At 36.9% G+C, this 43,488-nt stretch carries 40 protein-coding genes; 21 read left to right on the top strand and 19 right to left on the bottom strand.

Going from position 1 to position 43,488, the window contains the following annotated elements:
• Window positions 1–472: 472 nt before the first annotated feature.
• The 3 genes from dapD to djlA form a co-directional block, all read right to left on the bottom strand.
• Window positions 473–1,501, bottom strand: coding sequence for a 2,3,4,5-tetrahydropyridine-2,6-dicarboxylate N-succinyltransferase (gene dapD, locus Q0794_RS15195; RefSeq protein ID WP_298943298.1), 1,029 nt, complete (start codon window positions 1,499–1,501; stop codon window positions 473–475).
• Between the two features lie 191 nt (window positions 1,502–1,692).
• Window positions 1,693–2,229, bottom strand: coding sequence for a DUF2937 family protein (locus Q0794_RS15190; RefSeq protein ID WP_298943297.1), 537 nt, complete (start codon window positions 2,227–2,229; stop codon window positions 1,693–1,695).
• A 2-nt stretch (window positions 2,230–2,231) separates the two neighbouring features.
• A complete protein-coding gene (gene djlA / locus Q0794_RS15185) occupies window positions 2,232–3,047 on the bottom strand; it encodes a co-chaperone DjlA (RefSeq protein ID WP_298943296.1) in 816 nt (271 codons plus the stop codon).
• Between the two features lie 221 nt (window positions 3,048–3,268).
• On the opposite strand from djlA, the gene lptD reads away from it, so the two are divergent.
• Genes lptD through Q0794_RS15160 form a run of 5 tightly spaced genes read left to right on the top strand, consistent with a single transcriptional unit; the run spans window position 3,269 to window position 9,639 of the window.
• On the top strand, window positions 3,269–5,680 hold the full coding sequence (lptD, locus tag Q0794_RS15180; protein WP_298943294.1) for an LPS assembly protein LptD: 2,412 nt from the start codon (window positions 3,269–3,271) through the stop codon (window positions 5,678–5,680).
• A gap of 10 nt (window positions 5,681–5,690) precedes the next feature.
• Complete coding sequence (surA, locus tag Q0794_RS15175; RefSeq protein ID WP_298943292.1) at window positions 5,691–7,007, top strand: peptidylprolyl isomerase SurA; 1,317 nt, start codon at window positions 5,691–5,693, stop codon at window positions 7,005–7,007.
• Window positions 7,007–8,002 carry a 4-hydroxythreonine-4-phosphate dehydrogenase PdxA gene (pdxA, locus tag Q0794_RS15170; RefSeq protein ID WP_298943290.1) on the top strand — a complete coding sequence of 332 codons (996 nt, stop codon included), beginning with the start codon at window positions 7,007–7,009 and terminating at the stop codon, window positions 8,000–8,002. The genes surA and pdxA overlap by 1 nt, the downstream gene beginning before the upstream one ends.
• A gap of 2 nt (window positions 8,003–8,004) precedes the next feature.
• Window positions 8,005–8,820, top strand: a complete 816-nt coding sequence (rsmA, locus tag Q0794_RS15165) for a 16S rRNA (adenine(1518)-N(6)/adenine(1519)-N(6))-dimethyltransferase RsmA (RefSeq protein WP_298943288.1) — start codon at window positions 8,005–8,007, stop codon at window positions 8,818–8,820.
• Between the two features lie 6 nt (window positions 8,821–8,826).
• A complete protein-coding gene (locus Q0794_RS15160; protein WP_298943286.1) occupies window positions 8,827–9,639 on the top strand; it encodes a symmetrical bis(5'-nucleosyl)-tetraphosphatase in 813 nt (270 codons plus the stop codon).
• Between the two features lie 98 nt (window positions 9,640–9,737).
• On the opposite strand, the gene folA is transcribed toward Q0794_RS15160, so the two are convergent.
• Complete coding sequence (gene folA, locus Q0794_RS15155) at window positions 9,738–10,232, bottom strand: type 3 dihydrofolate reductase (protein WP_298943283.1); 495 nt, start codon at window positions 10,230–10,232, stop codon at window positions 9,738–9,740.
• A 219-nt stretch (window positions 10,233–10,451) separates the two neighbouring features.
• Between folA and Q0794_RS15150 the strand changes: the two genes are divergently transcribed.
• A complete protein-coding gene (locus tag Q0794_RS15150; protein ID WP_298943280.1) occupies window positions 10,452–11,441 on the top strand; it encodes a DUF2333 family protein in 990 nt (329 codons plus the stop codon).
• 144 nt (window positions 11,442–11,585) lie between these two features.
• Here Q0794_RS15150 and Q0794_RS15145 read toward each other — a convergent pair whose 3' ends face one another.
• The 4 genes from Q0794_RS15145 to Q0794_RS15130 form a co-directional block, all read right to left on the bottom strand.
• Window positions 11,586–11,921, bottom strand: a complete 336-nt coding sequence (locus tag Q0794_RS15145; protein WP_298943279.1) for a PBPRA1643 family SWIM/SEC-C metal-binding motif protein — start codon at window positions 11,919–11,921, stop codon at window positions 11,586–11,588.
• Between the two features lie 189 nt (window positions 11,922–12,110).
• Window positions 12,111–12,575, bottom strand: coding sequence for a threonine/serine exporter family protein (locus tag Q0794_RS15140; protein ID WP_298943300.1), 465 nt, complete (start codon window positions 12,573–12,575; stop codon window positions 12,111–12,113).
• A gap of 11 nt (window positions 12,576–12,586) precedes the next feature.
• A complete protein-coding gene (locus Q0794_RS15135; protein WP_298943277.1) occupies window positions 12,587–13,363 on the bottom strand; it encodes a threonine/serine exporter family protein in 777 nt (258 codons plus the stop codon).
• A gap of 12 nt (window positions 13,364–13,375) precedes the next feature.
• Window positions 13,376–14,332: a methylenetetrahydrofolate reductase gene (locus Q0794_RS15130; RefSeq protein ID WP_298943276.1), complete on the bottom strand. Its 957-nt coding sequence runs from the start codon at window positions 14,330–14,332 to the stop codon at window positions 13,376–13,378.
• Between the two features lie 234 nt (window positions 14,333–14,566).
• Between Q0794_RS15130 and rsmE the strand changes: the two genes are divergently transcribed.
• From rsmE to Q0794_RS15085, 9 genes are all read left to right on the top strand, one after another.
• Window positions 14,567–15,295: a 16S rRNA (uracil(1498)-N(3))-methyltransferase gene (gene rsmE / locus Q0794_RS15125; protein ID WP_298943275.1), complete on the top strand. Its 729-nt coding sequence runs from the start codon at window positions 14,567–14,569 to the stop codon at window positions 15,293–15,295.
• A gap of 53 nt (window positions 15,296–15,348) precedes the next feature.
• Entirely contained in the window at window positions 15,349–16,305 is a 957-nt protein-coding gene (gshB, locus tag Q0794_RS15120; protein ID WP_025565875.1) for a glutathione synthase, read from the top strand.
• A gap of 180 nt (window positions 16,306–16,485) precedes the next feature.
• Complete coding sequence (locus Q0794_RS15115; protein WP_298943272.1) at window positions 16,486–17,175, top strand: YqgE/AlgH family protein; 690 nt, start codon at window positions 16,486–16,488, stop codon at window positions 17,173–17,175.
• Entirely contained in the window at window positions 17,175–17,636 is a 462-nt protein-coding gene (ruvX, locus tag Q0794_RS15110; RefSeq protein WP_051368642.1) for a Holliday junction resolvase RuvX, read from the top strand. The genes Q0794_RS15115 and ruvX overlap by 1 nt, the downstream gene beginning before the upstream one ends.
• 266 nt (window positions 17,637–17,902) lie before the next feature.
• Window positions 17,903–18,409, top strand: coding sequence for a DUF3087 domain-containing protein (locus tag Q0794_RS15105; RefSeq protein ID WP_298943269.1), 507 nt, complete (start codon window positions 17,903–17,905; stop codon window positions 18,407–18,409).
• Window positions 18,409–19,038 carry a LysE family translocator gene (locus Q0794_RS15100; RefSeq protein ID WP_298943267.1) on the top strand — a complete coding sequence of 210 codons (630 nt, stop codon included), beginning with the start codon at window positions 18,409–18,411 and terminating at the stop codon, window positions 19,036–19,038. The genes Q0794_RS15105 and Q0794_RS15100 overlap by 1 nt, the downstream gene beginning before the upstream one ends.
• Before the next feature lie 133 nt (window positions 19,039–19,171).
• Window positions 19,172–19,726, top strand: a complete 555-nt coding sequence (locus tag Q0794_RS15095; RefSeq protein ID WP_298943265.1) for a hypothetical protein — start codon at window positions 19,172–19,174, stop codon at window positions 19,724–19,726.
• A 355-nt stretch (window positions 19,727–20,081) separates the two neighbouring features.
• Window positions 20,082–20,987 carry an EamA family transporter gene (locus Q0794_RS15090; protein WP_298943264.1) on the top strand — a complete coding sequence of 302 codons (906 nt, stop codon included), beginning with the start codon at window positions 20,082–20,084 and terminating at the stop codon, window positions 20,985–20,987.
• Window positions 20,988–21,297: 310 nt separating this feature from the next.
• On the top strand, window positions 21,298–21,945 hold the full coding sequence (locus Q0794_RS15085; protein WP_298943262.1) for a peroxiredoxin-like family protein: 648 nt from the start codon (window positions 21,298–21,300) through the stop codon (window positions 21,943–21,945).
• Window positions 21,946–22,328: 383 nt separating this feature from the next.
• Here the strand turns inward: Q0794_RS15085 and Q0794_RS15080 are convergent, their stop codons facing one another.
• From Q0794_RS15080 to ung, 4 genes are all read right to left on the bottom strand, one after another.
• A complete protein-coding gene (locus Q0794_RS15080; RefSeq protein WP_298943260.1) occupies window positions 22,329–23,417 on the bottom strand; it encodes a Preprotein translocase subunit SecY in 1,089 nt (362 codons plus the stop codon).
• 373 nt (window positions 23,418–23,790) lie between these two features.
• Window positions 23,791–24,465 carry a 2OG-Fe(II) oxygenase gene (locus Q0794_RS15075; protein WP_298943258.1) on the bottom strand — a complete coding sequence of 225 codons (675 nt, stop codon included), beginning with the start codon at window positions 24,463–24,465 and terminating at the stop codon, window positions 23,791–23,793.
• Window positions 24,466–24,869: 404 nt separating this feature from the next.
• Complete coding sequence (locus tag Q0794_RS15070; RefSeq protein ID WP_298943256.1) at window positions 24,870–25,409, bottom strand: hemerythrin domain-containing protein; 540 nt, start codon at window positions 25,407–25,409, stop codon at window positions 24,870–24,872.
• Between the two features lie 149 nt (window positions 25,410–25,558).
• The gene (ung, locus tag Q0794_RS15065; RefSeq protein WP_298943254.1) at window positions 25,559–26,209 is read right to left on the bottom strand and encodes a uracil-DNA glycosylase; all 651 of its coding nucleotides are present in this window, start codon (window positions 26,207–26,209) and stop codon (window positions 25,559–25,561) included.
• A 370-nt stretch (window positions 26,210–26,579) separates the two neighbouring features.
• Between ung and grcA the strand changes: the two genes are divergently transcribed.
• A complete protein-coding gene (grcA, locus tag Q0794_RS15060; RefSeq protein WP_025565887.1) occupies window positions 26,580–26,960 on the top strand; it encodes an autonomous glycyl radical cofactor GrcA in 381 nt (126 codons plus the stop codon).
• Window positions 26,961–27,107: 147 nt separating this feature from the next.
• Here grcA and Q0794_RS15055 read toward each other — a convergent pair whose 3' ends face one another.
• The 6 genes from Q0794_RS15055 to Q0794_RS15030 form a co-directional block, all read right to left on the bottom strand.
• Window positions 27,108–29,432: an EAL domain-containing protein gene (locus tag Q0794_RS15055; RefSeq protein WP_298943249.1), complete on the bottom strand. Its 2,325-nt coding sequence runs from the start codon at window positions 29,430–29,432 to the stop codon at window positions 27,108–27,110.
• A gap of 680 nt (window positions 29,433–30,112) precedes the next feature.
• Window positions 30,113–31,141 carry a methionine synthase gene (locus Q0794_RS15050; protein WP_298943247.1) on the bottom strand — a complete coding sequence of 343 codons (1,029 nt, stop codon included), beginning with the start codon at window positions 31,139–31,141 and terminating at the stop codon, window positions 30,113–30,115.
• A gap of 96 nt (window positions 31,142–31,237) precedes the next feature.
• Window positions 31,238–32,230, bottom strand: coding sequence for a DUF1852 domain-containing protein (locus Q0794_RS15045; protein ID WP_298943245.1), 993 nt, complete (start codon window positions 32,228–32,230; stop codon window positions 31,238–31,240).
• 633 nt (window positions 32,231–32,863) lie between these two features.
• On the bottom strand, window positions 32,864–34,684 hold the full coding sequence (locus tag Q0794_RS15040; protein ID WP_298943243.1) for a protein adenylyltransferase SelO family protein: 1,821 nt from the start codon (window positions 34,682–34,684) through the stop codon (window positions 32,864–32,866).
• A 526-nt stretch (window positions 34,685–35,210) separates the two neighbouring features.
• Window positions 35,211–35,612 (bottom strand): hypothetical protein, encoded by a 402-nt coding sequence (locus tag Q0794_RS15035; RefSeq protein ID WP_298943241.1) that lies wholly within the window; start codon window positions 35,610–35,612, stop codon window positions 35,211–35,213.
• A 120-nt stretch (window positions 35,613–35,732) separates the two neighbouring features.
• The gene (locus Q0794_RS15030) at window positions 35,733–36,050 is read right to left on the bottom strand and encodes a hypothetical protein (protein ID WP_298943239.1); all 318 of its coding nucleotides are present in this window, start codon (window positions 36,048–36,050) and stop codon (window positions 35,733–35,735) included.
• Between the two features lie 725 nt (window positions 36,051–36,775).
• Here Q0794_RS15030 and Q0794_RS15025 point away from each other — a divergent pair.
• From Q0794_RS15025 to Q0794_RS15005, 5 genes are all read left to right on the top strand, one after another.
• Entirely contained in the window at window positions 36,776–37,261 is a 486-nt protein-coding gene (locus Q0794_RS15025) for a hypothetical protein (protein WP_298943237.1), read from the top strand.
• A 42-nt stretch (window positions 37,262–37,303) separates the two neighbouring features.
• Window positions 37,304–38,320, top strand: a complete 1,017-nt coding sequence (locus Q0794_RS15020) for a hypothetical protein (protein WP_298943235.1) — start codon at window positions 37,304–37,306, stop codon at window positions 38,318–38,320.
• Window positions 38,321–38,947 carry an NADAR family protein gene (locus Q0794_RS15015; RefSeq protein WP_298943233.1) on the top strand — a complete coding sequence of 209 codons (627 nt, stop codon included), beginning with the start codon at window positions 38,321–38,323 and terminating at the stop codon, window positions 38,945–38,947.
• A 624-nt stretch (window positions 38,948–39,571) separates the two neighbouring features.
• Window positions 39,572–40,483 (top strand): bile acid:sodium symporter, encoded by a 912-nt coding sequence (locus Q0794_RS15010; protein ID WP_298943231.1) that lies wholly within the window; start codon window positions 39,572–39,574, stop codon window positions 40,481–40,483.
• Window positions 40,484–40,868: 385 nt separating this feature from the next.
• Window positions 40,869–41,981, top strand: coding sequence for a PQQ-dependent sugar dehydrogenase (locus Q0794_RS15005; RefSeq protein ID WP_298943229.1), 1,113 nt, complete (start codon window positions 40,869–40,871; stop codon window positions 41,979–41,981).
• Between the two features lie 356 nt (window positions 41,982–42,337).
• Here Q0794_RS15005 and Q0794_RS15000 read toward each other — a convergent pair whose 3' ends face one another.
• Window positions 42,338–43,225: a DMT family transporter gene (locus Q0794_RS15000; RefSeq protein WP_298943227.1), complete on the bottom strand. Its 888-nt coding sequence runs from the start codon at window positions 43,223–43,225 to the stop codon at window positions 42,338–42,340.
• Between the last annotated feature and the right edge of the window lie 263 nt (window positions 43,226–43,488).

The following is a 43,488-nucleotide window of genomic DNA, read 5'->3' as shown; positions in this document are numbered from 1 at the left end:
GTATTAAGGTATCTAAAAGTGAATTAGAGATGATGACAGTCTAATAAATGCTATTGCTTATCCAGAACTCAGGTTAAATATAAATCAGAATAACTGAACCCAGATCCAGATAAGCAAAGCAATACGTTTATTTTAGTGAGCCTCTCCATTAATCAATTTTCCAATAACTGTTATTACTTCAATAGCTCGCTTTGAATGGCACAGAGCTCTCTGCTCTGATCATTAAAATATAACCAATTGATTTTAAATTGAATTTATCTACTTCTATTAGCCAGGATTAAGGTTAAATAATTAGAATTTATTGCAGTAAACAAATAGTTAACGAACAACTGACCAGCAAAAATCGGTTCAATCATATAAAAAATGTTTCTAGGGCAGAACAACAGGTACAAAAAAGGCTATCCGAAGATAGCCTTAAAGAATTTCAATTTTTAACTGATGTTTCTTTTAACTTAAACCGATAAAAAGCGGCTTAGTTAGAGTGCAACATACTGTTTAGTTCTACTGCGCTCTTATTAACTAAACATTCAATTTGACCTGTTGTTGAATTACGACGGAACAATAAATCATCTTTATTAGATAGTTCACGCGCTTTAACAAAACCAGCGTCGTTACCTTCATTGTCTAACATCTTAACTTTAGAACCAGCCGTTACGTATAAACCAGATTCGATAGTACAACGATTACCCAGTGGGAAGCCTAAACCTGCATTTGCGCCTAATAAGCTGTTTTCGCCAATCGCAACAATCATTTTACCGCCACCAGATAACGTACCCATGATAGATGCACCACCACCGATGTCACTGCCTTCGCCAACCATAACACCCGCAGAGATACGGCCTTCAACCATACTTACACCAGTAGTACCTGCATTGAAGTTAATAAAACCTTCGTGCATTACAGTTGTGCCTTCACCAACGTGTGCGCCTAAACGTACACGTGATGTATCTGCAATACGAACACCTGCAGGTACAACGTAATCAACCATTTTAGGGAATTTATCAACACAATCTACCGTGATAGTTTTGCCTTTTAAACGCGCTTTCATTTGACGATCTTTTAATTCAGGTAAATCGATCGGGCCTTTATTTGTCCATGCGATGTTATGTAGCAAACCAAAAATACCATCTAAAACAACACCGTGTGGTTTAACTAAACGATGAGAGATAAGTTGTAATTTTAAGTAACCTTCAGCAACACTTTGAGGTGCTTCATCCGTAGCTAGAATAACTAATACTAATGGTTGTTTTGATTTAGCAGCAGCCACTGCAAAGTCAGCATTATCGGTATCATCTTCACCATTAAATGCAGCAGCTAATTGCTCTGCAACGTCTGGTTTAATTTCGATGACTTGATTGCCACCTTCATAACCAGTAATAGCAGCAATAGTCGCTACTAAATCTTCATTTGGGTTTAAAATTGGGTTTGGGAAAAATGCTTCAATGATTTTTTGGTCACGATTTTTAGTAGCTGTACCAAACGCAAGAGAAAATGTAGACATGTATTAAGCTCCGATTTAAAAGTCTATAGGTGTAAAACACCATAAAATGATTGCTAAAATAATTAGTAGACAATAATAGAGAAGCACTTGCACAGATGCAAAATTAAAACGTTATAAGCAGAAATTAATTGATATAGATGGGTTTGATACTCATTTACCGCGGTAATAACCCCAATAGAGAAATGTAGCGGTCAAGAAGTAACCTTGGGTTTATTTTTAATCCGAAGCAATAATGTTAAAGATCCTAGTTTGATAAGATACAAAAAAAGTTCAAGCGATAACATTAATATAATGGCGACACTGACACCCACTAAAATAGCTTGTTGATTAAGTAACACATTGGCTTGATAACCTGCCCATGTTTCTTTAATAATAGGATCCTTGATTTGTTGCGTTAATGCGACTAATCGATGCCAAATAGGTTTATTTAAATTATCTATTTTTTGCTGTAAAAATGCCACTCGTAAAGCCGTTTTCTCGATGACTAATGCTTCTTCTCGATACAGGCTATCTTTACTACTTTTATGTTTTGTCATCAACGCACTCAAATCACCAGAAAAGTATTTATCTGCCAGTGATTGAAATGAAGCTAAATGTTGTTGAGCTTCTACAAAGTGACCTTGTAAACGTAATTCATATTGCTGTAAAAAATTCGGTAATTGCAAACCTAGCAGTAAACTTAACGTAAAAACAAGTTGTAAGCTATAGCGTTTAATTACCGATAACATTTTTATTTAAAACCGCGATTAGTACGTAAAAGCTCGTAAGCTTTTTGAATGTCTTGCGTTTTTTCTTTCGCTAATTCCATCATCTCTTCAGGTAACCCTTTTGAAGCAAGCTTATCGGGATGGTTTTGGCTCATTAATTTACGGTAAGCTCGTTTTATCTCTTTATCCGTTGAACTGCTATCGACACCTAACACTTGATAAGCATCATCTTCAGATTGAGCCGTATTCTGTTGTTGACCGCCCTGACCACCTTGATGGAAATGCTGTTGCCCTTGGATCATTTGAATTAAACGATCTAACTCAAAGCGAGAAAAGCTTAAGTTTTCAGCAATCGTATAGAGAATTAATTTTTCATTCTCATCAATTTCTCCATCAGAAAAAGCAACTTGTACCTGTATCGCTAAAAACATCTGCAGAACATTACGCTCGCCATGTAAAACGCGCACAAATTCTTGTAACGTTTCAACTAACGCAAAATCACCCGCTTTACCTGCTGTAAAAGCAGCCTGAGCTTGTGTTCTTGCATTACCGTGCAAATTCATTTGATCCATGTAAGCATTGGCAACTTGAATATCTGTTTGAGTCACTTTGCCTTTTGATTTAGCAACATGTCCCATGACAGAGAAAGCTGTTTCAAAGAATATTTTTTGTTTATCGGCACTATTTCCACGACCACCTAATATGCCATCTTGCATATTGAAATTACGACCAACTGCTACATCAAAACGATGGCCTAACCAAACACCTAAGATTAGGCCGAAAAAGTGCCCAAACATAAATCCAAAAAAACCACCTAATAATTTGCCCCATATGCGCATAACTAATAATTACCTTTAAATTAAGAAAATAGTAAAACTGCTGAACATTTTGACTAACTATGCGCAGATTTGCCAATTATTTGTACTAAATAACAAAAATACTCTCGTAATGAGCAATCAAAGATTGGAGCCAGCAAAGGTTTACTTTATTATACGTGGTTATATTGTTGTTTTCTGCTTAGCGTTTTCTGATGTTTCTAAGCACTTGTAGTGAGTTATTCATGCTAAAATTAATACCATTATTATTTGTTCTATCCCCTATTGCTAGTGCAGTTACGCAGCAAACGGATACGAGTGATCTAAACGAAGCGTTAAATTCAGCTAATGAAGCAGAGTCAGAAGCCCCTTCAAAAAGTTTAGAAGAAAAATCTGTACCGCGTGATGTAAACTTTTATTTTAAACAATGTTACCAGCAAGTTCCCCCTATCACTGAAAGTAATAGTGACTTAGATAGAAACCAAATTCCAATTAGTATTAACGCCGATTCTCTCAGAGGATTAGATGGCGAGATTCTTTATGAAGGCGATGTTAACGCAGTCCAAGGTGAAAAATATTTAGATTCAGATAAGCTTATCTATAACCGAAAGACAGAGCAGGCCAATGCGATAGGTAACGCCCGTTATGTTGATGGTCAAGTGACATTAACAGCAGATGAAATAAATACAAACTTCAGAACAGATGAATCATCTTTAATTCAAACTGAATATCAATTTCATGGCCAAGGTGGTCGAGGTCGTGCCGATAGAATTTATGATAATGGTCAAGGCCAATATGAACTAAATTCATCAAGCTATACTGCCTGTCCACCAAATGATGTGACTTGGAGTTTAGATGCATCAACACTGTATATTGATAAAGAAGCAGATATGGGCACCGCTTATAATGCGGTACTAAGAATAAAAGACGTGCCGGTTTTTTACTTTCCTTACATTAGTTATCCTTTATCTGACAAACGTAAAACGGGAATATTATTCCCTACCTACGAGTTTTCATCGGTTAATGGTTTCACTTATAACCAACCTCTCTATATTAATATAGCCGCCAATCAAGACGCGACGATCACACCAACTTATATGCAAAACCGTGGTCTATTAGTGGCAGCAGAATACCGTTATTTATTCGATGTCGGCTCAGGAACGTTACAAGTAGAATACTTGAATGATGACAAAATCCGTAAAGATGATGACGGCGATGATATCGGCGAGCGTTACTTAGTTCATTTCGATCATGATGTGACTTTTGCCGAAGATTGGAACTTCAATGTAGATTACAACAAAGTTAGTGATGAATATTATTTCAATGATATCAGCACAGATTACGGTAGCCGAAGCGATAACCAATTACTGCAAAATGCAAATTTAAACTATACCAAAAAAAATTGGAGTGCTGAATTAGAAGTACGTAACTTTCAAGTCCTCAATAGTGATGACACTGATGAAGACGACGACACACCACATATTGTATTGCCTAAGTTAGCGTTCAGTGCCTCACAGCCTTTAAATTGGAAGAGTCTGCAATTTGATTGGTATTCTGAAGTCACTCGTTTTGAACATAACGATGACGATGTTTACACTGGAACGCGTATTCATGTTGAACCAAAGTTATCTCTACCACTCTATTATGATTCATTGTTTGTTAATACTGAGCTGAAATACATGCTGAGTTATTATGAACAAGATTTAGATAACGCCACTAAATATGATTGGTATGATGATTTAGAAGAATCAACGGTACGCTACTTACCCTCTTTTAAAATTAATTCAGGGATTAATTTAGAACGAGACTTTTCTTGGTTCGATGATGATTACCGTCAAACATTAGTACCACAAATACAATATTTATACGTGCCATATCAAGATCAATCAGGCATTGGTTTATACGATACAACCACCCTGCAGCAAGATTACTATGGTCTATTTCGTGATAACCGCTACTCTGGCTATGACAGAATAGCCGAAGCTGATCAAATAACGTTGGGCGTATCAACAAGCTTTTTAAATAATCAAGGTAGAGAAAGGTTACGTTTTGCCATTGGTCAAAACTATTACTTTTCAGAATCTCGTACCGTATTACCTACGGATGATGATGACGATGACGACGACAAAGAAGTAAATAGATCGTCTATCGTCAGTGAGATTGATGTCAACTTTGATAACGATTACTTCTTCCATGGTGGAATTGAATGGGATAGTGATGATAACTTTATCCAGCGTGCTAATACGACCTTTGAAAAACGTTGGGCTTATAATACTTACGCACAATTAAGCTACCGTTATTACAAAGAAGATGAAGATGCTGATTGGGATGAAATCGTTAATCAGGTTGGCACAAAAGTAAATTGGTCGATTGATACACAATGGTCAACGTTCGCAAGCTATTATTATAATGTTGAATATAAAAGCAGTTATGAGAGTATTATCGGTCTTAAATACCAATCGTGTTGTTGGGCTGTTGGTTTAACCTATGACAGACATATGCTCTCTTATTACGGAGATGAAGATAGTTTTGAAGACGATATGGAAACTGAGAACAGTGTGAGTTTAACGCTCGAATTAACAGGCTTAGGTGGTGTTGGTGACTCTGGTTATGAAGATGGCTTATTCGACTACGGTCGTCCATTTTATTTAAAGTAATAGGTAAAAAATGAAATTAACAAAACAATTTTTAAGTGTACTTATCTTAGCAACGACTTTACCTCACGTTGTTAATGCAGCTGAAGTTCAGCTAGATAAAATTGAAGCAGTTGTCAATAATGAGCTTGTTTTAACAAGTGACATGAAAAATATGAAGCGTGATTTAATCGCTCGTTATAAAGAAAACGGCGAGACACTACCAAATCAAGGCAATATTGATAAACAAATTCTCGATAAGTTAATTAGCGACAGATTACAGTTACAAATAGCTGAACGTATTGGTTTACGCATCAATGATGCTCAAGTAGATCAAACTATTGAAGAAATGGCGAAAAAAAAAGGCCAAAGCTTAGCTCAAATGCGTGCTGATTTAACGGCTTCTGGTATTAACTACAAATCGTTTGTTAATAATATTCGCGATGAATTAACCATCAATGAAGTACGTCAAATTCAAGTGCGTAGACGTATCAATATTTCAGACCAAGAGGTTGAGCAAGTCGTTGACCGCATTAATCAAGCAGGCGAACAAAGTACCGAGCTTAAGTTTGCACATATCCTATTAAAACTATCTGATGATGCTTCAGCAGAGAAAAAATTGGCCGTTGATCAAAAAGCACAAAAGTTAGCACAAGAACTTGAAAATGGTGCTGATATCAAACAACTAGCATTAGCCAATTCAGAAGGCCCTAAAGCATTAGAAGGCGGTGATTGGGGATGGCGTAAAATGGAAGATATCCCAAGTTTGTTTGTAGAAAATCTAAAAGAAACCAATAAACCAGGCGATATCATTGGACCATTTAATTCTAGACTGGGGGTTCATATCATCCAAATTCTAGATAAAAAAGGCGGTGAAAACGTGATGACGGAAGAAGTAAATGCTCGTCATATATTAGTTAAACCGACTATCATCATGAGTGATGAAAAAGCCAAACAATTATTAGAAAAATTACGTCAAGAAATAGTCGATGGCACTAAAACCTTTGAGGAATTAGCAAAACAATATTCTCAAGATACAGGTTCAGCAGTAAAAGGTGGCGAACTAGGTTGGGCAGATCCAAACATGTACGTTCCTGAATTCAGAGATCTTGCACAATCACAACCTATTGGTGAAATTAGCCAACCGTTCCATACCATGCATGGCTGGCATATTCTGCAAGTGCTTGATAAGCGTGAATCTGATACAACAGAAAGTGCAACAAAACAAAAAGCCTACACCATGATCTTTAGACAACGTTTCCCTGCTGAGGCTTATGCTTGGTTGAATGAAATTCGTCAAGAAGCATATATTAAGATTAATAACCCTGATTACATTATTGAGGAAGAGTAATGTTACCTCGTATTGTAGTCACTGCAGGTGAACCAAGCGGCATAGGCCCTGATTTAATACTAGAACTGGCCGATAAAACGTGGCCAGTTGAGTTAGTTATTTGTGCCGACTTAACGCTTTTAAAATCAAGAGCTAAGTTATTAAATAAAACAGTTACGTTTATTGAATACGATAAAAATAATACTAACCAAACACAATCAACAGGCCAATTAACCGTTGCTCATATTGCAACGGCCATATCGGTAGAAACAGGTAAATTGAACGCAGCAAATGGGGCTTATGTATTAGAAACACTACGCTTTGCTAGTCAAGGTTGTTTAAGTGGCGAATTTGCAGCCGTTGTCACGGCGCCTGTTCATAAAGGTATCATTAATGATGCAGGCGTTACTTTTAGCGGCCATACCGAGTTTTTTGCTGAACAAGCAGATGTAGATTTAGTCGTCATGATGTTGGCAACAACTGGATTACGTGTTGCATTAGTCACAACACATTTGCCACTGTCAGCCGTACCTGCTGCTATCACCGCACCATTAATATCTAACATCGTCACTATTTTGAATGCAGAATTAATTGAAAAATATGGCATTCAAAAACCAACCATCTATGTTTGTGGTTTAAATCCGCATGCAGGTGAAGGTGGTCATATGGGCAGAGAAGAGATAGAAGTGATTGAGCCTGCATTAGATACATTGCGAGCTAAAGGGATTAACTTAGTTGGCCCTTTACCAGCAGATACTCTTTTCCAAGATAAATATTTACAACAGGCAGATGCCGTTTTAGCGATGTACCACGACCAAGGTTTACCTGTTTTAAAATACAAAGGTTTTGGTCAGTCCGTTAATATCACGTTAGGTTTACCGTTTATTCGTACTTCGGTTGACCACGGCACTGCATTAGATTTAGCTGGCACAGGCAAAGCCGATTCAGGCAGTTTATTGTGTGCAGTCAATGAGGCTATAACAATGGTCCAAAGTAACATCAACAAGGTTAACTAAAAATGAATGATAAAACCCACCTAGGCCATACAGCTCGTAAACGCTTTGGACAAAACTTTTTGCACGATGATTATATCATCGACTCAATTGTTGCTGCTATTGCACCACAAGCTGAAGATAATATAGTAGAAATTGGTCCGGGTTTAGGCGCTCTAACAGAACCTGTAGCAGCCAAAGTAAACTGTTTAAATGTTGTCGAACTTGACCGTGATTTAGCAGAACGTTTAGAGAAACATCCCACGCTACGTGACAAATTAAAAATCACGCAAGCCGATGCAATGCGCTTCGATTTTGGGCAATTAGTTCAAGGTGATAAACAATTACGTGTATTTGGTAATTTACCTTACAACATCTCTACACCGCTTATGTTCCACTTATTTGAATTTGCAGACAAAATTTCTGACATGCACTTCATGCTTCAAAAAGAAGTAGTAAACCGTCTATGTGCTGGACCTGATTGTAAAGCTTACGGTCGTTTGAGTGTAATGGCACAATATTATTGTAATGTTATTCCTGTATTAGAAGTGCCGCCAACCGCATTTATACCCGCTCCTAAAGTTGAATCTGCAGTCGTTCGATTAGAGCCTTACGATACACCACCTTTTGTAGCTAAAAGCCTTAAAGTATTGAATCAAGTTTGCTCAATGGCGTTTAATCAACGTCGTAAAACGGTTCGTAACGGCTGGAGAGAATTGTTAACAGTAGAAGAGTTAACCAACCTTGATATCAACATTGGTCATCGTGCTGAAAACATTTCTGTTGAAGAATATGTGCGTGTGGCAAACTATGTATACGATCGTTTACAAAAAGAAGCGTAAAGAAATATGGCAACGTATATAGTAGGTGATATTCAAGGATGTTATGACGAACTGATACAACTACTATCTTTAGCCAATTTTGATGAAAATAAAGATGAATTATGGGTCGCTGGCGATTTAGTCGCTCGAGGCCCAAAGTCCCTTCAAACACTGCGATATCTTAAAAAGATACAAGCTAAAATAATTTTAGGTAATCATGACCTACACTTATTAGCGACTTCGATAGGTATCCATAAACCCAAAGTAAAAGACAAAACCTCTCCCATTTTAGACGCAGAAGATAGCCACACATTACTAACCTGGTTACGCCAACAACCTTTATTACTAGAACACCCCCAACATAAATTTATTATGGTGCACGCGGGGTTATTACCTTCATGGTCTATTCAACAAGCAAAACAGTTTGCAAAGGAAGTTGAACGAGAGTTACATGGTGACGACTATAAAACCTTGCTTAAGAATATGTACGGTAACCACCCTACACAATGGCAAGACACATTATCAGGTATAGAAAGAACACGTTATATTATTAATGTATTCACCCGTATGCGTTACTGTACATTAGCTGGCGAACTAGAATTTGAGAATAAACTCGCACCAGCACAAACGGATAGCAGTAAGTTAAAGCCTTGGTTTGACATCACCCCAAGAGATCACAAACAACCTATCTTATTTGGGCATTGGGCAGCATTACTTGGTAAAACAGGTCAAAATGACTTATACGCCTTGGATACAGGCTGCGTATGGGGTAATAGTCTGACGATGTTGCGTTGGCAAGATAAGAAAGTATTTTCATTATCTTGCCCTGCTTACGGCTAAAATTACTAGAACAACCGACTTAACCTCAATTCTGGTTAATGAAAGTGGAATTATATTTAAAATCAGAAGATTATATTTATATATTCAAGCCAATCGCTTTAAGCATCCACTCTATCTAATGTAACAAATTCTAGATTATGTACGTTCTTTTCATCGGCGGCATAGTGCTCACTTTCTACTTTTTTCCAGTCACCTTGTGCTAAATAATCCGGAAAACAGGTGTCACCTTTTGTGTCTAAATCGATAAACGTAAGATACAAACGGTTAGCCACTTTTAGAAAGTATTCATAAATGGTTGCACCGCCAATGATCATGACTTCTTCAACACCTTCAGCGGCACGAATAGCCTCTTCAACAGAAGTAACACAAGTCACGCCAGCAATCGCTAAATTTTCATCTCGAGATACCACAATATTTAAACGCCCTGGTAAAGCTCTGCCAATTGAATCATAGGTTTTACGTCCCATGATCACTGGTTTACCTAGGGTTGTTTTTTTAAAGTGTTGTAAATCAGCAGGTAAATGCCACGGCATTTGGTTATCTAATCCAATTACTCGATTATTGGCCATTGCGACTATCATTGAAATTTTCATTGTTATTCCAGATTGCTTGTTATGTATAAGTGATATATAAATTTATCGGAAAGCGTGTTTAGAAAGCTTATTTTAAAATCTAATTCAAAAATTTACTGATGAAGAAGTTTAACAATTAAGTTTTAGAATTCATCTATTTAATTACTCTCTTGTACAATAATTTTTGCCATTATTATGCTACAGTCTCATTACATTTACAGCTGTAATAGGGAATATAATATGGCCGTTACAATTAAAAAAAGCATTATACCAATAGTCCTCGTCGTTATTTTTATTTTATGGCTATTATCCATTTGGTGGGGATGGATGCCATCAGCCTATAACGTAAAATCACGCACTCAAGAAGCCGCAAAAATCTCTAATGTTGAAATGATTCCAGGCTATGCAACCACTACTGCCCTGATCGACGTGACAACATGGCTAGTTGATAAGCCAGGTGGCTTTTTATCAAACGACGTTACGCCTCCAGGCTTAATTATGGATAACATGCCAGCGTTTGAATATGGTGTGTTAGAGCAAGTTCGAGATTTAGCATTAGTCATGCGTTTAGACTTTAGCCGTTCACAGTCTCAATCAACCGGTGATAAAGACTTAGAAACAGCACAAAATAAAATGAATATTTCTCACACAAATTGGATGCTTCCAAGTGCAGAAAAAGAATATAAATTAGCGATTGAATCTTTTAAGCGATACCGCAGCCGTTTAGTGGCAGAAGATGAAACTGAAGCACAGTTTTATACTCGTGCAGATAACTTAAGTGATTGGTTACGTGAAATCGAGAAACGTTTAGGTTCTATTTCACAAAATTTAAGTGCGAGTGTTGGTAACGATGTTTTCGATACAAACTTAGCGGGCGATCCTACGGCAAAACAATCAACAAGAAGTGCTTCTGAAATTCAAATTAAAACAAGTTGGTTTAAAATTGATGATGTTTTCTATGAAAGCCGAGGCTCCACTTGGGCAATTTTACATTTTTTAAAAGCGGTAGAAATTGATTTTGCAGATGTATTAGAAAAGAAAAATGCACAGGTTAGTTTAAAACAGATCATTCGTGACTTAGAAGCGACGCAAGAAGCAGTATGGAGTCCAATGGTATTAAATGGCAGTGGCTTTGGTTTCTTAGCAAATCACTCGCTAGTAATGGCAAATTACGTATCTCGTGCCAATGCTGCACTCATCGACTTAAGACGTTTACTAGAGCAAGGTTAATATCTAGCTAACAATAAAATACCAATAACAAAAAAGCCTCGATAAAGAATCTTTATCGAGGCTTTTTATTATCGTTCGTATTAATGAATGTTTCGTATTAATCAATGAACAAAAAACGGTATTCATTAATTCACTAAAGAATGATTAACCACAACATTTTTTATATTTTTTACCGCTACCGCAAACACAAGGTTCATTACGAGCTGGCTTTTTATCGAAACGAGTCGTGACGGGTTTATTAATCAATACATCTAATTCTGTGATATTTTCTGCTTTTTCAGCATCAATAGTCATAGCGACAACTAAGTCATGCTCTTTGGCTAAAGCTTGTATCTCTTCTGCACGCGCTTCGCTATTAACAAGCACCTGTAAAGGTAACTCTTCAGTACCCATTTTTACAGCACGCTTTGTATTAAAACCATAACTTGAATGTTTTGGTTTTTTCTCTTTTTTACCTTTAAAGAAAAATTTATCTGACATAATGAACCTTTATTATCCTACTCGCTTATTCTGCACACTTTATTGGCACTTAATATTTTCGCACAGTGTACAGTATTCCTTATTCCAATCTAGCCTAATATGCGACCATCTTTGTTGTAACGGCGCTATTTTGAATAGCGGTCATAACTGTAGTCTTAATAGTAGTCTTGACAGCAGCCTTAATAGTCGCTAAACAATCGGGCGTCCGCGGTAAATTAAAATAGACGGAATAGCCAATCCAAAACTTAACGCAGTTAGAATGAATAATGTACGCAAACCATTTTCCATCACTATTTGCATCAACTCTAAACTGTAACCACTGGTATTAATTTCTACCAATCCAATCATTGCAGTAAACGCATAACTACCTGGAATCATAGGAATAACCGAAGCAACGGTAAAAACAGGACGAGGAATAAGGTGTTTACGAGACCAATAAAGGCCTAAAAACCCCATATTTGCTGATGCAATAAAAGTCGCCCATTCAATCGGGATACCGAAATGCAATAATAAAAAGCGGAAACTATGGGTTAACGCGCCACCAGCAGCACAAAATATCAGCATTTTACGCGGCACATTAAACACCATTGCAAAACCAACAGCAGGCACCCACGCAAACCAAGCATCAGTAATTAATAACAATAAAAAATTCATGACATCATTCATTAGCTTGTCCACCCTGATACACCAATTAAGGTCATAGACGCAACAATACCAATAGACACACTAATGGCTAATAACGTTGAAAATACCCAACGGGCGATGCCCATATTAATATGCCCTTTTAACATATCCGATACGGCATTAATCAAAGGGAAGCCAGGCACCAAAAGTAAGACACTGGCAGCCATTGCTATTTGTGGATTTTCACCCGCTTCAACTATCACCCCAAAGCTAGTAATAGTTGTTGCAACAAACGCCGCAGCGGCGAAGTTAACAAAGGGGTTATGTTGTCGATGCGCTAATTCTTGCCTTAAAATCATCGCTAAACTTGCAGCAACAAAGGTCACCCAATAAGCCGCCCTGTCACCACCAAAGAAATGGCTAAAGCTAGCACAGGAAAAACCAATCATTAACACCACTAACCAACGGTTATGTTTAAAAGGCTTTAAACGCTGTAAACGTTTTTTAACTTCTTTTGCATCAAGTAACTGTTTTTCTACCATCACGCAAATACGTTGCACATCACACACCATTTGCATATTAATGCCTCGGTCATAACAACGTCTTGTTGTGGTGACACAATGACCCGCTACTAAACTAGTAATAACAATCGCATCGGGACTAATCGATAACTCAATATTTTCTGCACCCAATGCTAAACCAATGCGTTGCGTTGTTTGTTCAATTAAACGACTCTCTGCGCCATGCTGATGTAAGATTTGTCCAGCAAAGACAGCGACCCGTGTAAGTTCCGTTTGTTGTTCCTTTGACAAGCTCATTATGTAGTCGACTTATAGTTGTGATTCCGCCAGTTTTAAATCCAACGTGGCTTTAAGAAGTTTAAATAATAATATAGCTGCATCGATCTCTTCTTTGCGATTGGTTAAGCTTTCGATGTTTAAACCTAATGGAATATTAAGCGGTAACACGGCCTGTAGAATCTGTTCAAAGTTATTACGGCTAATTTGTAATGATTCTTTTAATGGATTATCAGATTCTAAAATACGCAATGAAGTCGCTTCTGGCACTGAAATACCTAGCCATTCAATGAACTCTAATGTTTTAGCACTACCACAAGGAGAAAATGTTAAAATAACACGTTTAGGTTGAATACCTTGTTGTCTACATTCACTCGCATAACGCGTTAGTAAATCAATCGTTGCTTGCGCATTATAAACGGCTTGAGTAATGAAAAACTCACAGCCTTGATCTTGTTTATTACGTAATCGTAAATGCTCATCGCCCTTTGCAACGTGACGTTCAGCAATCGTTACACCACCTAAATAAAAATCTTGGGGATGCGCTTCAACCGCTTTATAAGCATCAGCTAATGATAATTTAATCTCACCATCCGATGACGGAGAACCAACTAACACGATATCGCGTACTGAAAATTGGTGCCAAGCATCAGATAACCAAGCCGAGAAATCAGCGGCATCACGTTGTGAAACACTTTTATAAGTAATCACTGGTTTATCGACTTTATCGTGCAGTATTTTTGAATATAAGCGCGAGTCATGCGTATATTTAAATGGGAATGGACGAGGTTTATCAATACGAGACGTTTCATCTTGAATGTCATAAACAATAAAACCATCGTAATCAATTTCAGATAGACGCCCTAATAATTTATCTGCAATGCCGGATACGAGTTCAATATCTGTATCTTGTTTAGGAGGTGTGGTACCAATGAAATAAACGCCACGCTTGGGGTCGGTGGTAATACTTTTTAACTTAGAGTTGGTCATAACAAAATCCTAAACTATCACTACAAAATAAAATCGAAAATTATCCCATATCTTGTGCATAATTGATATTAGGGAAAGCGTAATTAAATGGTACCTTTACTAATATTATCTTTAAATACTTAATAAGTATCGCTAAGTGGCGCGATTACAACTGATAACTCACTGTTAAGCGGTAGTGATATTCAATGTTTTCACGTTATACTAGCGCTTATTTACAATCAAAAAGTAACCTTTATGCGTAACCCTCGTTTTTATGAACCACAAACATTAACTGAAAATAGCACTATCACGCTATCGGATGATGCAACCCAACATATACGTGTATTACGTTTGAATGTAGGTGATCATGTGACGTTATTTAATGGTCAAGGTGGGCAATATTTAGCAGAATTAAGTGAGGTACAAAAACGCACTTGCCAAGCAACAATAATGTCATTCCAAACAACAGATAATGAAAGCCCATTACATCTACACTTAGGGCAAGTTATTTCTCGCGGTGATAGAATGGAGTTTGTCATTCAAAAAGCAGTCGAGTTAGGCGTCAATGAAATTACACCACTGATCAGCGAACGCTGTGGTGTCAAACTCAATGCTGAACGTATGGCCAAAAAACAACAACAATGGCAAAAAATTGCCATTGCAGCCTGCGAACAGTCAGGTAGGAATATTGTACCGACCATTCATGCAACACAAGCTTTAACACAATGGTGTGAATTTGACATTGTTTGTTGTAAATTAACATTACATCCACGCGCAAAGTATTCAATCAACACATTACCAAATGAGATTAATCATGTGCGTTTATTGATTGGTCCGGAAGGTGGTTTAAGTGACGATGAAATTAGTTTAACTGAAAGTTTAGATTTCACCGAAACCTTATTAGGACCAAGAGTATTACGCACGGAAACAGCAGCATTAACCGCGATTACGGCATTACAATGTCGCTTTGGTGATTTAGCGTAACCATATATAGCTTTAACGATAGCTTTTAATAATTTATTGAAATAGGAAAGAATATGACCATTAAAATTGGCATCGTGATGGATCCCATCGCAGACATCAACATTAAAAAAGACTCAAGCTTTGCAATGTTATTAGAAGCTCAATCTCGTGGTTGGGAACTGTATTATTTAGAGATGAAAGATCTGTACCTTGAAGATGGCCGTTGTTTTGCCACTAGCAAAAAACTAACGGTACAACGTGAAGAAGGTAACTTTTATCAATTAGAAGAAGCCGTTGACCACCCTCTTTCTGACCTAGATGCAGTATTGATGCGTAAAGATCCTCCTTTTGATACGGAATACATCTACGCGACTTACTTATTAGAACGCGCAGAAGTAGAAGGTTGCTTAATCGTCAACAAACCACAAAGTCTACGTGATGCAAATGAAAAACTCTACACCGCTTGGTTTAGTGAATTCACACCAACGACATTAGTGACGCGCAGTGCAGCTAAAATCCGTGAGTTCCATAAAAAACACACAGACGTTATCTTAAAACCACTTGATGGTATGGGGGGAGCTTCAATCTTCCGCATTAAAGAAAACGACAGCAATGTTGGTGTGATCATTGAAACATTAACTGAACATGAACAACGCTACTGTATGGCGCAAGCCTTTATCCCAGCCATTAAAGCCGGTGATAAACGAATCTTAATTGTTGACGGTGAACCAATGCCTTACTGTTTAGCACGTATTCCTGCAAAAGGTGAAACACGTGGTAACTTAGCCGCTGGTGGTACCGGTGTTGCCCAACCACTTTCTGAATCAGATTGGCATATTGCTAATACCATTGGTCCTAAACTAAAAGAAAAAGGACTGATTTTTGTTGGCTTAGATGTTATTGGCGATAAAGTCACTGAAATCAATGTGACTAGCCCAACGTGTATCCAAGAAATTGATAAAGCTTACGGCACTAATATCAGTGGTAAGCTAATGGATGCGATTGAGAAACGTGTTAAAGGTGCTAAATAAGCCTTTAAGACTCTTTAGCATTCATTAAAGGCTACATTATAATTAACGCACTACAGTCGAATGCTAGAGACAGATAACTTTGGATACATAATAGCACTGGATATAAATCATTGAGTTTATTACCAAGCCTGAACTAAGCGATACAAGCAGGTAATAAACTCAATACTAATGGAGAAGCACATGACAATAGATAAAACTAAAACACCCTTTGCTGATTCTGACATTAGTACTGAACACTCAGAGGTTCAATCCAATACTGAACATACATCCTCTGAACATACTCCACCTGAATCTCCTTCAGAAGCGAAAATGGTCAATTCATTAAAAAACCATTTTTTAATTGCAATGCCTTCATTAACCGACCCGTACTTTAAAAATTCAGTGGTCTATTTATGTGAGCATGATGAACAAGGTGCAATGGGTTTTATTATTAATTATCCTGTTAAACTGACCATTCAAGAACTATTAAAAAGTGCCGAAAGTATCAGCCATGAACCAATGCCCCCAATCACAGAACCTGTATTTTTAGGCGGACCATTGGATATGGACAGAGGTTTTGTATTACATAGCCCGATAGAAGATGACTCTCAAAGTACCCTTTTGAATGAACAGTTAATGATGTCTAATTCCAATTTAATCCTTTCTTCATTAGGTACAGAAACACAACCAGAGAAATACATGGTTGCGTTAGGTTACTCAAGTTGGGATTCAGGCCAGTTAGAAGAAGAAATCAGCAACAACCAATGGTTAACGGTACAATGTGAGATGGACATCATGTTTAATACACCCGTCAGCAAACGTTGGAACTCATCTTTACAACAACTCGGTGTAGACCCATCACAATTAAGTAGCGAAGTAGGCCACGCATAATGACAGTAGAAACAACTAATACAGCATCATCAACGCCAATTAAGGCCCCGAATACCTTACTAGGTTTTGATTTTGGCACCAAAAGTATCGGTGTAGCGACAGGACAAATGATCACTGCAACAGCACAACCCATTGCAGCGATTAAAGCTAATGATGGCATTCCAAACTGGGATACCGTTGAAGCGGTTATTAAAGAATGGAAACCCGATTTAATTGTTGTCGGCTTACCACTTAATATGGATGGCACAGAACAACCGATTACCCAACGCGCTAAAAAGTTTGGCAATCGTTTAACCGGGCGTTTTGGTGTTAAAACAGTTTTTCAAGATGAACGTTTAACGACCGCAAGCGCTAAAGAATTTATCTTTGAACGTGGCGGCTATAAAGCATTAGAAAAAGGTAAAGTAGACAGTGTTTCTGCCGCGCTAATATTAGAAGGTTGGATGGAAAACTATTATTAGTGATTAACCACAACGCCGACAATAATAAAAATCCAACCATAATTTTCTGTCTTTCAAACACCTGCATTTCAACTACTCATTTTCTAGTACTTATTTTCTAGTACTTTTTCATCTGCTCTTTAAACTAAAGAGCAGTGCAATTTATTGATAAACCAATCCAATTTAATTCATTAAGCAAATAATTTAATTCAGGAATCTATTTAAGTTATCAGTTTATTGAGTTATAAATGTTTACTCTTCGTTTTATAAAGGACTACATTACGCCCATGCAACTTATTGAAATCGATCCAGAGCGTTATCGTAAACGTTTAAATAAAGTTATCTTTGCTTGCATTGGAGTATTAAGCATCGGCAGTTTAGCCATAAGTCAGCTACTTATCTTATTAATCCCTTCTCCGACAGGAAGCCATTTCCACTGGAACTTGTTAGGTGTCGCAATAACCGCCATCTCGGTTTTCATTATTTTATCCAAACTTAGAAAACATCCTTTTTTCTACGAAGTCAGTTACGTATGGGACTTAAAACAAGCGTTAAATAAAATCAACCGTCGTATGAAAAAAATAGAATCAGCAGCGCAACGAGGCGATTACGTTGCCATGCACATTTTACATTTCAGTTACTGCGGTTCTCGACAACTATGGCAATTAGATAACAACACATTAACCATTAATCACCTGACACATCTTGAAAATAAACTACACGAACTAGCAGAAACACATAATGTAACGCTAGATGCCACTCTTTATAACCCATCACAATTAGCGAGCTACTAATGCCTATTTTACATATCGAAGCGTTTTTAATTGCAATCACTATTTTAACTATTACCCCAGGTTTAGACACGGCATTAGTGATTCGAAATACCACCCGAGGTGGCGAAAAAGATGGTTTTGTCACTAACATCGGTATTTGTAGTGGCCTGTTTTTTCACGCGGCATTATCTGCTGTTGGTATCTCATTATTATTATCACAATCACCGCAACTGTTCCAAGGCGTGAAAATGATTGGTGCTCTGTATATATTATATTTAGGGGTACAAGGTCTTAGACACAGCTTTTCAGCAACAGCAAAAGATCCAGAAACGATTAATGTGAATGGTAGCTTTAAAGCCGCTAAAAGCTTTAGAGAAGGCCTACTTTCAAATGCCTTAAATCCTAAAACGGCTATCTTCTACTTAGCTTTTTTACCGCAGTTCATTAACCCTGAATATTCTGCCTTCATGCAATCATTATTGATGGCTGCTATCCATTTTGTAATCGCACTATGCTGGCAAGCATTTATTAGCCGTATGATTGTAACTGCGCAAAAACGTTTTGATGGTGGTAAAACACAATTGATGATGGAACGACTAACTGGCGTGGTATTGATTGGTTTGGCCGTTAAGTTGTTAATGGAAGATTAAAAACCATAAGCATTGCTTGTGTAATGCTTATATTTAATCATTATCTTAGTTAACTTTTCGAGCCTAATCATTCTCTTAGTCATAGTCACAGCAAGAGTCATAGCCAAAAATAAAAAAGTGGCTTTGAGGTAATATGCAAATAACGTTAGTGAGACATGGTAAACCTACTGGTGCTGTAAACCCTAAATTGACAGCCTCCGGTTTTGCAAAATGGGTGAAGCATTATAAGTTGTCTAAAGTCGATATCAGTAGTTTGCCTCCCAAGCCACTAATTGATTCATTGAAATCACATTATATTATTTCAAGTAACTTACCTCGAGCCATTGACTCTGCTTATTTATGTGTCAACAAAGCGCCCAATTTAATCCTAACGCAAATAACAGAAATGGATATTCCCAGGTATAAATGTCCACTGATATTAAAAGCTTATACATGGCTTATCATGAGCCGAATTTTGTGGATGCTAGGTTTTAACCGAAAAGTTGAATCGTTTAAGGCAGCTAAAGTACGAGCTAAAACGTCAGCCAACACATTATATGCATTAGCAATACAACATGAGAACCTTGTTGTTTTTGGACATGGCATGATAAATAGATATATCGCGAAAGAACTAAAGAAACAAGGCTGGAAGAGCACGTCACAAGGCAAAGGATACTGGAGTACTATTACTCTTAGGCGCGACTCCTAGCCATTATTCTTAGCGGTTACTATCCACTTTTATTCTTAACAATCTCCGTTAATGATGATTGAGGTTAAATAAGATACTGACACAGTAACTAAATAAACAGGATGAAATGGTGCTAGCTTATTTGACCACTTCCTATCAAAAAATGACCTATAAAAATCACTTTAAGTGTTCACCCTTTCAATACGTAACGTATTGTAGCCCAAGCAAAAAATCAATGTTTGCTTTCCCAATGTGGCCTTAACCACAAAATGAAACAATGTTTTATTTATTACTGATATAATTACAAAAAATAGTTTAATGTCGCTCTTCTTGTCCACTTCAAATACTTCTTATCGCACACAAGTAAGGATATATTTTGCAGCAAAAATTTGCCTTTAAAGCAGAACTTATTTTAGTCCTAGTAACCATTTTAGCAGGCGCGGGTTGGATATTTTCGAAAGAAGCGTTAATGGGAATGACACCTTTATTTTTTATCTCTATGCGCTTTTTTATAGGTGGACTTGTTTTATTATTGATCGGTCATCGATACTTTCGTGGTGTAAAATGGCAAGAAATTAAACCCATTATATTAATCGGTGCAGTGATGGCGATAGCAATGCTGTGCTGGGTTATGGGACTGTATCAAAGCTCCAACGTCGGTGTTGGTGCTTTTATTACCTGTATGGGCGTTGTGTTTGTGCCTATCATTGGTCGTTTGATGTTTGGTGATCGACCTGCCATGAGTATTTGGGTTGCCTTACCTTTTGCGATCATCGGCTTAGGTTTTTTAGCCCTGAGTAATGGCTTAAACTTTGAAATTTCACATCTTTATTTTTTAGGCACCGCTATTGCTGTTGCCTTTCAACTTAACCTTCTATCACGATTTCTACTACGAGTTCATTCGCTAGTATTAACGAGTGTGCAACTAACCACTGCAGGTATCTTATTATTAATTGTTTCCTTATTAACGGAAACATTACCAAGCAGCATTAACGTCGATATTTTAGGTTGGCTTTTAGCGAGTGCATTAATTGCCACTAGCTTGCGTTACTTATTACAAATGTATGCAATGAGTTTAACCCCAGTGAGTCATGCAGCTGTGATAATGAATTTAGAACCCGTATGGGCAGCTATTTTTGCAGTATTCTGGTTTGGTGAAATAATGACATTAGGGCAAGTCTTCGGGTGTTGTTTAATCTTTATCGCAATGCTAATCAGTCGTTGGTCGCAAATAAGAAAAATATTTAAACATAAATACAAAATTAGACTTAAACAAGAATAAAGGCCCACCAATTAAATACCTAATAAATTTGAAGGCGGATAAATGATTTAGCTTTCAAATTTACCCTGCTAATATTGTTGCGTCTAACGTAAAATAATAACTTCTATTCATCCTATTACTACTCCGTATTGTTGACTATATTATTGGCCATATTGTTGGATGTATTGTTGGATGTATTGTTAACGACATTGTTTTCTTACTCACTTCCTGATAGTTTATTGAACACTTGTTCTTTTAATTTTTCTCTACGTATTATTTATCTATTAAAAGAATAACGTCTTATTTCCATGACTCAATTAGGAACCATAAAATGACTACTTTAAGAGAACAAACTGACGCTAAAATTGCCGCTGGCCGACAAGGTAATCCTGACTTTATGAAGGGCATTGATGACGTCATTGAACAAGCAAAATCGTTTAAAGAAGGCAGCAACGCACTTAAGTTAGGCCAACAAGCTCCCCGCTTTAAGCTACCTAACCAACAAGGCAATATGACATCATTAGATGACTTATTAGCAAAAGGTCCAGTAATAGTTACTTTCTATCGTGGTAGCTGGTGCCCTTACTGTAACCTTCAATTAAAAGCCTTACAGTCACGTTTAGAACAGATTCATGGCTTAGGCGCACAGTTAGTGGCTATTAGCCCTGAAGTACCAGATGATTCATTGACTAAGAATGAAATAGACGAAATGAGCTTTGAAGTATTGTCTGATCAAAATGCTGATGTGGCCGCTGAATTCGGTGTTGCTTGGAAAGTGCCTGACTTTGTATTAGAACACATGAAAGTAGATCGACACCTTGATATTGAAAAAATCAATAACGGCAACGCAAATATTATGCCGATTCCAGCCACTTTTATCTTAAATAAAGAAGGTGAAGCTGTGTGGCGTTTTGTAGACGTTGATTACCGTGTTCGTTCAGAGCCTTCAGATATTATCGATGCCTTACAAAGGCTATAAGCATTGAACCTATTAAGCAAACCAAAATAGAGTGGAAAGTGATATTAATAAATAGCGTTAGCTGTTTTTGTAAATGCCACTTTTACTCATAACCTGTTTTAAAAATCAGTCCTTCTCATTAATAAAATAAGCTGCTCTAGCGAAAGAGCACAAGAGCAACAACCTTTATTATTATAATACACATGAGCCTTCCCTAATAAATACAGACAGGCTCATACATTACTATTCAGCAGCAACTATTCTATTCAGCTATTCTACTCAATTATCGTATTCAATTATCACCGTTCACTAAAATCAATACAGATTAAATGGATAAGTATAACGGTGATATTAATCTAATTAACTAACTGATTAATGGATAAGTAACTAAACGATTCTATTTATTAAGCAGCTTGTTCGACGTCCAATGCCGTTGCTTTAATTTCAGCACTCTTTTTTTTGGTCATGTTTGGCAACATTTGACCTTCCCACACAAAGTGACGATTCGCTTTTTGCCTAATGAACCCCTGTACCAATAGAGTAGTAAATAGGTGATCCGTGTCTTCAGTATTTAAAGCTAACTTGTCTGATAATGCTTTCTTTGAGCAACGTACTGTGCCATTGCTGAGTAATGAAATAGCTTGTTGTAATAAATCTTCACTTCGAGATATCGCCGCTACTTGCTGTTCATTTTGCTTATTATAAAGCGCAAGATTAGTTTGCTCATTTAACGATGCTTTCTCTTGCTCTGCCTGTTGTCGTTTTAAAGTACGAGAGAAACGCAACTCTTCACCAATTAATCCAACGAAGAAAGCGGCAAATAAATCTAATAAAACTGACAGAAAAATTACTAATGATAGCTGTGCTGTTTTATTCTCTATATTCAGTGCTGTCGCAACGCTACCGATTAAGCCTAATACAGAACCTTGGCTTGCAACGGGTTGTTTATCACGTTCAATAGCCAGCGCTAACTGTTGTTCACGTAATTGAGTATTCTCTTTTTGAATACGCGCAACACCCGTAACGATACGATTCAACTCAATATACTTTTCTGCAGCAACATTATTAAGTGCAATCTGTTTATCAATGGCTGCTATTTGAAAGTCAAATGCAGCTTTTTTATTATTTTGCACATCAAGGTGACTTTGGGCGGTATTGGTTGCACTATTAATACCACCAATACTGCCACCAATAGAAATAATGGCTAACACACTGTAAAAAATAAACGCTGAAAATGCGGCGCTAATATTGCGTCTTGCTAATCGCTCCCCAAATTCATACCAAGCAAAAAATTTTCCTAGCTCGAATATCACTGCCAATGAGCCAAATAAAAATTGCATCCAAAATCCATTATCAATTGATAAAAAGAGTAATAATGAAAAGATGATTGATGCCAAGATAGATGCACCGGTAAAACTATAAACGACGGTCATCGCAAAGGGACCTTTTGCATGGCGAATACGTTTTTTAGATTGAGTCGATATATTAGTCATGAATTACCTACTTATGATTATTGATCATTGCTCAAATCGTGAGAGCCTTGGTAATAGCTAACAAAGCAGATCAATAAGGACAGAAATTGGCGCGAATTGTAGAGAGGCTTTTATCGAAAAGCCAGTAATGGCAGGCATTAGATGAATAAATAAGTAAATTATCAATGTTTTGTTTATTTTTCATACCGATTTAAAACAACAGAGTTTCTAACACTATTATTAACTGTGTCATTAGCACCACTTATTTAGACAAACTGGCGTAATAGAATAACTTGGATTCAGAGCATAATGACACAAGCAGAAATAAAACAGCACCTTAAGTCACTTAAGGTGCTGCATATCGAAGAGAAGTAACGGCGCGACATAATAAAAGTTAGCGTGGTGGATCAACGCGATCAGTGACCGACGTATTAACACGAAACCACCCCGCTATCGAATAACGATCTCGGTTAGCCGCTAATACCTCATGCGGAAACTCTTCACTTAAAAAAGCAACAATTGTCCCCATTAACGGCACCACTTTAATCCCTTCTTTATCATGGTCACTTTTATATAACACCAACTCTCCCCCATCGCTAGGTAACCAATGACTATTAAAATAAACAACCACAGATAACACGCGATTAGATTCACCTTTAAACGCATCATAATGGCGTTTGTAATAGTCACCACGGCTATAATGAGCAAAGTGACTTTCAAATGAAAATAAGCCTAAAAATAAACGTCGATTTAAATAACTCTGTAATCCAGATATCCAAGTTAACCAATCTTGTCCTGCTTGGCTTTCTCCGGTTATCCAACTAATAGCATCAGTTCGAACGAATTCATTTTGTAAGTATTCCTTACCTCTACCAATCCCTGCATTTTTAAACTTATCTGCTTCCATCATTTGTTGATGGGTAAATAAGGTTTCAGTCAGTGCTTCAGGTAACGCGGTTGGCATAATACTGTACCCACGTTTATCAATGTCTTCTGCAATAAGTGCAAACAATGAATCATCATTTGAGTTATTACCAGTAAACTCACAAACATTTTTTAACGCTAGCAAAGTGCAGCCCTTTTTTAATGGTCTAGTTAAGAATAATCTATTAATTGATAACGCTTAACCAATGAAAACCTACTTAATAAAAATGATAGGTAAATTGGTTTTGTTATTCATCATATTGGTAGAAGTCATGCTCACTCTAAAAAGATAAAAATATCAATTTAGACGAATAAATACTGGAATCTTTGATGGAAAATAATTAACGCTAAACAATTATTTTATTGCGTTAACTACTCTTGATATCTCGAAAGGTGTGAGATCGCATAGTGACAGCTTTTTAAAATAAGAAAAGCTTTATTATGCTGTTATTGTTAAATAAAAAGGCACTGTCTAGTTAGCTAAAAACAGCTAAGTATATTGACTAAAAACGAGGCTATTGTAAGACAACAGCATCATTTTTGAGCGTATTAACTCACTTGAATGTGTAAAGCGAGTGCTTTAAATTGATCGCTAATATCCTCACCAAATAATGGATCTACATATTCTTTATGCTGCCATTGCAGAGCCAAGTGCGCCCAATCATCTTCTGTTAAACTACGTTGAATAGCAGGTAATATTTGTGTTTCTTCATAGTTTAAATGCTGTTTTTGTTTACTCACAAAGGCCTCCATTTTTTCTATAAAGGCTTCTTTGGGTATAATGGCATCCAACAAAATCATATTAATCATGTCATCTAATTCTGCTGTTAGTACTTTTAACTGTTTATGATCATCCTCTAAACGATTGGCAACTTGATCCGTCACTACTCGGTATTTTAGATAATAAGCATAAATAAGATTTTCCATCGGATGATGGTATTTATCGGAGTAATTTTTAAGATAATCAGTAATAGATTTAAGCAGTTGGTAATCGACTTCTTTATCTAGTGTTAATGACACAATATTACTGTCTATTATCTGCAACAACTGCATGATATTTTTATGGTCTTTATGAATACGATTAAGCATGTTAATTCCCATCTATTGATAAAAGAAGAAGTATGATGACTCATAGACAATATCTGAAATGTCCTTAGCAACTCCTGCGCAAAATCAATAAATAGGTGTTAAGCATTAAGAAATAAAAATTCAATATAAATAGTTTGAAAAATAAATTGTTACCAATTAATCGCTTTATTTCCTTGTTCAATAAGTAATTGATTGGTTTTTGAAAAGTGTTTACAACCAAAAAAACCACGGTACGCAGACAATGGAGAAGGATGTACAGCGGTCAAAATATGATGCTTAGATGGGTCAATCATCTTTGACTTCTTAATGGCATAACTGCCCCATAATAAAAAAACAACGCCATCGGTTTCCTGATTAATATGTTCAATAACGTTATCAGTAAACTGTTCCCAACCTTTTTTAGCATGGCTACCTGCCGCTGATTTCTCAACGGTCAGCACCGTATTTAACAGTAATACACCTTGTTTCGCCCAATGCGTTAAATCACCGTTGTCTGGTGTTGTTTTCCAATCTAAATCATCTGCGAGTTCTTTATAAATATTACGCAATGAAGGCGGTAATTTTGTACCTTCTTGCACAGAAAAACTCAGTCCATGTGCTTGCCCTTCCCCGTGATAAGGATCTTGCCCTAAAATCACCACTTTAATGTCCTTTAACTCGGTTAACAAAAAAGCATTAAAACGCTTTTCAGAGGCAGGAAAGATGGTTTTACTCGCCTTTTCTTCTTGGTCTATAAACAACTGTAATTGTTTAAAATAACTTTGCTGCTGCTGCTTTTCTATAAAATCTAACCAAGACATAACTATCTACCATTCAATAATTTTAAAAACAAAATATAACATATAAGCAATTGTTAAATATAAACTTTATTTTTTACATTTGGATAACAAAAACAATATTAATGAAAAACAAGCAGTTACAAAATTGCTTTGATATTGCTCAATACAAATACGAATAAACCACTATTAAAGTAAGTGATTAGTGTTGTATATCACATATAAGCGGCCCTATAATCATAAGTAGATTAATTAACCAGCAGCATTAGATATTATTTATTGCTCGCTATGCTTAAACGGTTTTACACCATTTTATTACCAAACTGTATGACTAAACTGTCTTACAAAATAATGGTACTAAACCGTATTAATAAATAATAATTAAGGAAATATTATGGCTTTAGGTATTCAAATTACTGAATCAAATAACACTGCGTTATTAAACTCGTTTTGGTTATTAGATGAAGAAAATGCACAGGCGCGTTGTTTATGTGTAAAAGACAATGCATACGCTGAAGATCAAGTTATTTCTTTAGCTGAACTCGGTGAAATTAAATATAAAGAAGTAGCGATTGAAGCGCCAAAAGCACAAGAAGGTGGTCAACACTTAAATGTGAACGTGTTACGTCGTGAAACATTAGAAGATGCTGTAAAACATCCTGAAAAGTACCCACAATTAACAATACGTGTATCAGGCTATGCAGTACGTTTTAACTCACTAACACCAGAACAACAACAAGATGTATTAACACGTACATTTACAGAAAGCTTATAAACGTTAAAAAGCTATTGAGGGTAATCACTTAATTTATTAAGTACCTTTAAACACCTTTAAAACAAAAAGCCTAATAGCTTCCACTATTAGGCTTTTTTATCTGTACATAAAAATCATCTTATGTAGACCAACAATAAAAGAACTTTATTAACATCTAACATCACCGTCTTTAAATGAATAACCATTCTTTAACGACGCTAAAATCAACTCATCCATTTCTTGTGGTGAAATCGGTTTACTGAAATAAAACCCTTGGAAAATAGAGAGACCAAGCTGCTTCAACAAATCGAGCTGTTCCCTCTCTTCAACACCTTCAGAGACAACTTTTAAATTAAAGTTATCTGCAAGGTTAATAATCGACTTCACCATCATCAATGCTTGTTTATTCGTATTAATATCTTGCATGAAAGAACGGTCTATTTTGATTTCATCAATGGGTAAATCCCTTAAATAACTTAAAGAAGAAAAACCAGTACCGAAATCATCGAGAGAAACAGAAATACCAATACTTTTAAGCTGACATAGCTTCTTCGTTGCATCCCTAATATCTTTAATAAAGATAGACTCAGTCACCTCTACAATTAACTTAGTCGCGTCAATATCATAAGACTTAACAACGTCGATTATCTCTTCTGCAAAATGCTTTTGCCAAATTTGTTTAGCACTTAAATTAACTGAAATACTCAAACCTGCGGTCGCTGGTGACGCTTGCCATTTTTTCAGTTGCTCACATGACTGTTCAAGTACTTGCATCCCAATAGGGATAATTAAATTACTCTCCTCGGCCATTTCAATAAAAGAATAAGGGCTTAATAAACCTAACGTAGGATGCTCCCAACGTACTAAAGCTTCTGCACCAATAATTTGATATTCATTACAATATTTAGGTTGTAAATAAATACAAAATTCATGTTCATCGATAGAGTTGCGCATTGCTTTCTGTAATTCACCACTATAATTCAAATCATTTTGAGTGTCAGGGTCGAGAATAATCGCTTCATTACCACCATTGGCTTTTGCTCTGTATAGCGCCATATCAGCTAGTTGTAAAATTTTATTTTCAAGGAGATCATTAGACTTAAAAATAACCCCGCCCATGCTTGCGGTTACTGCGTATTCGATCTCAATATCTTGTAAGTCACTTTTTAAAGAAACAGACTCAGATAACAATGTAATTAATTGATTTGCATAATTTTTAGTATAAGTGGTTGTATCGTTTAAATCCTTATCAATAAGCGGTAAAATAACCACAAATTCATCTCCACCAAAACGAGATACCATTTCATTGCTCTGTCTATTATTAAGCAACTTTTGAGCAATAAGCGATAACAACTTATCCCCCATGTGATGACCATAACTATCATTAAGTAGCTTGAACCTGTCGAGGTCTAAAAAGAGTAAGGCACTGTAGGTGTTTTCTTGTTGGCTTTGCTTAAGCGTATTTCGCAAATCCATATCGAATTGAACTCTATTAGAAAGGCCTGTTAATTGATCATGATAAGCTAACTGATGTATTCTTTGTTGGTTACGCTTTTCCTGTGTAATATCAAGTACCAACCCGACGACTAAAGTAGGGTTATTATCTTTATCTCGTTCTGCCACTCGGCCTCTATCCCATACCCAAATAATTTCACCATCAGGACGTTGAAAACGATATTTGATATTAAAAGGGACATCGCCTTTTAATACGCCAGCAATCGCTTCATACACTCTGGCTTTATCTTCTTTAACAATACAGTTCTCATATTCTTGGAAAGATTGTTCACTGCTAGGAATACCAGACATATTTTCCCATTGTTTATTATGATTAACATGACCAGTTTGAGGATTCCATTCCCATAACCCTTCTTCCGATACATCTAATACATGCTGTAAACGTGCTTTATTTTTTTCCGACTCTTCTTTTAATTCGATGATTTCAGTGATGTCTTTAGCAAGCACAAATAGTCTTAATTGATTTTGTGCATTATAAAATGGAATTTTAATCGAATGAAAATGATGTCGTTTATTTTCATTCATATCCATAGAGATATCAAAGGCTTCTTCGGTTTCAAATTTGTCTAATATTGCCTTCGAATTTTGTTGAATTGCTTCAAATTGTTCTAAGTTTCCAGTGAAATCATAATCTGTTTTCCCAATCAACTCAGACTCTGTTGTATTGTAAAGTTTGGCTACGCTCCTATTACCATAAACAAAACGTCCATCTTCATCTTTTATAACAACAAAATCAGTAATATTTTCGAGGATATTATGTGTTACTTCTTCGCTTAAGCTGTAATGTTTATAAGCCAAATATGACACCAATAATAAACTAGTCATAATAACAATGAATATAATCAATAGACTAAATAGCAGACCAATTTGAATAGGCAAATAAACATGGGTCAAAAAAATAACAATAGAAGCGACACAAGCGATAGCAAACACACCTATATTCCTTTTTGTAGATGTCATCTCTACAATATTGGACATACCTAATACTCCATAAACAAAAGACAATGTTTTCACATAATTATTATACTATAGGTGCAAATGCACTATAACCTAAACTTTTTAAATAAATAGTATTAACATAATGGAAATCTTTTTTCTAAGGTCAGATTTGCAAGGGCTTTTAAATAAAAGCATGACTAATCATTCATATAACCTCGGTTCACATAAACAATTGTAATGATTACTGAAATTCAAATATTAATGACTTAATTGATAGGCCAAATAAGTTAATAGGTTAATAGATTAATAGATTAATAGATAAAATATAACCTCACTAATAAACAGTGATAGGTGAGAACGTCAATACAACGGGTATTGAGAAAGGCTAATGAAGCAGTGTTTGTTTTTAGGCCATCGGAAATAACTCTGTGTCACAGCACTTTTTAGTAATAGCTTTTTACTAATGGCCTCTTTACTAATGGGCTTTTTTATCGCCGCTTGTGGTGGGTAGCCGACATTCTTTTTAAAGGAATTGGGCCAGTTTATTTTACACCTGTTAAAGATAGAGTTTCTTTGTACGTATAACGCATCATACTTTTACAGATTACAAAACTACGTTTCGATTCTTTAATCGCTACTTGCTGACAGGCCGAAAACACTGCCAACAAATATAAAATAGACTCGACGAGCAGAAAATAGAAGTGAGAGGAGTTAAAAAATTAAGCAGAAAGCTCTTTTCGAACAATCGCGGCACCAGCGCTGAGAGCTTGTAACTTCCCTCTGGTCACTTCACGCGACAAAGGCGCCATGCCACAGTTAGTACAAGGATAAAGTTTGTCCGCATCAACATATTTAAGGGCTTCTCGTAAGGTATTCGCCACCTCTTCTGGCGTTTCAATCGTGTCAGTTGCTACATCAATAGCACCGACCATGACTTTCTTACCGCGAATAAGCTCAAGTAACTCCATCGGTACATGAGAGTTGTGGCATTCTAGCGAGATAATATCAATATTAGAGGCCTGCAGTTTAGGAAAGGCTTGCTCATATTGACGCCATTCGTTACCTAACGTTTTTTTCCAATCCGTATTGGCTTTAATGCCATAGCCATAACAAATATGCACGGCAGTTTCACACTTAAGTCCTTCAATGGCCCTTTCTAAACAAGCAATGCCCCACTCATTTACATCATCAAAAAACACATTAAAGGCTGGCTCATCAAATTGAATAATATCAACGCCAGCCGCCTCTAACTCTTTCGCTTCTTGATTAAGAATAATCGCAAATTCCCAAGCGAGTTTTTCACGGCTTTTATAATGATCATCATACAGCGTATCGATCATGGTCATTGGACCTGGCAACGCCCACTTGATTGGCTGATCAGTTTGTTGACGTAAGAACTTCGCATCTTCAACAAACACTGGTTTTTGTCGACTGACAGGCCCTACCACAGTCGGAACACTGGCATCATAACGGTCACGAATTTTAACAATTTTACGGTTCTCAAAATCAACACCATTAAGATGCTCGATAAAAGTCGTCACAAAGTGTTGTCGTGTTTGTTCACCATCGCTGACGATATCGATACCAGCTTGTTGTTGCTCGTGTAATGACACACATAATGCATCTTTTTTACCATCCAGTAAGACTTGATCTTGTAACTTCCACGGAGACCATAATGTGCCAGATTCTGCAAGCCAAGACGGTTTAGGCAAACTGCCTGCGGTAGACGTTGGTAATAATGTTTTCATAATCAATATTCATCCTATAGTCGGTATTTAGCACTTTTTATTGCTTCGATTTATTACTTAGCTTTTGGTATTTATGTTTATTACTTTATTGCTTCGTTAAGCTAAACAAGCTTGCTGGTTATAGCTGGCAGCCCACTGCTCAAACACAGCTTGATGAGGTTTAATGAAATGCTTTTCAGCAAACTTCCCCTGCGCAATGCCTAACTGGTTACGTTCCTCGCGGTCATACACAATATGCGTTAATGAATAATCTAAGTTCTTCAAATTAGGTTGATAAGTGTGCCCTGCCACCGCATTGGCATTATAAATTTCAGGTCGATAAATTTTCTGAAACGTCTCCATGGTGCTGATAGTGCTTATCAACTCAAGGTTTGTGTAATCATTCAATAAATCACCAACAAAATAAAAAGCCAACGGTGCAGTACTATTGGGAGGCATAAAGTAACGCACCTGTAAGCCCATCTTTTTGAAATATTGCTCCGTTAAAGAAGATGCATTAGGTAGGAATTCAACACCTAATACGGGATGTTGATTTTCAATGCGTTGATAGGTTTTAGTCTCTGCCACGCTCAAACAGATAACAGGCAGCTTATTAAAATGCGCTTTATAAGCAGGTGAATTCACAAAGGATTGAAATAATTGCCCATGCAATTCGCCAAAACCATCAGGAATACTAAATGACGGTTGTCCTTTATTATGCTCAGACAACAAAATACTAAAGTCATAATCTCGCACGTACGATGAAAAGTTATTCCCAACAATGCCTTCAACACGTTGATTGGTTTGATGATCCACGATATTCGTTTTTAACACCTCAACGGATGGAAAAGTTTGACCGCTATTTTCAATGTCTATTTCAACAGAAATAATCTCAAGCTCCACTGCATAACGGTCACCCTGTGGGTTATCCCAATGCGCTAACGCATTAAATCGATTATCGATCATCTTTAATGCATTACGCAGATTCTGTTGACGGTTTTCACCTCGCGCTAAATTGGCAAAGTTGGTCGTTGCACGTGTATTGTCAGTTGGCTGATAATGTTCATTTAAACACGTGCTTTTAATCGTAAATGTAAAATCTGTTTTCATCGTCTTTCGCTCCCATTCTTTATTATTAAATCTGCACACTCCCTGTTCTTTCAGGATTTTTCGTCAGCACATTTCTCATCAACTAATTCATAAACTTATTCGTAATATTGCTTAGCGTTATAAAGCAGTAAGTATTTTATACGTCAAAACAATCATGAATAAAAATGATTGATTTTCAAATAAACATGAAATTAATTAATGCAAGGTTTTTGAGTGTCAATAAAGCAGGCGTTAAACAGAGAGGAGAAAGGAGATGTATGAAAGTTTGATTGTTTAATTTAAGATTTAATTTGATTGGTTTAGTTTGATTGGTCTAGTTTGTACTCATTGGATTAATTGAGGCTAACGAATAAATACACTCCCGAAACGATACGTTTAAAATGAATTGATTAGATAATAAAGTCATTCGCGGCCAGTTTTTACCGCTTGTATTGTAGGTAGGAAGTATTGTGGGTAAGAAGTATACTTATGGTAAGAAAAAGATAGTCTGCAATAAGACGAAATACTGATAACAAACATAAAGCAGATTGAGCGAGCGCAGACGAGTTGACATAAAATCAAGCTCGTCCACGGCGCAAAACGTTCTAAATCAATAACAAGATTTACAACGCAGGTTTTGTATTAACTCAAAGATCACGACGAGCAACTAAGGTGTGAAACGCCGCCGACCTTGAAGAACTCAAGCGGTTTCAATTGGTAGTATTTATCTTCCACTTCCTGCGACTGTTCTGCATAGGGTTGTGTCATCACTTCCTGTAATTCTCGAATTAACGCGTAATCCCCGGTAGCTGCTTGCTGATAAGCAGGTTTAACAAACCACTCTCGTAAAATGTATTTAGGATTAACCAACTTCATTTGCTCAGCAACTGCATCAAGAGTACGGCCATTTGCATCACAGTCGCTGTTTAGCAGCACTTTCCATGTTGCAAACCACTCTATCCAACGCGTGTCAGTCTGGTGATTACCTGACTGGTCACTATTGTAGAAGCTTTTTTTCAGTGGACGAATATCGTTAGGCATCGACGATAGCTCGCGAAAGAAAATAGTATAATCGACAGTCGTTTGCATCATTAGAGTGAGTAGATCGTTAAACAATACCTTGTGCGCCGTTGGGTTTAATGTGCTAAGCCCCAACTTGGCAGCCCACATGCTTTGCATTTCCGAATCCATAACCGCCAAAAATTCACCTTGAACCTCGTCAAGTGCTAGTAAATACGCTTTATGATCAGCTAGTAACGGACGTAACGCCGAACAAAATGATTCAAAGTTGCTTTGCGCTGCTTTAGGTTGGTTCAGGAAAGAATAGTGATTACCGCCCCCTGTCCAAGGTTGATAATACGGATTAAACGCATCGCAAAAACCAAATGGACCATAATCAAGCGTGAAACCACCAGCGGCACAATTATCACTGTTAAAATTACCTTGGCAAAAACCAACGCGGATCCAGTTTGCTATTAATGACGTCAAACGACCACGAAACTCGCGCGCTAATAAGACGACTTTTTCAGGCGTGCTGAGCTGGCTATCAACAACATCAGCATATTCACGCTCAATCAAATGCAGTACTATTTTCTCAAGTTCTTGCATCGCATGAAGTTGTTCTTCAAGCGGAACGTCAAAACTATTACCAAGGGCGCCATCTTCACGAGTACGGCGAGCAAAAAGCTCAATTTGACCAACACGAATAAATGACGGCGCAACACGTGTCGAAATAGCCACCGCTTCAGCGCTCATCATGTCAGGATTCTCTGAACGAGAACCTTCCGTGTACCAATAGCGTTTTACTGTTTCAGTTTTTGAAACGTATAAACTTAACGAGCGTGATGTAGAGACGCCAAGAGCATGCATATGATCTTGCGCCAAAAACTCACGAATACTCGACCGTAAAACAGCGCGACCATCCGCCCCACGACAATAAGGTGTTGGGCCGCCGCCTTTTAGCTGCATTTCCCAACGTTGACCGTTAATCACCGCCTCAAGCACAGAAATAGCACGGCCATCCCCATATCCGTTACCGGTTTGGAACGGACATTGATGAGTGAATTCTGTCCCATAGATAGACAGTGCATATCCTGTCGCCCAACCGACCTTACGCATTGGCGCAGGTAACTGAGAAGTGTCACCAGAAAATAGTCGAACAAAATCAGCAGACTCTGCCATAGCGTCAGCTAAACCAAGCTCAGCAAAAAAAGGTTTACTGTGCGCAACATACTCAGGGTCAGGAATAGGCGTCGGTTTAACGGGAACATAATGTCCCGAGAAGACTTGTCGAGCGCGATGGTCGACACCGTCTTCTGTGGCATCAGGATCACAGTTGAGCGTGTCCATTAGAGAATAGTTTGCCAGCTTAGCAAAGTCGCTAAATGAAAAAATAGCAGATGTAGTAGATCGACTATTTTGAGTAGGTATAGCAGATACAGTCGAGTTGTTTTTCTGAGGCAGTCGAGCTGTCATAATTTTTTATACCTGGCTTCATAGAAATAATGGTTCATAGCGATAAATATTAATGCTTACTATCTTACCGCGATAAGTTCGAGAGTTCAGTGCTAATTGTAATCGTTTCATTAAATGGAAGTTAACGTTGGTTTTACTTTAAGTTTAAGTTTTACTTTAAATTAAAGTTGAGTTTTTCTCATCTGAGCTCGTTTGAGCAGCTTGATTTTATTGACAGTGGCTTTTCCTTGTCAGCGACTTTACTTTCTCCAAGCCAATGGAGAGTTTAAAAATATCAACAAGAATGCAGAGAGATTGGCACCAAGTCATTTTCTCTTTCCAATAGCTGATATTAAAAACTAAATGTGCGGATATTCAGCTTTTTGTAGTCTAAATCAAAGGACAAAACTTGAAGCCTTGAGCTTACAGTTAGGAAGCTCCAGTCAGAAGGGTTCAGTTAGCATATAAAAACGACATGACTAAAAAAGCACGGTCAATATTAAACACCTGAATTTATGAATGCTTCATCCTAGCCAGCCATAACAGTCTAATAAAGTGGGTGGTTTTCACATACGCTATAGTCAAAATCGTTAGGTACTTTCTGTAATAAGTCAGTTGCTTGAAAATATCCCCAAACAGAAAACAATATTAAGGAGATAGGTATTAATAGAAAGAATATTGACTTAACATTTCCTCTCCAACCTCTGAGGATCTTGGTGGGTTTATACACTTTCATTCCTTTAGGCGGAAACTGTTTATGCATTAAACCTTTGCAGCCAATTGGGATAGAAAAAACACCAATAATGAAAGCACCGAAAAGAGGTAAGCCTACAAAGATTGAATACCACATCACTGAAATACCGGAGTATCCGAACGGTGTATGGCAATGGACAGTACTAACGTACCAGTTAATAAAAGGTAAATACCACTTTTCATTAATGATTAACACCAGTACACCCAATAACATAGCTAAGCATATCCGCTTTATTTTTTCAGGTTTTGAGAACTCTTCTGCGTATTCGATAACGCTCTCCTTGAGTTAAAGCTAAACCTCATCCAGAGGCAGAAATTATAGGCTGTAAATCTTTATGGCATAAAGTGCCGCAAAGCCTAATAACAGTAATAGCACGACAGGTTTTACTCGTTGTAAAAGCAACGGTAGCCAGCTTGCTTTAATAATATAGATTGAAGTAATCACCATCAACACACCAGAACAAAAGGCAGCAAGCCCCCAAAACTCTGTAATATGTTGGCTCGCATACCATAATATATTCCATAGCCCCGCAGCGAGCAAAATAGCGCCAATAATAACGCGAATAGGTTGAGGACAACCTTTTTCCATTGGTGGAACAGCCACAAATAAACCAGCGATCATACACGCTGTCATTACACTTCCCATGGGTATCATATTATTCACTTCTGTTTGGATTAATTAGGTGAATCATTATATTTAACCTTAACAAGAAAACAATCATTGAACGACAGGAAAGCTTGCGATTGGTGAGATTGAATCAAAGTAGATGGTGCAAAGAGGCAGGCCCGATTGTTTTTTTAATCTGAATAAAAGCAGCCTTTTTAACGCGCCGCTTATAACACAACACTATCGTATAATTCGCAGCCTACCTTGCTAAAGGCAATCATTGATTCAAAAAAACTCAACGGGAGAATGGATGTAGCTGCATTGGGTAAGGCTTTATTATTAAATAAAAGCTTGATTTAATAATATTTGAACATAAATTTTTAATTGCCGTATTTCTGCGGTAAATACGGCAATCTGCCACATTTCTACATCACATCGTTTTTATATTTTTACTACATCTCTTTGTTTTATTGTAAAGAAAAGGTAAGGTTATAAGCATTTTTTAATCATTAACTTCTGCCGTATCCCCACTTAAATTATGGCATTTTTTAAGTTAGTTCTGCTGTTATGCGTCAGTGTTGATCTCAACTAAGGAGTATCATGCAAAAAGGTAATTCATACATACTTTTGGATGAAAGATGGAAACTTGAAGATTTCTCTATACTGACAAAAGAGTACATACAATTGTATGGTTTTTTTATGCCTTACGTTCAGTTGAGAGCAATCAATTTTCACAGTTAGAATTTGAAAGAATGCCTTGGTTAGGTGGCGGTAGTGTTGTTGGTTTCTTTAGCATAATGGTGAAACTTGTACCTCCCGAAAATAAACCAGAAGTGAAACGCATCCAATATGCATCACCAGGGTTTATTGAATTAACATTAATTTCAGATGTAGCAAAAGATATTGGTATTATTGTTTCATCTATATCTGCTTCTATTGCCAGTATCGCAGGAACTTACAATTTAATTTATTCTCAATATCAAAAACGTAAATTGACTCAGCTAAAGATTAAAGATCTAGAAGCTAAACAATTAAGAGAAGAAATTGTTTTTGTAAAAAACTCCATCAAACAGTTACATGAAAGTTTTAGTTTAACTAGTAATCAAGTTCAGTCTTTGCATAAAATATCGAAAGGCGATGAATTAGTTCAATTAAAAATGTTACTTGCTTTATACCGCAGAGCTAAGCCAATCGCAGAGTTACAAGCTAATAATAAAGCCAATTTCAAAAACGCATAACAAGAACTTAAAACGGAACAAAATCATTGTAAGGTGTTAATCATGACGAATGAAGAACTTTGTGAGAGCATAGCTGGTGTTATCTCTGGTTATAGAAATAATGAGTTTGGTGTTTATGATGCACACCATGTTAAGCGTTGGATAGAACAATTTGAAGTTCATGAAAGAAGCATTGTCCTGAAAGAGACAAATAAAATTCTGAAAAATAACTTTATCACTCAAAAATTGTTTAATAACTTTATTGAATCGGCAATTTCTTCTCCAAAAATTGCCGGAAATGACAAAAATAGCTTTTGGCAGAATGTTTCAATTTTGGAAATTCAGAAAAATGGAGATAGTCAAAAAGAATTAAATGAACTTTTTTGTGCACAATTAAAGGATGAGTACGAAGTAATTAATCCGATAAATAAAGCTTCAAATGAGTTTATATATCTTGATGATTTTATCTTTTCAGGGAATCGATTATATAATGATTTACAGACTTGGTTGACAGAAAAAGCTCCATCTAAATGTAGCATAACTATTATTACAATTGGCTGGTACGTATATGGTCAATATAATACTGAAAATAGGCTTAATAAATTATTAAAAAACATTGATAAAAATATTGATATTAAATTTCGCTCATTTGAAAGATTCCGTTTAGAAAATAGACTTTCTGGAATAAATAGATCAGAGGTTTTTTGGCCAACATCATGCATAGAAAGTGTTGATGAAATTCAATCTTATTTGGAAAGTAAAGATTATGCGCCTAAATTTAGAGTGCCCAACGGAATTAAAAATAGAGTGTTTTCACGCACAAGGCGTGAAGAGTATGAAAAAATAATCCTTAAGTATGGAATAAAAATCTTAGGTTTTTCACGTAATAATAATAAGATGGTGAAACCTCTTGGTTACCATTTCTTTAATGAAATTGGATTTGGTTCCACAATGTTTAGTTTTAGGAATTGTCCTAATAATAATCCTTTAGTATTTTGGTGGGGAGATCCAGAAGCACCTGCACACCGCCCATTCAGTAAATGGTATCCTCTAATGCAAAGAAATACTTATGAGAACTAAATGAATACTTATGAAAAAAAGCAATATGACATAAGAAATGTAGTTTCATTTAAGAAAACTACTGAGAAGTGGGGCGAGTTATCAAATATGTGTGCTGGTTTTCCTGTTTTAGTGAATGGAATTGAAATTAGAACTGTTGAGGCTTTATATCAGGCATGTCGCTACCCTCTTTTGCCTGATGTGCAACATAAAATACTTTCTCAGGGTAGCCCGATGACAGCAAAAATGGTTGGGAAACCGTATATAGCTCAAACTAGACCAGATTGGGATGAAGTCAGAATACTCATGATGAAGTGGTCATTAAGAGTTAAATTAATTCAGAATTGGGAGAAATTTTCAAACGTTTTACTTGAAACTGAAGATAACCCAATTGTTGAGTTATCTAACAAAGATGATTTTTGGGGAGCAAAGCCTGAAGAGGGAAATATATATATCGGAGTTAATGCTTTAGGCCGATTACTTATGGAGTTACGAGAACATATTAAACAAAATAAAATAACGTCATCCCATATAGTTTCACCTTTATATATTAGTAATTTTCTTTTGTATGGAAAAGTTATTTCTATTGTTGATTCATCACAACCTCCTTCCAAGCCTGAATCTCAATTAACTATGTTTGACGTTTAATCGGGTAGCCGGAGGTATCTAGCCTCCAACCGCACACCACCGTGCATGCGACTCCGCACAAGGAAAAGTACGGAACATCCATACATTTAAAGCAACAGTTAATAGGAAAATTAGATACTAATTGTGATTACATCCACTTCCCCGTTGAGTTTTTCTCAATCAATGATTAACTTCAGTAAGCTAAGGCAAGGATGCTGTTGCTAGCTCAGCTCGCCACGTGGCGTAAAGAAGGTAATTATTACTTTATTTCCAAAAGAGTAGATTAAAAAACGATCGAATGAGTTTCTTTTACGTTTTCTAGACATAACTTTTCTTTGTCCGTATAAATAACCTTATTTTTTCAGACTGTGAAACTAAGTTTCGGTTCTTCAATCGCTACTCACCGACAGGGCGAAACCTCTGTTGATAAATATCAACATATTCCAACGAGCGCAGACAAGAGAGGAGTTTACATCTAGGATCAGCCCTTATTTTCCCTCATATAACAATTTACCTTAAAAGCCCTCCCTCTCTAAAAAAACACAAATAATGCGCCATATCAAAACGACGAACTAAAACTCACGATATTATGGATATCATCAAGTTGTTCGTAAGTTATGTAAAATACGTAAATTAAGGGATTTTATGGATCCAATTATTGCTCAAACTGTTTCTCAAATTATGTTACCTGTCGTACTAGGATTGGTAATGTTAGGGATGGGGCTAAGTTTACAAATAAAAGATTTTAAAGCGGTATTAAAAGCGCCTAAAGTCGCGATGATTGGTTTTTTATTACAATTACTTTTATTACCAATATTGGCGCTGTTTATTATTAAGATGTTTGGGCTTAATCAAACCGCGGCGGCTGGGTTGTTTTTATTGGCATTATGCCCTGGTGGTGCGACATCAAACCTATTTTCATTTATTGCTAAAGGTAACCTGGCGTTAAGTGTTTGCTTAACCAGTGTGATGAGTATGTTATCGCCATTTATTATTCCTATCGCCTTTGTTGGCTTTATTCGATATAGCGGTAGCGCAGATAGCCAACTCTTTAACTTACCTTTATTGCCTGCCATCAAACAACTTACCATCGTCACCTTGCTACCAATAGTGATTGGTATGTGCATTCGTTATGTTGCCGATGCATGGTCACAGTCTGTTATTCCTTTTATGAAAAAGGTTTCAACGATTGCCATGTTACTGGTGGTGACGGCGCTTGTTTTAACAAACTTAACGATCATTCCTGCGATGCTTTCTTTACAGGGTGTTGCGGTGATAACGTTGTGTAGTTTAGCGTTAATCGTTGCTTATTTTATCGCTGGCAAGTTGAATGTTAACAACACCGATAGAAAAACCATTGCCATAGAAGTGGGCGTTCAAAATGCGGGCACCGCGATGATGATTGCCTTCACTATCATGCATCGACCTACACTCGCGACAATTCCTTTAATGTATGGGCTGTTAATGAATATACCTGCATTCATTTTTGTGTATTGGCTCCTGCTCTTAAATAAAGAGAAAAACAAAGTGATGATGCCGCTAAATGTAAACCCTTAAGCGAATAGTAAGACAGTATTGTGCTTGAATAGTAGTGTTAATCAGTTCGCTATAAAACTGAAAAATGATGGTGTTGGATGGAGAATAACTATAAATCCTTTTGTTAAAGGAATACTTAAAAAACCTGCAAACTAAAAACGGAACTCATCGTGCCCCTGCGCTCATAAAAATGACCTTTATCTAGTTCGTCATACACTTCGACGTCAAAACACTTATTTAAAAATAAAATTTGGACAACTAAACCTTTACGATATGTCCAAATCAAGCTTGTAAACTTATTTCTAAATTGCATAATGAAAGTGATTAAAATATAACCATTAATATTCAGCAACGTTTAGCGACATTTTATAACGACCGCCGACTCTCATGTATAAAAGGATAAACGATGAAATATTGGCAACAACTCCTATTCATTTCCCTCAGTCTGTTAGCAACTTCAGGTCAGGCTATGCAACCTCTTACTATCATTGAAGATACAACGCCTTACACAACAGAAACAATCTGGCCTGACATCACCATTCCTTGGGGGATGGTTCAATTACCTAATGGAAAAATGTTAGCAACAGAACGTTCAGGCAAGTTATGGTTATTAACTGAGGGAAAACCTTCAATTGAAATAACGGGTTTACCTAAAATACATTTAAATGGACAAGGCGGTTTATTGGATATTGCATTGCACCCTGAGTTTGCAAACAACCAGCTTATCTATTTCACCTATGCCAGTGAAAACGAAACAGGCAGCAATACTGCTTTAATGCGAGCGAAATTAGATGTTGAACATAATCAGTTAATTGACCAGAATACGTTATACCTTGGTGAAGGTGATTCAACCCGAGGAAACCATTATGGTAGCCGCATTGCGGTCACTGATGAATTTGTTTACTTTTCAATTGGAGACCGTGGACAGCGTGATAAAAACCCTCAAAATTTATCATTAGATGGCGGTAAAATTTATCGATTAAACCTTGATGGTAGTATCCCAACCTCCAACCCTTTTTATCAGCAAGCTAACGCTAAAAAAGCAATTTATTCTTATGGTCATCGTAATCCACAAGGGTTGATTACACTCGCTGATCGTAACCAAGTTTGGTCACATGAACACGGCCCAAGAGGTGGCGATGAGGTTAACTTAATTAAATCTGGTAAAAATTATGGTTGGCCTGTTATCGGCTATGGCACTAATTATATTGGTACGGATTATACCGATATCACTGAAAAAGAAGGCATGGAACAACCTAAGTTATACTGGGATCCTTCCATTGCCCCTTCTGGCATGGCGTATATTAGCAGTGACAAATATCCGCAATGGCAAGGTAAAATATTACTCGGTTCAATGAAGTTTGGACATTTAGTATTACTGGAAATAGACAACGAAAATGTAGTTAAACAAACTAAATTATTAGCTAACGTCGGTAGAGTGAGAAATGTGATTCAAGGTAATGACGGATATATTTATTTGGGTATTGATGGGCAAGGGATCTTAAGGTTAATGCCTTAAGTATTGGACATTCCATTTTTAATTTTGGTTCGTCTTTGCTCATCAAGGCTATGTTGATATTGTCGGCTTTGTGTTTCGCCCTATCCGCGACTTTACTTTCTCTGCGAGCAGAGAATCTGATATCGACAAGTGTGCAGAGAGGCTGGTGCCGAATGAACTTACAGCAAACGTCCTGTTTGCCGTTGATGAAAGGCATTCATAATTTGGGAAAGCTCAACGGCGGAGAAGTCGTAGCTTCATTTAGCATCGATTGAATCAATAACCACTTGATATTATTTACTTTAATGTATGAGTGGCCACAACTTTATACTATATATATTCAGTAAAAAGCTAAGTAAAGCTAACAGACACTTTAATCAACCAACAACCCGCTTACGCGTTAACGCTATCCCTAAAATGATTAATAACATCGCCCCTAGGCTTTGCCATTCAATGGCTTCGCCCAAAAGAAGCGCGCCAGTAAAATACGCCACGAGAGGAATCACGTAATTAATATACGAAAGAAACGTAGGACCTGCCGTGCCGACAACTGCAAACAAAAGAATGGTAGCAAACGCAGTCGGCCCGATACCTAACCACAACATGGATAACGAGGCGTTTAAAGAGTAACTTTGTTGCCACGGTAAATCTTGCCACAGCCAAAATGGCACTATAACAATACTGGAAATAATCATCACGCCTGCTGCTGTTACAACAGGATTATAGGAAGGCAATCGCCTCACCAAAATAGCATTTATCGCATAGCTAAAAGTGGCGAGTAAAATCAATAAACCACTCAATAAATTACTGTGAGCTCCTACTAACGACGGCCAAAGTACAATCACCACGCCAGTAATACCTAACAAAAAACCGAAGATTTTAAAGCGATTAAGGCTCTCCCCTAACACAAAATAATGAGCCAAAATCATGGTCGCCAACGGCATAAATGCCATCAACAATCCCGTAATACCCGAGCTAATATCTTTCTGGCCTGTTGAGATAAGTAGAAATGGCAACAAGTTCCCCATAACACCTAGCAATAAAAATACCGCCCAAGCCAACGGTTCCAAAGGCAAACGCCACCCCTTGGTATACATAAAGAGAGTTAGAATAACAGCAGCAATCAAGACTCTAAGAGAGACGATAGCCACAGGGGTAAAACTTTGCAGTGAGACAGCGGTAAACATAAAAGACGTGCCCCACAGCAAGATGAGTAACAGCAGAGAAAGCCAATCTTTAACAGTAGGAGTGTAGTTGTGAGGCATGTGTTTTATCCAATTAGCATGTTTAATAGGTAAATATTACTAGAGAATGATGACTAGAGAGTTTAACCGACAACCTCCCGCTTTATTGATAAATTTAATATAGAATAACAGAATACCTAGAGTATTAAATTCGTAACGGGTTGATTTTATTGTGATCAACTAATGGGTGTCCACAACTTTGTGTCAGGACTGCTATCTATTTTGGCTCGCATTTTATCCGTATACGAGATAGTTTTTCCTTTAGTGTTTGTTTCAAACTGGAC

This window comes from uncultured Psychromonas sp., from assembly GCF_947489755.1.
Taxonomy (GTDB): Bacteria; Pseudomonadota; Gammaproteobacteria; order Enterobacterales; family Psychromonadaceae; genus Psychromonas.
This window is presented reverse-complemented; position numbering and strand designations above follow the sequence as displayed.

Bases quoted from the DNA above. Each gene is read 5' to 3' on its own strand.
- dapD (WP_298943298.1), bottom strand. From the start codon at position 1,501: ATGTCTACATTTTCTCTTGCGTTTGGTACAGCTACTAAAAATCGTGAC.
- Q0794_RS15190 (WP_298943297.1), bottom strand. From the start codon at position 2,229: ATGTTATCGGTAATTAAACGCTATAGCTTACAACTTGTTTTTACGTTA.
- djlA (WP_298943296.1), bottom strand. From the start codon at position 3,047: ATGCGCATATGGGGCAAATTATTAGGTGGTTTTTTTGGATTTATGTTT.
- lptD (WP_298943294.1), top strand. From the start codon at position 3,269: ATGCTAAAATTAATACCATTATTATTTGTTCTATCCCCTATTGCTAGT.
- surA (WP_298943292.1), top strand. From the start codon at position 5,691: ATGAAATTAACAAAACAATTTTTAAGTGTACTTATCTTAGCAACGACT.
- pdxA (WP_298943290.1), top strand. From the start codon at position 7,007: ATGTTACCTCGTATTGTAGTCACTGCAGGTGAACCAAGCGGCATAGGC.
- rsmA (WP_298943288.1), top strand. From the start codon at position 8,005: ATGAATGATAAAACCCACCTAGGCCATACAGCTCGTAAACGCTTTGGA.
- Q0794_RS15160 (WP_298943286.1), top strand. From the start codon at position 8,827: ATGGCAACGTATATAGTAGGTGATATTCAAGGATGTTATGACGAACTG.
- folA (WP_298943283.1), bottom strand. From the start codon at position 10,232: ATGAAAATTTCAATGATAGTCGCAATGGCCAATAATCGAGTAATTGGA.
- Q0794_RS15150 (WP_298943280.1), top strand. From the start codon at position 10,452: ATGGCCGTTACAATTAAAAAAAGCATTATACCAATAGTCCTCGTCGTT.
- Q0794_RS15145 (WP_298943279.1), bottom strand. From the start codon at position 11,921: ATGTCAGATAAATTTTTCTTTAAAGGTAAAAAAGAGAAAAAACCAAAA.
- Q0794_RS15140 (WP_298943300.1), bottom strand. From the start codon at position 12,575: ATGAATTTTTTATTGTTATTAATTACTGATGCTTGGTTTGCGTGGGTG.
- Q0794_RS15135 (WP_298943277.1), bottom strand. From the start codon at position 13,363: ATGAGCTTGTCAAAGGAACAACAAACGGAACTTACACGGGTCGCTGTC.
- Q0794_RS15130 (WP_298943276.1), bottom strand. From the start codon at position 14,332: ATGACCAACTCTAAGTTAAAAAGTATTACCACCGACCCCAAGCGTGGC.
- rsmE (WP_298943275.1), top strand. From the start codon at position 14,567: ATGCGTAACCCTCGTTTTTATGAACCACAAACATTAACTGAAAATAGC.
- gshB (WP_025565875.1), top strand. From the start codon at position 15,349: ATGACCATTAAAATTGGCATCGTGATGGATCCCATCGCAGACATCAAC.
- Q0794_RS15115 (WP_298943272.1), top strand. From the start codon at position 16,486: ATGACAATAGATAAAACTAAAACACCCTTTGCTGATTCTGACATTAGT.
- ruvX (WP_051368642.1), top strand. From the start codon at position 17,175: ATGACAGTAGAAACAACTAATACAGCATCATCAACGCCAATTAAGGCC.
- Q0794_RS15105 (WP_298943269.1), top strand. From the start codon at position 17,903: ATGCAACTTATTGAAATCGATCCAGAGCGTTATCGTAAACGTTTAAAT.
- Q0794_RS15100 (WP_298943267.1), top strand. From the start codon at position 18,409: ATGCCTATTTTACATATCGAAGCGTTTTTAATTGCAATCACTATTTTA.
- Q0794_RS15095 (WP_298943265.1), top strand. From the start codon at position 19,172: ATGCAAATAACGTTAGTGAGACATGGTAAACCTACTGGTGCTGTAAAC.
- Q0794_RS15085 (WP_298943262.1), top strand. From the start codon at position 21,298: ATGACTACTTTAAGAGAACAAACTGACGCTAAAATTGCCGCTGGCCGA.
- Q0794_RS15080 (WP_298943260.1), bottom strand. From the start codon at position 23,417: ATGACTAATATATCGACTCAATCTAAAAAACGTATTCGCCATGCAAAA.
- Q0794_RS15070 (WP_298943256.1), bottom strand. From the start codon at position 25,409: ATGCTTAATCGTATTCATAAAGACCATAAAAATATCATGCAGTTGTTG.
- ung (WP_298943254.1), bottom strand. From the start codon at position 26,209: ATGTCTTGGTTAGATTTTATAGAAAAGCAGCAGCAGCAAAGTTATTTT.
- grcA (WP_025565887.1), top strand. From the start codon at position 26,580: ATGGCTTTAGGTATTCAAATTACTGAATCAAATAACACTGCGTTATTA.
- Q0794_RS15055 (WP_298943249.1), bottom strand. From the start codon at position 29,432: ATGTCCAATATTGTAGAGATGACATCTACAAAAAGGAATATAGGTGTG.
- Q0794_RS15050 (WP_298943247.1), bottom strand. From the start codon at position 31,141: ATGAAAACATTATTACCAACGTCTACCGCAGGCAGTTTGCCTAAACCG.
- Q0794_RS15045 (WP_298943245.1), bottom strand. From the start codon at position 32,230: ATGAAAACAGATTTTACATTTACGATTAAAAGCACGTGTTTAAATGAA.
- Q0794_RS15040 (WP_298943243.1), bottom strand. From the start codon at position 34,684: ATGACAGCTCGACTGCCTCAGAAAAACAACTCGACTGTATCTGCTATA.
- Q0794_RS15030 (WP_298943239.1), bottom strand. From the start codon at position 36,050: ATGACAGCGTGTATGATCGCTGGTTTATTTGTGGCTGTTCCACCAATG.
- Q0794_RS15025 (WP_298943237.1), top strand. From the start codon at position 36,776: ATGCCTTGGTTAGGTGGCGGTAGTGTTGTTGGTTTCTTTAGCATAATG.
- Q0794_RS15020 (WP_298943235.1), top strand. From the start codon at position 37,304: ATGACGAATGAAGAACTTTGTGAGAGCATAGCTGGTGTTATCTCTGGT.
- Q0794_RS15015 (WP_298943233.1), top strand. From the start codon at position 38,321: ATGAATACTTATGAAAAAAAGCAATATGACATAAGAAATGTAGTTTCA.
- Q0794_RS15010 (WP_298943231.1), top strand. From the start codon at position 39,572: ATGGATCCAATTATTGCTCAAACTGTTTCTCAAATTATGTTACCTGTC.
- Q0794_RS15005 (WP_298943229.1), top strand. From the start codon at position 40,869: ATGAAATATTGGCAACAACTCCTATTCATTTCCCTCAGTCTGTTAGCA.
- Q0794_RS15000 (WP_298943227.1), bottom strand. From the start codon at position 43,225: ATGCCTCACAACTACACTCCTACTGTTAAAGATTGGCTTTCTCTGCTG.